Below are 57,671 nucleotides of genomic sequence, written 5' to 3'. Positions count from 1 at the left end.
AAGATGAGGTGAGCGATATGAAGATCGCTACAATCGGAACAGGATTCATCGTCGAAAGGTTCCTCTCTGCTGTCGATGACGTGGAAGGTGCCCAATGCACCGCCATGTACTCACGGGCAGAATCGAGTGCACGCCCCCTTGCAGACAAGTTCGGTGGACCATCCATTTATACAGATCTGAACAGGATGCTCGATGAAGCCGACGCAGACTTCATTTATGTGGCTTCCCCCAACAGTCTCCATTTCGAGCATGTGAGGACTGCCTTACATAAAGGAAAACACGTTATCTGCGAAAAGCCGTTCACATCGACGGCCAGGGAGCTTGAAAAACTGAGGGCGCTGGCAAAGGAAAAGCGTCTCATGCTCTTTGAAGCCATCACCACCATCCACCTGCCAAACTACGAATTGATTCGCCAGAACATCGGGAAGATCGGACCGATCCGCTTCATTCAGGCCAATTACAGTCAATATTCAAGCCGGTACGATACATTCCTTGCAGGCGAAACGCCGAATATCTTCAATCCGGCCTTCTCGGGCGGTGCCCTTGTGGACATCAATATCTACAATATCCACTTCATCATGAACCTGTTCGGGAAACCCGATGCCGTCCATTACATGGCGAACACCCATTCAAATGGCATCGACACATCGGGCGTCGTGCTGATGAAATACCCCGGCTTTATCGGAGAAGCCGTCGGGGCCAAGGATACGGAAAGCCCGAACTTCTGCATCATCCAGGGTGAGAAGGGCTATATCGAGGTGGAGAACGGAACGAGCTGCGAGGCCATCACCGTCAAGACAGGCGATGAAGAAGTGGTCCTGAACGAACAGACGAATCCGAATAAACTCTACTACGAGCTGAAAACATTTCGTGACATCTACGAGAATGAGGATTATGACCGCTGCTACGAACTCCTTGATTACAGCTGCACCGTCCTGGATATCGTAGAACAGGCACGAAAATCCGCCGGCATCGTTTTTGATGCAGATTAACAGAAAACACAAGAAAGATACCATTTTATGACGAACAATATAAGTAAAGGTTCCTGACACCGCTCATGATTTCCGGGCATGACTACGCTTTCTGCGGGGAGCCACTCTTCACGCAGGAATCTTCGTCTTGCACTCCAATCAACCACTGGCAACTTGTTCATGAAACAAATAGAAAACCCGAATTCGATTGACTGATCACAGGCAAATGAATTCGGGTTTTACTATGGCTAAAAGACTTTGTTTGGTCCGAGCTTCCTTTTATTCCACTGGATACCCTGCACCTTTCCAAGCTGAGAATCCGCCTTTCACGTTCAATACCTCATGTCCCTTTGCTTGCAGGAGGCTTGCGCCGATGGCGGACCGGGCGCCGGACTGGCAGTGGACGATCAAGGTCTTATCCTGAGGGAGATCCGCTTCAGGGAGATGTCCGAGCATGTGATGATGAGCTTCACGTATATGCCCATCTTCCCATTCATTCCCATTCCTCACATCGACCACATAATAGTGGTCATCCGTCATGAGTTCATTCGCTTTTTCCACGGAGATCGATTCATAGGTTTCAAGCTGCCCGGGAAGATCTTCCGGATCCATATACCCCTTCACCTGATCGAGACCGATAGAAGAAAGCGCCTTTCTGATCTCCCCGATCCTGCCTTCCTCCGCAATCAGGAAGATGTACCGCTCATAATCGAGCAGCCATCCTGCCCAGTTCGGGAAGGAGCGATTGTACGGGATATTGAGAGACCCTTTTAGATGACCGTCCGAGAATCGCGAGGCATCCCGTGCATCCACGATAACAGCACCTTCTGTCGGAGCACTCTTGCGGGGAATCTCTTCCCGTGTCAGAAGAGGCGGCCCTTCCTTGTTCAACTTCTTCATTTGAGCAAAATAGGTCGGCGGCTCCGGTTGACCGGTAAGAAGTTCATGGACGAACTCCTTCTCATCCGTGATCCGGAGGGCCCAGTTGAACTTCCTTTCGTAGCCGAGGGTCGACATGGGGACGGCACCGAGGGACTTCCCGCATGCGCTACCCGCCCCGTGGGCCGGCCAAATCTGCAGATGATCAGGAAGATCTTTGAGCTTCTTCAAGGATCGGAACATATCGATGGCCCCCGTTTCCGATGTTCCTTTGGCTCCGGCTGCTTTTTCGAGAAGATCCGGACGACCGACATCCCCAACAAATAGGAAGTCACCCGTAAAGATGCCCATCGGTTCGTCCGCACCGCCACCCTCGTCCGTCAACAGGAACGAAAGGCTCTCAGGCGTATGCCCGGGTGTATGAAGGACTTCGAATTTCACATTCCCGATATAGAACGTAGAGCCATCCTTTAAGAGCTCATGCTCGTAGTCATTCAGGTACTGATACTTCCACTCCTGATCGCCTTCATCGGAAACGTAGAGCTTCACTCCTCCGGAACCCGCAAGCTCCCTGATACCGGACAGATAGTCAGCATGGATGTGGGTTTCTGCTGCTGCCGAAATGGTCAATCCCTCTTTCTTTGCTGCCGCATGATAGGGTGCCACATCCCTTGCCGGATCGATCACTAGCGCTTCGCCGGTTTTCTGACATCCGATCAGGTACGACATATGAGCAAGCTTTTCATCAAAAAATGATTTAAAGTACATGATTCTCCACCCCTTTTATCAAATTCATTTCTTTATAGAACGATCGATGCATGCAATCAGACGCCTCTCGATGTCACCTGCCAGTTCCTTCAGCTCGGGATCGTCGAGCAAACCTATGAGGGCAGTCGGTTTTGGAAGCCCGATTTTGATCACGCCTTGATCTTGATAAACGACAATTTTACACGGCAAGAAATACCCTACGAGCTTATTCTCCTTCAATACCCGTTCTGCTTCCTGTGGATTGCATACTTCAAGTACCATATAGGGTTCATCTACTGTGAACCCCTTCTCCATCAGCTTATCCTTTATATCAAATGTCCAGAGAATGCCAAAGGACTCTTCTTTGAGCGCATCTTCCAGGGCCGTTATGGCTTCCTTCATCGTGCCATCCGTTTGTACAGTGTAATGAAAATCCAACTTCTTCATCCTCCTTTTACGGTATGGGGTATATACAACCTTATGTTACCCTCTCCTACCAATTTTCACTCTTCCTCTTACTAGAATGGGTCTTAAGGCTGAAAATATGTCCTACAGGATATCCCACCAGATCTTGATGGTAGTGGCAGTAATCAGGAGCGCAAGGATCGTCTGAAGCCATTTCGTATTCACTTTCTTACCCGCCATGGCTCCAAGAGGGGAAGCGATCAGGCTCGCAATGACCATGATGGCGGCTGGACCGTAATCGACCTGGCCCGTGGTCACCTTCCCTACGGTGGCCCCGATTGAGGAGATGAACGTGATGGCGAGGGAAGAAGCGATCGTCATCCTTGTAGGGATCTTCAAGACGACCAGCATGATCGGGACGAGGAGGAATGCTCCGGCTGCCCCTACGATGCCCGCCCCGACTCCGACGATAAGGGACAATACAGCCGCCAGCCATTTGTTGAACGTCACTTGCTCTAGTGGGATATCATCCAGTCCCTTCTTCGGAATGAACATCATGATCGCGGCGATGAGGGCCAGGATCCCATAGATCAGGTTGATGCCACCTTCCGACATAAGCTTGGAGCCGTATCCTCCGACAAAGCTTCCGATCAGGATGCTTCCACCCATATAGGCAATGAGCGTCTTATTCAGGTACCCTCCCTTTCGATACGCCCAGACCCCTCCGATGGTGGCGAAGAACACCTGGACGGCGCTGATGCCGGATACTTCATGGGCGCTGAAGGCTGCGACCCCCACTAAGGGAGGAATATAGAGAAGCATCGGATACTTGATGATGGATCCCCCGATCCCAAGCATGCCGGAAATATAAGAACCGATGAAGCCGATGAGAAAAATCACAACGATAAAACTTACATCCATTTCACTCACTCCCCTTTATGATCTCCAGGCATTCATGCCGCCTTTGACATTGGTGACGGAATGAAATCCGCTCTTCCTCAGCAGTTTGGCAGCGTTCATGCTTCTCATCCCGCTCTGACAGATGACGACTACCTCTTTATCTTTTGATAACGTGGCGATTTGTTTGGGAAGCTGCTGAAGGGGGATATTTTTGAATCCCCTGATGTGATTCCCTTTGTATTCCCCTGGCGTGCGAACATCGATGAACTGCTTGTTTTTATTCTTCAATTCCCTTTTTAACTCTTCCGTGGAGATCATCCGGATCCCCTTTACCGGCATGAGCCGGGATAGGATAAGAACGAGAACGATGGCCAACAGGGCGTATAGGATGATATGCATATGATTCCATTCCTTTCATTCATTAAATTACCCTATAGGGTATAATGTTTTACAAAAGAAAAAATGGTGATGACCATTTTCCTTATCGGCTCTTCACTAATAGATTGACGGCTTCTTTGATGATCTCATCCGTCTCATCTCCCTGCTCATCGGCAGCTCGCACGCACTCCACAAGATTGGCGCTCACGACAAGTCCGATTGAACGTTCAATGGCTGAGCGTGCTGCAGACAATTGGGTGATGACCTCTTTGCAGTCTTTTCCCTCTTCCATCATCCGCAAGACGCCCCTTAGCTGTCCTTCAAGGCGTTTGACACGGTTTTTCATTTGCGTATCGTAGTTCATGATCATCCTCCTTCCCTTTATGTTGAACTGTTTCACACCTTTTATATTATACCCCATTAGGTATATTGTCAAATCAAAAAAAGAGGGCGCTATGCCCCTCTTAAAATACAATCTGACTGCGGACGGACCTTTTCCAGATCAGATGGTTCATGCCTTCGCCCCAATGATCAATGAATCGATGATCCGGTTCACCGAATCGTTTCTTCCATACTGTCTGAGCACGGGCATAGCCGCTATCGAGACAAAAAGTCTCTACCCCTCTTCCAAGAAGGATCAAAAGCATGGCATTCACCATCAGGGTACCGACGCCTATCCTTTGATGATCAGGATGAACAAATACCGTTCCCACTTCAGGGATACCCCTATAGGCACCACTGGTCAAGTCCACGATCAACTCACTTGCCGGTCCGTATTCGATGGTTGCGATGATCTGTGCGCCCCTTTCCGCCAGGAGGAAAAAGCGCTCCTCCCCCTGCCTTTGGAGGAGGGACTTTTTGTATCGAATTTCTTCTTCCATATCGTCCACCAGGTGTGCGATGCCTTCTTTACGATAGGTGTCCTCGATGACCAGACGGAAGAACCCGTGAAGGGCCGCACGATCCGTTGGCCGGGGTGTCCTGATGGCGATACTGCGCTGAGGACTCACTCGAAGTCGTAGGTGAGCCCCCACTGCCTGCGGGCCTCATCCATCAGCTCCATGACCTGTTCAGACAGTGGCAGCGTCCAGTTCTCCCCTTTGTTCACGATGAGTTCATTCATTGCTTCGACTTCATACTGAAGCGCCTTGCCTTCCACTCCCGCTTCGATCGTCTCGACAGACCCATCCTTTGTATAGGTGATCGTCGCCCGATCCGCCCTCGGGAATTCGTCAACGGTGATATATCCAAGGTCACCTGCGACAATGCCGCGCTTCGGCATCTTCGCACGCATGGCCAGGCTCACGACAGCCATCTCATCGTTTTCATTCTTCAGCACGATGCCAGACTGCTCATCCACTCCGGTCTCATGCTTCTTCACCGTCGTCAGCACCTCTGTCGGCTGACTGGATAAGAAGAAACGGGTGAAGGAGAGGGCATAGGTACCGATATCGAGCATGCCTCCCCCGGCAAGATCCGGGTTGAAGAAGCGGTTGGTCGGGTCATTTTCTTTGCAGCTGCCGAATGTGACGTTGACCATATTCACGTTGCCGATCTTCCCGGCATCGACGATTTCACGCAGCTTTTTGTACAGCGGCATATGATAGATCGTCATGGCCTCCGCCACCACCAGTCCTTTCTCAGCGGCAAGGTCTGTGATCTCCTTCAGCTGCCTGCCATTCATGGTGATCGCTTTCTCACAGAGCACATGCTTCCCGTGCTTCAGGGCGTTCATGATATATGTATAGTGGACACTATGCGGTGTGGCGACGTACACGATGTCGATGCCGTCATCCTCAAGCATGCTTTCCACGGTGTCATACACGTTCTCGACGCCGTGCTCTTCTGCGAATGCTTTCGCCTTTTCCACTTTTCTCGCCCATACGCCGGCGATGTTCCCGTTCACTTCCAGGATCGCTTTGGCGAAGCTCGATGCAATGCCTCCAGGGCCAAGGATTCCCCAATTCGGATTTGTCATAGGTGAAAACTCCCTTCTTTTTCCTACCAGTATACCCCTTTCCTGCCATGCAGTCGAAGAATACGAAAAAGGCCCACCCTGTAAATTGGGTGGGGCCTTTGGATCAATGGATATCGTTCTTCCTGAAGTTACCGCCCTTCACTTCCGCCACATCATAGATGGTCACGAACGCTGAAGGATCGATATCGGAGATGATTTCCTTCAGCTTGCTTTCTTCAAGACGGTTGATCACGCAGGTGATTTCCATGAATTTCTCATGAGAGTAGCCACCGTACGCTTCCTTATACGTAGCACTTCGCCCAAGCCGGTCCCGGATGGTTTCGACCATGAGCTTCGGTTCCGATGAAATGATCTTGAACGTCTTGGAGCCACTGAGCCCCTCTTCGACGATATGGATCACTTTTGACGCGATGAAGTAGGCAATCGCAGACAGGATCGCTCCCTGCAGACCGAATACCGTGGAGACGAAGATGAAGACGAATAGATTCAAGAACAGGATGAAATCACTTGTACCGAACGGCAGCTTGCGCGACAGGAGGACGGCAAGCATGTCGATCCCATCCAGGGCTCCACCGTTACGGAGCGCAAGCCCCATCCCGAAACCGAGGATGATCCCTCCGACCACCGTGACGAGCAGTGTATCCCCGTCGATGATTGCCGGAATGTGGTGCATGAGGCTTGTCCCAATCGCAAGCGATGCAATCCCGATAATGGAGAAAATGGCAAAACTCTTCCCGATCTGCTTATAGCCCAGCCAGACAAACGGGATGTTGATGATGGCGATCAGAATCCCAAGCGGCATATTGCCGAGCTGGGAAAGGACGATGCTGATCCCCGTGACGCCCCCATCGGACACGTTATTCGGAATCAAAACGGTCTCAAGACCGTAGGCCGCAATGAATCCGCCGAGGACCACCATCAGCCCCCTGATCAGTAAAAACAACTTGCTGCGGTTCTTCTTTTTCACTTTATTCATGCTGAAATACCTCATTCTAAAAAATTTACTTCCTAAAGTTTAACATACTTTTGCGATGCATCAGTAAGGATAGGCCTTCCCCTTCAGTTTCGTCGTATCGGCCGGTAGTTTATACAAAAAAAGAACCTCCTGCCGATCAGGAAGTCCTCTAACTGTCATCCTCTGTACACGCTGGCGCATGTGTTCGCTTTCGGTTCATAGTAACAATGGTTCTTATATTGTCCGGCCAATGGCTGATCATACCACGTCGGGGGACACGGGGCGTACGGATTGAAATACCAGAGAGCATACTTCCCGGGCTGCTGCCGCCAGTAATCCAGATTCTGCTTCGCGAGCCGCTTTTCCACCGATCTTGCCCGGTTATAAAACAGGTTCCCCTTCTGTACGGCCTCGAAGGAATAATTATTCCCCTGCACCTGGAAGATCACTTGTTGAATCGTCCGCACATCCTTGAAATCAAGACACTCCGCCACAGCACGGTTCACAATGACATTGCCCACGTACAGCATGCCCTGCTTCCCTTCCCCTTCAGCTTCCGCCCGCATCATCCTCGCCATGAGGGCCACATCCGAATCCTTATACTTTACTCTTGGCATATTCTTCACCTCAAGATAGTGTATGAAAGAACCATGGGTTGTTGTCACTATGATTGAAGAATGGTGCGGGCATTTGTGGGAAGAGCTGCCGCTATACCTGTAGAATCCATCGGCCTCACAGGTTTCCCGGCCGCTTAACGCTTGGTCATTTCGCGAATACCGGACTCACCCGCCACCACTGCCTTTGTCACGACGGATGTGAACAGGGAGACATCAAGCACGCCGGCCAGTCCTTTCAACCGCTCTTCCAGTCCTACACCATCCTGACTTCCCTGCACATACACGTCCAAAAGCAGATTCCCGCGATCTGTCATGACGGGACCATCTTTATCGCTGCTCATGCGGATCTCGCCCCTCTCTGCATCCAAGAGCTGGTTCATCACAAAGGCCAGTGCCTGCGGGATCACCTCAAGGACGACGGGATGCTCATACGTCAGTTCCTTCACCACTTTCGACTCGTCGACCAAGAGGATGTACTCCTAGGCCATCCTCGCCACCAATTTTTCATCCGTATGGATGCCTCCACCGCTCTTCAGGGCATGGAGATGTTCGTCCACTTGGTCGCACCCATCAAAGGCTACATCCACTTCGGTAGCTTCCGACAGGGGAATGACCGTCAAGCCAGCTTCCTCGCATTTCTGTTTCGTTTCCCATGAAGGCGTGACCACCTTGATGTCGAGCTGTTCTTCTTTGATGAAGCGGATGAGGTGAGCGATGGTGCTGCCTCCTCCAAGTCCGATCATTGTGCCGTTTTCTATGTATTTCAGGGCTGCTTTTGCGCAGTTTCTTTTGATGTCCATGTTGTCCATTCCTTTCCGTTACGTTTCTATTCTATAATGAAGACCGCTTTCCCGTCCTGCCCTCGATCCGTTTCAGCAGGGTTTGAGCGGCAATGATCGTCGCCGTGTAAAATCCTATGGGGACAAGCGGGATCCATGGGTGGGACACGATATATCGGAAGTTCGCTCCAATCAACCCCGACCACTCCTGGCTGATCGATTCAATCTCGGGACCATTCGGACCCATGAATACCATGGTGCCTCCAAAAAAGAGACCGAGTACCCCCAGATGCAGGAAGATGATCAGCGTCTGGACGAACTGCTGGATGAATACCACCCCCGATACAGGCAGGAGATGTGGCAGGATGTGGCGCCATATTTGATGCCTCTCCGATCCCCCCAGCACCCTGGCCGCGTCCATGAACTCCCTCTCCTTGATGCGTTTCGTCTCCTTCGCCATATAAAAAGAAAGGGGCGGCAGGACGAGGATGACCAGGATCAGCACCTCAAAACCGGCCCGCTTATAAAAAGGGACAGGGGTCGTACCGCTCGATATCAAGAGAACTGATTCCAAAATCACAAATGCCACCATCGTGAGGGGCAGGATGGAAAAACTATCGAACAATGCCTCAAGCTTCGCATACAGCCACCTCGGAACATACGTCATGACCATGCCGATCCAGAAAGCGAAGAACGTCCTCAAAAACGCAATCAATATCGTGATCCCGATACTCCACTTCGCTCCCTCTATGGCCCTTCCGAGAAGATCATACCCCTTCTCATCCGTCCCTAATAAAAATTCCTTCGATGGAGGGAATGGAGGAGCCGAAATGGTTCCGTCCACCCCCTTCATTAAGACAGTCTGTCTCACGTCACCATCGTTCCAAAAGGTATTGCCTATACTCGCAAGAACAAGCAACAAGAGGAATAACCCCGACACGATGGCACCTCCGTCCCTCCTCCACTTCTTCCACATCATCCTCCAAGCCTCCATTCTCCCGGAATCGCCCATTCAAATAGGTGAAATAAAAGATAGATGGGCACATAAATCAGAAGCAGTGCCACTGTAAAAACCTCCGTCGTGGGATAATCCTTGATGAACCAGGAAATGCCCGGAACGTTGAACAGCACTTCCACCAGATACAAGTTTGAAAGGATGAACCAAAGATGATGCCTTATGTAATACACTGTGCTTACCACCACATTCCTGAGCACATGGTGGTTCAGGATCACGGGAGGAGAGATTCCCTTCGCCATTGCCAATACCACATAATCCTTTTCTATCTCTTGACCGAATCGAAGGATCAGTAGTTTCAGAAACATAAGCATCGTAGGAATTGCCAGGCTGAGCACCGGCAGCAGGACCGCCCGTTCCCCCTGGACCGTCGCTACATTGGCTACGGCAAGCCCCGTCTCCTTGAATACATAGATCACCAATAGCTGCGTCCCGATCATGAACAGGATATCCGGAATGCCGTCCAGCACCCGAAGGCCGAACGCAATCCCCTTCCTGCTCCACCCAGGAAGCAAAAAATAAACGAACACGATGAACAATGCCACCGCAAGCGCTGCCAAAAGCGAAAGGAACAAAATCAAGCCCGATTCTCCCATATGAACAAAAACTTGAGGGAAGATCGGCTTTTCCAGACCAGCCATCCCTCCGTAAACTGCAGGCTTCAATCCGACAAGCACCAGGATCACCCCTTTAATGGACCGTATGTATCCTGAAAAAGAGAGGTTCATCTGATCAAACAGGGCAGGGATCGATCCCAGGAGGATGATGCCGAAAAGGGAGAGTAGGAGATTGAATAGTTTAGATGATAGGTGTTTAACCATAGGCACCTCTTGGGTTATTCCATATTTTTCTTGTTTTCTATTCTATCATAAAGAACAAAACTCTTGTAAACAGAAAAAAGTCGGGCGTTATACCACGCCCGACTTCTTCGCATCGGCAACCGCCCGCTCCACATCTTCTACCCACTGACCTGCCTTGTTCACGACATACTGTACTTCAAGACCGCTCTGCAGCGTCACCTTCAAACCATTGTTCAGCAAGGGGATGCCAAGCAGTCTATTGCGCACGCGCTCCACGGATGCAACTTCCTTTAGAAGTACGGCCGTCTCTTCTCGTTGAATATTGATGGCATGGGGCTTATGATGGAGCATCTTCTCATCGAGGTAAAGCTTGCCTCCCACCCCCTCCTTGCCTTTCAACATATTTGCGAAGCCTTCTCGGATATAGACTGGTTCAGCCATTTGGCATCGTCCTTTCTTGAATGGGTTTGGGGTTATTTTCTCATATTCTAGTAGCTGTTTCACTTCATACCCAATATTTGTTTAATGAAACGTTTGGATAGATGAAAACCCACCTGGAGTTCCCTTTCCAGGTGGGTTTCATCTACTAAACTATATTAAAAGTCCTTTGAATGTCTCTACAATATTCTCAACCGTAAACCCATATTCCTCAAGCAGACGTTCCGCAGGGCCCGATGCACCGAATCCATCAACGGTGACCGTCTTCCCCTTTTGACCGGTGTACTCCCGCCAACCGAAGGAAGAGCCGAGCTCGATTCCAAGGCGTGCTGTCAGATGGCTTGGTAGCACGCTCTCCCTATACGCAGCGGACTGACGCTCGAAGCGATCCCAGCTCGGCATGCTGACGACGGAGACGTGGATGCCTTCTTCTGCCAATGCATGCTGTGCGTTGATGGCGAGTGATACTTCCGATCCGGTTGCGAGCAGCAGTCCCACCGCTTCGTCTTGAGCCGGCGAGACGATATAGGCCCCCTTACTCACCCCTTCATCCACTTGTTCCTGATCAAGATCAAGAGTCGGGAGATCCTGACGGGTCAGCACGAGTGCCGTCGGGTGATCCTTGCTTTCGAGTGCCAGGCACCACGCCGCTGCGGTTTCCTTCGCATCGGCCGGTCTGATGACCGAGATCCCAGGCATGGCGCGCAATGCCGCCAGTTGCTCGACGGGCTGGTGGGTGGGACCGTCCTCACCGACAGCAATACTGTCATGCGTGAACACGTACGTCACTGGCAGCTTCATGAGCGCGGCCAAGCGGATGGCCGGACGCAGGTAATCGGAGAAGACGAAGAATGTGGCCCCGAAGACCTTCACGCCTCCGTGAAGGGCCATCCCGTTCAGAGCTGCCCCCATGGCGAATTCCCGTACGCCGAACCAGATGTTCCGGGCCGCATACCCGTCCAGGGCGAAATTCTTCTCTGATGAGATTAGGGTCTTATTCGAGCCGGCCAGGTCGGCAGATCCCCCGATGAGCTCAGGAATGGAGGACGCCGCTGCATTCAAGATGGCCCCTGAAGATGAACGGGTAGCCATCTTCGAACCGGCATCAAAAGGAGGGAACGATGCCTTCCAATCGTCAGGCAGTTCACCTTTCACCGCACGCTCCAACTGAGAGGCAAGCTCGGGATAGGCTGCCTTGTACGATTCAAATCGCTCGTTCCATGTGGCCTCTTTTGCTTTGCCTGCTTCCATCATGCCGGCGAAATGCTCCTCCACTTCTTCCGGAACAAAGAATGGTGCCTCGGCATCCCATTGATAGGCTGCCTTCGTTTGCTTCACTTCTTCTGCCCCGAGGGGCGCCCCGTGACTCGCAGAGGATCCGGCTTTATTCGGGGATCCGAAGCCTATGGTCGTTTTCACCTCGATCAATGTAGGACGGTCCGTATCCGCCTTTGCCTCTTGGATGGCTGCCTGGATGGCGTCTACGTCATTGCCATCTTCCACCCGCACCACATGCCATCCATATGACTTGAATCGATCTTCTACACTTTCGGAGAATGATAGATTCAGGTCGCCGTCCAGTGAGATGTCATTGGAGTCGTACAGGACGATGAGCCGGCCAAGCTTCAGGTGACCAGCCAGGGAAGCGGCTTCAGCCGATACGCCCTCCATCAGGTCCCCATCGCCGCATAGGCTGTAGGTATAATGATTAATCACGTCGTAATCTTCCCGATTATACGTGTCGGCGAGATGCCTCTCTGCCATCGCCATCCCGACGGCCATGGCGATCCCCTGTCCGAGTGGGCCGGTGGTCGCTTCCACCCCCACGGTATGACCGAATTCGGGATGTCCCGGTGTCTTGCTCCCCCACTGACGGAAGTTCTTCAGCTCATCCATGGTCAGCCCGTAGCCGAATAGGTGGAGCATGCTATACAGAAGGGCCGATCCGTGTCCTGCCGATAAAATGAAACGGTCCCGGTTGATCCAATCGGGATTGGCAGGATTCATTTCCATCTCCTTCGCCCAGAGCGTGTAAGCCATCGGGGCTGCCCCCATGGCGATTCCCGGATGCCCGGAGTTCGCCTGCTCGATGGCGTCGATGGCTAATGTCCTGATTGTATTGATCGTCAATGTATCAATTGTCTGCTTCGTTTGAAGTGTCATATTCGTTCGCTCCTTTATGTCTTTTTCGCATAATGAAAGGGTTGAGAATGATCCCAACCCCCACACATTATGATAGGACCTTCTGCGTCATATCTTCATAATCCTGGCACATCGTTTTCCAAGATGTTTCGATATCTTCGCTCAGTCCGAATAATCCGCTCCGTCCGACAATGTAAATATCCGGACCGGCCGCATCGATCTTCTTGAAGGTCTTCCTGCTTGAAGAACCGTCCATTTCGATCACATATCGATAACCCTCTTCTTCCCTTAGCTCCCTTAATGCCACGATCTTATCGAGGGTGCTGTCGATGAAACGCTGACCCGCGAAACCGGGATCGACGGTCATGATGGTGATCTTATCCACAAGATCGATATAAGGGAAGATCGTGTCGATCGGCGTCTCCGGATTCAGGACGACGCCTGCTTTCAGTCCCGCATCCTGGATCTGGTCAATCAGGCGGAAGGCAAGACCATCGAGAACTTCTGCGTGCATGCAGATCCACTCGCATTTCAGATCGACCAGCTGCTGCACCCAAAAACTTGGATTGGTCACCATGAGATGCGCTGACAATGGAAGATTGCTGATCTTGCGCACCTCCTGGATGAACCACGGTGATAACGTGATATTGGGAACATAGTGGCCGTCCATGATGTCGATGTGATACGAGCCCACATGGTCATTGAGGAATGTGATCTGCTCTTTAAATTGATCCAGGTCCATCGTCATGAGCGATGGGGAAAATTCTACTTTTTTCATTTATATTTCCTCCACTTCTCTATGAATCAAATGATTTTAATATCGTCGAGATCGATGTCTTCTTCCTCCACTTCGATCTGTTCATCTTCTTTTACATTTTTCTTAAGCAGTGCCAAGGCAACACCCGTTACCAATACGTTGACGAGAATGGCCACCGCTCCTGTCCAAGGCTGGGACATGGTCGGAAGCATCAGTACACCCCCGAACGGTACCGTTGCATCGGCCCCGAGGACCATGGTGACCGCTCCTCCGGCAGCACCCCCGATGGCGACAGCCGTCACACAGCGGACGATGTCGTTCATGACGATCGGGATGACACCTTCGACAATGTTGATGACACCCATGGGCACAGCCGATTTCAACGTTTCCACTTCTGAACGGGTGTAAATGTTCTTGCCGAACAATTTCGCAATGAAGAAGGAAAGTCCAAATCCGATCGGCGTAGCCGTATTGACCAGTTGAAGCGCCGTGATCGGTCCGTTAATCCCCTCTGCCTGCATCGTAAGTACAAAGGCAAAGACGGTCTTATTGATCGGTCCGCCGAAATCAACACCGCTCAAGAGTCCAACCACACCCCCGAATACCAATAATGAAGAAGTGCCGAGACTGTTAAGGGCGGTGGTGAGGAGCGACGTGAACGCAGCAATCGGTATTCCGATCACATATACCATGATCAGTCCGCCGATGATGGATGTGAAGAACGGAACAATCAACGTAGGCATGAGCCCTTTCGCCCACTTTGGAACATTGATATGTTTGATCAGTGCTACTGCTAAAAATCCGGATAAGAAGCCTCCAAGAATTCCTCCGATAAAGCCTGCGCCGATGGCATTAGCCGTCAATCCGATGATGAAACCCGGTGCGATCCCCGGCTTACCGGCAATCGAATACGAGATCCCCGTGGCAATGACGACGGGAAGGAGCCCAAGTCCTGCGCCACCCATGGTCGCAAGCGCGTCCCAGATAGAGAATTCACCTTGTACGAGGGACCCCTGTGCCGTGCCCCCGAATCCCATACCGATCGCAATCAGGAAGCCCGCTCCACACACGATCGGAATCAGATAGGAAATCGCCGTCAACAGGTGACCCTTCAGATTTAATTGTTTTAGTTTACTCATCTTTCTTCCTCCTACGATCAAATCGTCGATTTTGACATTCAATCTCAGCAACTAAAAAACAGCCACCCTATAAGTAAAACTTCAGATGTATCGCCTCTCTAGCCGCACAGCGCCTCTTTTACGTCCTCGGCATTTTCTGACTGCAGCATCTTTTCAATGACCTCGTCATTCCCTAGTTTCCTCGCAAACAGCGATAACAGTTTCAAGTGATTCTGTGCCCCGTCGTTGTCATTGCCGACAGCGAAGAGAATGATGCCTTTGACGCCCTTCCCGTCGAGGGTCTCCCACTCGATTTCATCTTGGGTGATCCCGATCGCCACCCCGATCTTCTTGACCGAGTCACTCTTCCCATGAGGGATTGCGATATAATTCCCGATGCCTGTCTGCCCCATCGCTTCCCTTGCATAGATATCCTTCAGAAAATCTTCCATATCGGTGATGTATCCGTTAGCCAGCAACGTTTCCGCCAGTTCTTGAATGGCCTCTTCCTTATTCGTGGCCCGGATGTTTGTGTGAATCGTATTCAAATCGACTATGTCTTTTACTTCCATCGTGTTCGCCCCCCTGCTTATTTCTGTTGGCTGACTACCTCTGCTGCTTTTTGGATGAGTTTATTCGGTGACTTCACGGCGATCTCCGTCGTCACTTGGATGATGCGTTTCCCTTCAAAGCGCTCGCGCCCGGCAATTTTTACATCGGATGCCAAGATGACGATGTCCGCCTCATCGACCTGGTTTTGAGTCAGGGCATTTTCAATCCCTATGGTTCCCTGCGTTTCGATCTGGATATCATGACCGGCTTTCTTCCCTGCGTTCTCCAGCTTTTCCTGTGCGATGTATGTGTGTGCAATTCCGACTGTGCATGCTGCTACTCCTACGATTTTCATTGTGATTCCTCCCTATTCGGTATGATTTTATTCTTGAACGCTTCTTCTTCTTCCGTCTCAATAAGTTCGTTGAGATGGTCTTCATCTGCCAGGGTGCGCGTGAAGCGGATGAGCTCTCTTTTTATCGCAGCGCTTTCATTTCTCTTTAATAAAAGCACGATCACTAACTGAATTTTTTCAATTCCTGCCTCCCATAGGATCGGTTCAGCCGGACGGATGACAATAATTTGACTCTGGTCCAGTTGGTCGCTCTCGATATGGGGCATGACGACGTGCTCTGCAATCTGGGTACTGCCCACCTTCTCCCGGTCATGGAATGCCTGGAGCAGATGATGCCGGGTGGACGAATCGTTTGATGCGTGATCGGCACAAAAGGAGTAGACTGATTCCCGTGATGCCAATGCAGAACGGAAATGAACCTGATAGAGTGAGTTAGTGGCCACGCTGGATCACCTCGATCTTCGCCTGCAGTCGCTTCTGATCATCGGCTGTAAACATGGCGCTGACCAGTAAGGACGGGATCGGCACTTCTTCGGTGATCTGAACCGTACTCAAGATCAGATCGGCATCGGCATAGTTCTCCTGAATCATCCGGATATTACGTGATGCGATCACATCCACAATCTCGAGTTCAGGGAACTTCTTCGCCACCTTCGCCTTCAACAGCTCGGATGTCCCGATCCCCGTCGTGCACATGATCAAGGTTTTAAGCGGTCGATGATGCTGACCGGTTTCAAGGGCCTTGGCAAAATACAGGGTGATGAACCCGATCTCATCGTCGTTGATGACCGGCAGCTTAAATGTTTCACTCACCATGCGGGACACTTTTTTCACCCCGGTGAAGACTTCTTCATACGTGCTCTCGATCTGACTCAATAGATTGTTCTGCACCCGGATTTTATGCGCCAGGCGATTCAGCATGGGCTTGATATGATTGGCAAGATCGATGAACATGGCCTTGTGATCAAACTCGATGCCCACTATGCTGCTCATATGATCAATATAGGCATTCGTCACGTCCATTACCTCTGGTGAAAACGTGGACGTGATGGATAGCGACCCCTGCATGCGGGACGACACCAGATATTGATAGAGGAAATAGATTTCACTGTCCGGCAAAGGCGTATGCAGGTACTTCTCTATATTTTTAATCGTCTTTTTTGCAACCGGATACAATAAATCGTTCATCATCGTATCCATTTCTTCTTTTGAAATGGTTCCGGAGAACATCCGGGTTGAAACCTTGCGTGAGCGGCTCAGTAAGATATACAAGTGAGAGAAAATGTTCACGTTATAGGGATAAGGGATCGTGATCTCCAGGTCCTCTTCAATCTTCCTCAGCTGATCCAATATGAATAACACGTCATACTGATTGAATTGAAGCTCCTGGTTCCTCTTCAGATCATCAAGGTCGATGGTGTTGAAGATCTCGATGGTGTCTTTAAGGGCCTTCCGGATATTGACCTCATCCCCCAGGATCGCCAATGTCCGCCTCTTCCGCTCCAGGACCAGATGATACTTCTTCAGCTCTTCGCTCATCATCTGCTCATCATGGAATGTAACCGATTCGCCTACATAGTAATGGCTGAACAAGTGATACACATTGATCGGGGTGGGCGACGATAATAATAACTCTCCCATGATCCGTTTCCGTCTCTCCTGAGGAGTGAGCTGTCCTTGCTTCGGGTTCGCCAGGTGCTTCTGATACGCGATGAACTTCTCGTAATCCAGTCGGTAGCCCCTTCCCCGCTCAGACACGATCAGTGGTTCCCCATCGCATTCTGCATTAATTTTATTTATCAACCGATAAACGGTCTTCTGTGAAACATTCAGTACTTCAAGGAGATCCTTCGATGTTACATACTCCTGCTTTTTTGAAAGATAGCGTAATAGATCTTGTTCATAACTGACTTTTGAACTCATCTCCTTACCTCCTTGTTTTTATGGTAACGCATACAACGGCCAATGATTCTCTGAAAAGTGACCGTTGCAACGGTCATTTTTTCAGATGCGAACTCTCAATGGTAGATAACCTCTCCATCGTCAATCGTCCTGGATATAGAAAAAACCTCTTCGCTCAACGAGCGAAGAGGTTCCATGTTCTATGCTTCTTCGTCCGATCTTACCGGACTTCAGCCTGCACGGATGATGTTATTTTTGCCGAGTCACCAATGAACCTGCACCAATCACACCTGCGTCATTTCCAAGCTGAGCCAGTTTCAACTTCGTGCTTGTCCGGATGGACGGGAAGGCGAACTGTTGGAAATATTTCTCTACCCCTTCCAAGAGCATGTCTCCCGCTGCCGAAACACCGCCGCCGATGACAATGGTCTCAGGGTTGAGAAGATTCCCGATGTTCGCACATGCAAGTCCAAGATAGAAGAAGAATTTATCGGCTACAATCACTGCGAGAGCATCGCCGGCTTTTGCCTGATCAAAGATGGTCTTGGCCGTCAATTCCTGTCCGTCATCAATCAATTCCTTTAATTCGGAATCACCAGCGTATTCCTCAGACAGATCCCTGGCGAGACGGACGACACCTGTCGCACTTGCCACGGTTTCCAAGCAGCCATGATTCCCACACGTACAAAGGTACCCTTCAGGCTCGACGATCATATGACCGATTTCCCCTGCAGCCCCCACGTTTCCGTGAAGAAGATTCTCTTCTGCAATGATGCCACCGCCGACACCCGTACCGAGGGTCACGAACACTACATCCTTGCCGTTTTCACCGGCACCTTTCCATCCTTCGCCCAATGCCGCAACGTTCGCATCATTGTCGATATAAAGAGGAATCCCTGTACCCGCTTCGATCATCTGTCTAACCGGTATAAGGGTGCTCCAATTCAAATTATACGCTCCGATGACGGTTCCATTTTCCCGATCTACCGTCCCTGGAGAGCCCATGCCGATCCCCAAGAAAGTATCAGCGCTCAACCCGTATAATTCCAAATGGTGATTAATCGACTCAATGATCTGTGGCACAATCTGTTTCCCATCGTTCCGGATATCCGTCCCGATGCTCCACTTCTGTTGAATCTCACCATCTTCAGTCATAATAGCAAATTTAACGGTGGTTCCACCTAAATCGATTCCCAATAGTTTTTTCATCATTTTCCCTTCCTTTTGTGAACATTTGAACGAATGGATTCACCCATGTCGAATGACGGGAATCCTTGAAGTCAATTCCGTTCTTTTTAGTTGTATAAACGCGTATGCCTGTTTATGAAAATGCTTTCATATTATCAGACAAGATAGCTCTTAGTTAAGTATATTTTGTTTGGGGTTCGGTATCAACTATTTGAAACATTTGGTTGTGGGGTCAACATCTTCTCTCTAAGTTAATTTCTTTATTTATAGTTGAAAGCCCTACTCCTGGTTTTTGACTTCGCCCACTACCAATCAGGAATTTCTCCTTTACGATTATTTTTTCTTCGGAGATTTAACCTTCAAGAGATTGATAAATGAGGGAAAGCAAGTTGGGTAGCCTTTTACTTTAGCTTCCAGTATAGTTGAATCAGGGACTTTTTTTATCCTCAATTAATTTCATGTATGATTTAATCTCACTATTTAGGAGGAACATGTATGGGTTTAATGAGTGGATTAATGGGTAATGCTTCAAATGTAAATAAGGAAGAGGTTAAAGAGGAGCTCAATAATATATTAGCAGACAATGAAGAAGTTGAATCTGCTTTTAAATTGGTAAGAGATCTTATTGTCTTTACCGACAAAAGGCTCCTTATGGTTGATAAGCAAGGACTCACTGGTAAAAAAGTAGACTATCATTCTGTTCCTTATAAAAGCATTTCACACTTTAGCATCGAAACAGCAGGTACCTTTGATTTGGATGCTGAACTAAAGATTTGGATTTCTGGTGCACAACAGCCAGCTATTTCTAAACAGTTCAAAAAAGATAAATGCATCTATGATATCCAGAAAATATTAGTACACATGTGCCTTTAAGATTGATTGGATTTTTAATAGCCCTAGCATTAGGGCTATTTTTTTTTACGCTTTAAACCTCATATCCTCTCACTAGATTCCCTCAAACTTACTCATATATCCATGTTAGCAGATGCTCAGGTTGAATTATTGTACATTATAGTGAATCTGCTCCACCGATGACATCACAAAAATAAACGTATACCTATAAGTAACCAAAGAAAAAGAGGCTTCTCAAAAATTTGAGAAGCCTCTAATTAAAAGGAGAAATGTTAGCAAGATATAAGCAAACCACTCTCACCTTACCAACAAACTCTTATTTATCAAGGTGTTGAAAGGGAGATTACATCATGCCGCCCCTAAGGTGAGAGTGTGTAATATCTTTAACCTGGTGAGTGTAGAGATGTGTTATTATTTTTTACTGGATTGCGTTAGCAAATTGTTAGCAATTTGCAAGCGTGATTAACGACCACGAAATTTCAACTTGCTATTAACGAACCAAATAGAAACGTAAAGTGGTTTCGAATTTCATTTTATAAAGAATAGTATCGTTGCACTGTTCAGCAAATTAATATACTACCTCTTTCTAGGATACCATTCATATTATTTTTCATAAAAGTTTTTTCTTTCCACGAATACGAGTCTATCATACTTACGTCTATCTAAGTTTTTAGAAGACTTCCCAAAAATCAACATACATATAATATAAATAAATGTATATCCACCAACTAAAACCATATTGAACCCCTTAAAAGGCTCCGTTATTTCAAAATACGAACTTACGGATTTAATGCAAAAAATCAACCAAATTCCAGATAAAAATAAACTAAGTAACTGATTGATTTTAGAAACCGAAAAAGGATATTCAGATGCTAAGTTCATTAGTTTTGCGTGCCTCATATTGACTGCTGTCTTATATAGTGGACCAACAACTTCATCTTCCAATAAGTCTACGTGTCTTTCCCAGTTATTCTGCCAGAATTTACTCCCTCTGTTTACCAAATACCAACTGAAAGTAAACACAAATCCAATACATGATACAAAGAATATAACATCAGCAGAAACATTGGTCCCACTGGTTAAAGCAAAGTATCCTGCAAAGGCTACTCCAATAAAAGTCCAAAAGTAAGTTGCTCTCTTCCAGTAAAGTTCAATTTCAAATTTCCTTATATCTAATGATAGTTCTAATGCTTTTTCCGGTTTTTCAAATGCCGCTATGTACTTCTCTTTATCATAGTAAACTTTTTTATGCTCTCTAGAACGTTTACTCATATGTTATTAAAAACCTCCAGGTTATATGTACTTCCAAATACATAATTTTACACATACTGTAAAATCTCTTCAGAATTTTAACTTTTAAAACATGACCATATCTTTTCAAGTTGTTTAATTGTATATGAGAGCTGTTTTCTATTATTCTTTAAATTTCATATTGAGAACAGGTAAGTCAAAATTTATTAAATCTTCTGTTTTTAATAAAATTGAACCTTCAGTTAAGCTACCTATGTTTTCTATAATCGCTTTTTCTTCATCTTTATTTAAGATTACAATTCTAAATTCATTTTGGTGCTTGAATCCATGATCTTTAAAGAAAAACAAACTAATATCTTGATTTGCGAAAGCTTCCAACCTTCTTTGTTGATTTATGTTGGTATCAATATATTCAACAAATCTACCGCTATAATCATATCCATTTTGGTTGAATGATTTCTCCAGTTGTTCTGAAAAGTGAGGTGGAGAGATAACTAAAGCATGAGTGCCAAATTCAGAACGCATCTTATTAATTAGGTCATTTGTGAAGTTAATCTTTAATTTTACTTCTGTCTCTGATTCCTCATATATTTCTAGCATATCCACAGTCACTGCAAACAAACAAAAAACAGGTTTATATAAGGCATCTTCATATCTAAAATTTGCTTTTCTAGCTTTTGTTTTAGCAACTAACTGTTCTGTTCCTGGTATATAAAAGGATAATTCTACATCGTTAATTACGTTTAGGGTTTCAAGTTTATCCCCCATACCAGGAATTCCTGTTTTCTCTTCTAAATCAACAAAAAACTTTAGATTATTCATATAAAGATTACCCTGTTGTAGTGATATAAGGTTATCAATATTATCACTAAACTTAATAAACATTACCGGCTGATTACCGAAAAATTCTTTTATTCTTTTGTCCATATATTCTCCTTTTGTTATTACTGATTCCTAAACAGTAATATTTTTAAGTTTATTTTAGATTAATATAAATCATTTTTTTCAAACTTCCAACATTTTCAAAATAATGCTCTGTAATCTGGTATAATTTCTGAAATCAATCACCTATAATCAATAACCTTTCCTTACTTTCCATTCTTTCATTAAAGAAGATATTTACTGCCTAGTAGAAGTCTAATATGAAAAGACGGTCTCTTATCGTAATTGCCTCCTAAATATCCACTTTTTAATGTAGAGTATAAAATTTATTTCTTTGTATAACTAAAATTAAAATAACCTAAGTTGCTCTGATGCACATGTTGTTTTGGTCTTTTTATGTTTACAATGAGGGCACCAAGTACCATTTTTAATGTTGTTGGCATTTGCCTTCCAGTTATGTCCGCTAGAGCACTCCCATAACAAATGAGAACCGTTATTTATATACTCTGTTGAAAGACATCTCCCCCCTCGTTCTTTAGCAATGTAGTGCATTTCTTCTATTTTAAGACTACGTTTTCCCACTTTCTTTTTTAGAACAAATCTCACACCATGTCCCTTGTTTTATCATATCAGGAGCAGCATCCCACTCATGTCCCTTTGCACACCGCCATCTTAACTTGGTTTTATTATTAATATACGCGATCGAGAGGCATAAACCATTTCTGTCTCTAGCGATTTGATCCATTTCTTCTATTGTTAGTTTATGGCTTCCGTTACAAGTCGAACACCATTGTCCGTTCTTAACATCATTAGGTCGCATCTCCCATTGATGCCCATATTCACATTCCCAGAGTAATTTAGTTTTATTGTTATGATATCATTTAGAAAGCAATTTTCCACTTCGATCTTTAGCAAGATCTGAAAGTTCTTTTATCATGGGTGACTTTCGATAAAATCTCTTATAATGAAAATCTTTTACTTCGACAATTGGTTTTATTCCAACATCATTTAGCTTGTTAAAAATAAAGGTTACTAGGTCAGTATCGTCTGTGATGGTATAGGGAACGACAATCAATTTAATTCCTTTTTCATTACATAGATGATGTTTCTGTTCATCATACTTTTTTCTTTTTAAGAATTCATCATATGTTCTATGAAAAAACTCTATATATTCATAATGCTGAACGCCATTATATTCGAAGGCTACTTCTAACTCACTGTTATATCCATCCAACTCCAACCCATTTAACACTTTCTTCGTGCTCTTAAACCGTTTGCCTGTAAGCTGTTCTAGTATATACCGGCATTTGTTTTCATTAAGATAAAAATGACAATGAGGACACCAATGACCATTTTTCACGTCATTAGCTTTCATATCAAATGTATGTTCATTTGTACATTCCCAAGTAAGCTTTTGGTGAGCATGAATGTATTGATCAGATAGACACTTACCATCTTTGGAGACTGCAATTTCTCTCATTTCTTCAATCGTATTCCTTCTTTTCTCTGCACCCCTAAGCCGGCCACAAATAGAACAAAAGCCTCCATTATTAATAGACCTCATTACTCCTGAGTACGATGCTGTAAAAGAATGGCCTTTTTTACAAATCCATTCAAGCGGAGTCATATTGTTTACATACTCCGTAGAAATACATTTACCACCATACTTTGCTGCCAACTCACACATTTGTTCTATGCTTTTTTTCACGTTTCCCGAACATTTTCTACACCATTGACCGTATCTTATCTTTGCTGGCATAGCTTCCCATCTATGACCTTCTGAACATTCCCATTGTATTTTGGTTTGACTGTTCACATATTTTTCTGATAAACACTTCCCTCCACGAGACGAAGCTAGTAAATGCATATCTTCAATAGTTAGTTTTTTAGTTACCACAAGGTTCACCCCATTATCCTACTGAACCCTCTATCAACTTTGTTTTCTTGTACCATCCAATTCATTAGTTGCTTACGATCAATCAACCGTACCTGGTTTGAATTAGCTAGTTTTCTAGCTTGTTCGGTAAAAAAGCTATTAGTAACCACCCAGCACTCATCCGCTTTGTAATGACTTTTTGCTGAAGCTATTTCTTGTACAGCCTTTACTCCAACATTTTTCTTATATCTCTTAGCTTGGACAATAATTTTCTTGCCTTTTGCTGATAAAATAAGGTCAGCTCCGTAATCACCACTTGCTGGTGTTAATTGCACATAATAGCCTTTCGCTTTTAACAAGGCCAGTAGATATTCTTCAAACTTCCTTCCTGACATTTTATCAACTTCTAAAATACCTGATTTTCCGAGTTTTTGTTCTCTAAGCAAATTAACTATTAACGCAACTAAGAGGAGACCACCAAAAAATACCATTATTCCAAATGTTAATAAAGGGTCGACAGCTAACATAGACCAAAGTAAGTCTAGTCCCATTTTAAAACCTTCAAAGAAACCGATATCCATATCTATCTCCTATTATTTTATTTATATTGAAAACATCCAAAACTTTACATATATTTTTATTATATCAGACAATCAAGGCCCATCTATCAATCTTTTTAAAGACAATGGGTTCCCTTACAACTTTTTAACCTATTAGAACTTAAAATATCTATATTATTTTTTCAACAATATGTTAAAGTAAAACCACCATTATTTCCTGTTCTCTCAGCTTTTTAACTTTAGTACACTTTTTTTAATGTTTGTAAATTGGAACTCTGCTGCGAAGTATGAGTCTACTACCTATTACAAGAATTAATCTGTAAGCGTGTACCTGAGAGAATGTGTGAACATATAACACAAAAAGGCTTCTCAAAAGTTGGATCAACTTTTGAGAAGCCTCTTTTATGTTTACCTTATGTTAGCAATTTATTAGCAAAATCACAAACCCTTATATACCAAGGGGTTGTGCGGTCATCACATCATGCCGCTCCTAGGTGAGGGGGGTAATATCTTACACTCTGTATGATATAAGTGCGGTAATTCGATTTTTGAGTTTATTACTGTAACATCCTTAACGGGGATTTACTTCTTTTCACTGGATTGCGTTAGCAATTTCTTTTCAAAGCTTTTCATGCGAATTTATGTGGCGAAAAATAGCTAGTTATTACTTATAATTAATCAACTATTTAGAAACGATGTCAATTTACAAATTATCTATGAATTAGGAGGATGGTTCCACTGTCTCATAACATAAAAAGATCTTAATTGGCACTTATATAATCGCCCCAGTAACTCTAAGAAACTAAGTATCTCTTCTAAATTAGCTCCGGCAAACTTTCTAATTATTATGGTCTCCTCCACAAATCAGTAAGCTTAATATCATCACTCGTTGGACGAAGCAACTCCTCTTTATCAATTTTCACGAACACTGGAACGCTCATTGCATTCCCTGTAATAATTGCTTCACCTTGGCCGAGACATGGTATCATCTGATAGGAACTTTTATCAAGTGTAGGCATAGTATTTTCAAGCATTCTTAAATCCTGCTCATTAACTAAGCGATGAATCAAATAGTTATGTGTTTGAGAAAGAATAGTTGGAGAAATATCAGCTGGTCTTTGGCTGGATAAAGTAAGGTAAAACCCGAACTTCCGACCTTCTTTGATAATTTCTTCAAAGACAGACAGTCTATAATCTTGCCAATCATCTCCATTATTTCTATACTCAGAATTTAATATATTATGAGCTTCATCAATAATTAAGTGTTTCGTCTGATGAACACTTTTTCCAGAAACTAATGATTTTTGCTCATCGTAAATCATCTTAGATAACAACATAGGAATTAATCGAGTAATCTCTTGATTTGAATGAACAAGCGATATAACATTCATCATTTTATAGTCTTCAATAGCTCTTTCTTTAACTTCTATAACCTTTTCTAGACTTTGTAAAGAAGAAATAATTCTGTTAAATAAGGGATTTAAGTGTTCTCGATTTACTTTTCCCCATGCAGTCCTATGGACTTTTTGGAATTCTAGAAACATTTGTAATTGATGAATTGGTGTACTCCTCAAACTATTAAATAGTTTTTTTAATTCTTCTGAGATTTTCGAAATTCCTGATTTCCCCAGTTTTTCTGGTGTAATTCCCTCATTCGAACCACTGTTAAACCATATTTCCGGTGTATCAATTTTATAATTTCCATTGATTTGTCTAATTTGATCCAGCTCAGAAAAAAGATCTTTATTTCTTAGATATTTTTTTGCTGTATCTACCCAATCCTGAAAACTATCTTGGTTGGTAGAAGAACCCGATGTTAGTATTTTTTTTAGAGTTCCTGTAGTATATGCCCCAAAATCAAAATGAGCTGTTAAGAGTTTTTCATTAAATTCTTTTATTGAACTTCTTAGAAACGGTACTTGTGTTGCGGGTCTGGCATCAAAGAGTATCGCTAATATGTCAGCATCAAATATATATTTTCTTTCAACCGGTAACTTTCTACCCCTGATTGAATCTCGCGTGTTAATTTCATATATTTCTTTATTTTCTATTTCAACTCCAAAAATCCCTTTTCTTGTTGAATCATCACTATTCGTAGATGAATATTCTCCATTAAAATCCATTACGAAAAATTGGGATTTTTGTTTTATTTGCTCATAAAAATCCGATCTGAAAAGTTCCAAGTATAATTTATGCAATGTATTAGACTTACCACTTCCGGTATTTCCAAATATACCTATATGGGATGCAAAGAACTTATTTATTGATAATTGAATTGGTTGATTTTCTAAAATTGATTTTCCGAGTTTTATTGTTGGTTCATTATTTTCAATTCCATAAATAATTTTCAACTCATCTAAAGTTGTCAAAGTGACCTCATTACCAATCATAGGTACGTACTGACTTGTCACCTTAAATTTTCCTGCTTCAATTACTCCTTTGGTTTTCAAAGAAATAATTCTATTTATTGAGTTTTTTGAATATCTATTATCAAATTCAGAACTTTTAATAGAATTTTGTTGATCAATCACTTTCTCAATTGAAACAGTTGCAATAATTTTAATCTCATTTTGATTAATAGTTAGGTAAGCACCAATTTTAGGGCCTGTCAATATCTCCCCATACCAGATGAATTCTGCATCATTTGACATGCTGTACATTCCAACTTGCGATACATCACCTTCAACAGAAGTAATTACTCCTAGGGTTTTCTTAGGACTTTCCATCTTTTAAGTCCTCCATACTTGTTCCACTCAATATACTAGTTAAGTTTGTTAAGTCAAAACTATACCAGTCTTCACCTTCATTAACCGTGTTCTTTGTTTTATACTCTTCACGAAAATTTTCTGGAGTTAAAATAGTAAAATTACTTCGTTCAGCACTCAATTCTAAATTCTCTAAATAGGTTTCTCTATCACTATCAGTGAACCCAAAAGCGTACACCATTAATTCTGGATTTTGAATTGCTCTTTTAATCATCTTTGCAATATGTTTATCTTGAAACGAAAAGCCAATCACAAACAAAACGGATTGTGGTTTATCTAACTCTAGTTGAAATACTCTTAGCATCTCATGAAAATGATTATTGTAAAAAGTATCTTGTTCTTCATACCCTGTAGGTTTAACAATAACTGAAGAATCAATAACACTATTTCTAATTAATACAGAATCCCCAACTTTTTCCCAATTCATAGAACCATGAGGCTTTATTAAGGTCAAAGAAGGTATTTCATTTGTATAGTTATCATTCAGCCCCTTATACGAAACTGTTCGATTATAGTTTGAGCCATCAAGCTTTCTATCAAAATAACCACTAGCACCATCATTAAATATAAATCTATAGTTTTGTAGGACATTGTCAGAAGCTTTCTCAATAAATAAATCATAGTTTGTTGTAAACAGATTGGCAGTACGGGGTGTCTGCCTTGAATTTGACAAGTTAAGTATATCTATTATCTTTGAAATGAAATTAGTGTAATTATTCAAAGTGATACAAATTGATGATCTATATTCTGAAGCTTGTCCCAATAAATCTTCGCTTACTCTTTTAACTGTTTCAGCTAATATTGTATTTCTATTTTCATAATCCTCTGCCTGAATCATTCCCATCAAAGGTATTGCAGGATAAGAAGTGCCTGAACCAATCAAAAAATTCAGCTGTTTTGTAATTGCTAATTTTCTAAGATATTTTACTATTAGATCTTTGCTATTATTCATTTGTTCGTCAATCATAAAATCCTCCAATCTAAGTATTTATTACCATCATTATACAAAACATTTCAATTCATTGATTAGAATACAAAAAGAGAAGACAGTAACTATTTTTCTATGTTACTTAAAAGCTATAAAAATCAATACTTAGAGAATTGCAAATGTCCTATTAGGTCTCTATATTCTTTTCTTACTGGTTTTTACTGGATATTTCAAAGTATTCTTTTCTATTTTCTTAAATTCTTCCTCTTACAGAAATCTACTATTCTGAATAGATTCAACAGCCCAATCTCTTCACTAGTTCTCCACTAATAGTTTATTGCTTCTAGAGAAGATATGGTAATCCCTAAATCTTTTCATTTTCGAGAAGACTCCATCTCTATACTCAACGATTCTTGGATTAGGTCTTTCAAATTAATACCACCTAATTCTTGTTGAGTTTTTGTAAATATATTCTATTTTACCATTTGTTTCAAAGAAGAATACTAAAATTAGTGAATCCGCTGTAGAAAAACATATACAAATCATATTAGTCTAAAGTTAAAGAGCTAGAAAAGAAGCTTCAGTTTAATTGAGACAATTTAGGATACAGTTGCTTCACTTTTAAATTATAAAAAACAAAAAGGCCTCATTGGATTACTTCCAAGAGGTCTTTTTTCGGCGATGATTATTACACCATCCCGTCCTTAAGATGAGAGTGTGTAAGTAATAACTTACACGCTGTGTAAAGAAAATGCGTTTTATCAAGGTTTTGTTAAATTATTTCTGTATCATCTTTAACCTTACACTGGATTGCGTTACCAAAATGTTACCACTTTTTTATTAAGGGTATTTTTATGTTAATAACTAACCTGTATAACTAAAAATTATGTAGCGGAATTTCTCTACATTCTCTATATTATTTTTTAGTTTTACTTTCCATAAAAATTCACCTATAGCAAATACCACGCAATCTTTTTCATCAACAGCATACTCATAATTAAGGGTCGAATAATGTCTGTAACTCCTTATTCCCTAATAAAAACCTCTTTACCTATTAGTCTATGTCGTTCCTTTGTTCCTTCAATAGGGTATAAAAACTCAAAATATTGCCTTGTAAGTGCCTCCGGAATTATATTTTCATAAATTACTTCTAATAGATTTGAGATGAAATACCCAAATGCTAGCCCTTCTCCTGTTGAATTCCCCTGGATACTTCTCATTGATAAATCATAAAAGCTGAAACATGGCTTTTGGTTTATATCTGGATTACCTGATCTCCAAAACCTCATAAAATATTCACTATTAAAAGCAATATGGTTGATGTACCCTTCTGATACTTTTAAGATATTGGCTAAATTTTCATCACTGAAATCATGGTTAAAATTAACGTTAGTGTCAAAACCAAATATCCCATTAAATATTTCCTTATTACCAACAACCTTTCCATTATAAACCGCTTTTTGGATTGCTCCTTTACTAGAATTAGAAAGATTGTCAGTTGTAGTCCTGGACTTAACTTCAATTATGCCCAGAACACTTTCAGGCATTATAATTACAAAATCACCTTCTTCAAATAATTTAGGATAAGAATTTCTGTAAACAATAATATCTATTTGTTTCGTAATTTTGCCCTCTCGATTTCTTACAAATCCTGTTCCAACACCTATGCCTTCTGGTAGAATTTTTTTTAAGTAATTCATCAAAATTATTTCTCTATATCTTCCATTTTCCCCATTGTGAACATTCTCAATAAAGTATTCAACTCTATCTTTTATGGCAGAAAATTCATCAGCTATTGATTTTTGATATTTAGAATTTCTATTCATAGTGTTTTTCCTTTCTTTTAGGAATTTTTATAGGCCTGTCAGTGCAGGGTTTAACTATAATGCATTTTATAATAGAGAACTTTTACACTACTTTTCTGATACGACGCTCCGATTAATCTGTATATCTTCGATTAACGAATTTTCCTCATATTTTTTCTTTGAGTTTTACTGTTCTTAAAGAATTGATATATTAAGAAAATAGATAAGGTCATAATAATAATTATATTTAATCCGTCAAAAATTCCGAATAATTTAAAGTAGCTACAGAATGCTTTACTAGAAAGAAAAAACCAAATCAAGCAGCCATACAAGCTTAATAAAATGTTTATCCTGCTAACAGAAAATGAATATCGTCCATATAGTTTTTTTAAACTCATTTGTTTCTGATACAGCGATAGTAGTTTTATATAATGTTCGAAGAATTGATTAAATTAGTTTTTTCTTTAATTCATTTTCATTTTTAATATATTTATCTATTAAAACCCAAATATTTTGAACATTTTTATCAGCTACCCATGTGTATGAATCAACTTGTATATCATATTCTTTTTCCAAAATACTTGCACACCAAAAAACATATTCATTACAATGTGACCTTAATTGTTCTGAAAATTTATTTTCTTTATTCAAATTTAACCATATGAATATTTTATGATTTAATAATTTCCATTTCATTTCTTGCCTTTGTTCCATTTCGATAATTTCAATGCTTTTCCTACCTATATCTAGCACACTTGTAATATGAAGAAATAACTCGTTGTGCATTTTCCTTCTCTCTTCCAAGACTACTGAAATTCTCCGGTCTTTCTTTTTTGCTTTATTCGAAATAATAGAATTATAAACAAGTAACAATAACGTTCCTACTGAAACACCTAGAGTTGTGTAGTCAATCCATGTCATATTTTCCACCCCTAAATTTTATAAACTTTCATTAATCTCAATGCTATTAATGACTAAATATTAAATGGCTGAAAGACATTGTAATTCAATCAAACTTTTGAATAAGTTTTTATTAAGAAAGATCCTCACATCATCCACCTGTATGTATGTTAATTGAATTTAGGCGAAATAGTGAATATGTGTAGGATTTGTACAGAGTTCCTTATAGTTTATTTATAATTTAATATAAAAAATCCTACTAATTAGCCATATTCCACCCTTCAGCCCTTTATAAAGAAATGAATCGTTCTATATATTTTCTAGAAAGCTCAGGTGCCTCTAACCAACTAAATATTGAGAACTCCGATTGGAATTCTATGAACTCCGTTGCAAAAAAAGTGTTTATCCATTGTACTCTTAAATAATATAAACAGTCCAAAATAGTCTGGAATTTATCAAATAGAAGCTCTTCTTGCAATAGATAGTTTTTACCTTCAAGTAAAATACTTGTTCTCCAAAAAAATGATTTCACTTCTTCCCGTGCATTTCTATAATCTTCTATAAAATCAAAAAAGGAATTTGTCTCACTTCCCATTTGATAGCTGATATTAGCAAGTCTATCTATTTTGTTTTCTATCTCATCTAACAAATAATTTAATATCATCTTACTATCATCATCAAATAAACATCTACGCTCAACGAATTCTTTTAATTGATCGTTGATGGTTTTGAAAAAATTATTGAATCTTCCCACATAATCACTGACATCATATGTGTCCTTTGGTAAGTCTTCCTCTGTGATGCTTTTACCTTCACTAGCCCACCTATAAATATCCCTAACAGAACTTATCTCCTTTTCTGCTTCTTGATAGATCAGTAAGAATGTAGCTATTACCGGACCAATTGGGTCAGTGAAATAAGGTACTGTTCCAAGATGAGCATATTTAAAAACAGATTTCTCTATCTGTCGAATAGGTTCTATTTCCTTTATGATTACTCCAGATTCAAAGTTATTTCTTGTATTTCCTGTTGCATTAGCACTACCTATGTATATCCTTCTTCCGTTTGAAATAATTTTTGAGTGATTCGTGTTACTATAAAAAAATTGAATATAGGGGTTGATCTCTAATGTCTTTTTAATAAGGTGATTTATTCTGGCTCTTTCTTTTTGGTCATAGTTAAATACATTAAATATGACTCTTATATCATTTATATAATCAATTTTCTCTACAAGTAATTGATTTAATTCTTTGTCTACAGAGTAACTAAATGAAGTAATGTATAAATGGTCTCCATTTTTTAAATCATCAAACACTTGTTTGAAATTTTCAATGCCACTAGATAATACTACTTCACCATGTTGAAAAGGAACAGGTTGATGGTTTTCTTTGCTTATCATTATATAAATCCTCCAAAAAAAATGAGCAGAGACTTGCTCTGCCCTTGTGAAAGTGTTTTTCCTTCAAAATCATAAAACCAATTGTATCCGTGCAATTCGAACTAACAAACTCTTTAATATTTCTGGTGTATGAGGGAACAAGAATATATTAACTTTCCAAACCTATTTCATTGCTTAGATGTGTAATTCTTCCGATTGTAGAAATTAAAAGTGCCTATATCCTTAATAACTTGGATAATCACTTAGGATTGAATAGTCATCTCAATCTCCTCGATTAATTCCTTATTAAGAATGTTAACCAATAAATACATCTTACCTAAACCGAGATATTAATTCTTGATTTTCTTATAATATAATTTGAGATGAAACTAATTCCCGACAATCGATTAGAATTATATAGGGTATATACCCGATTGTATATATCTTCCACTTATATTTCTACAGTTTCTTATGATATTTTACAATTTCGGAATTTTTTGATGTAATTTGTAAAATAAATAATAAAAGACACCCAAAATGGGTGTCCAGGCTGTCGATACAGCCTGAGAAGCTTAAGTAGCGTTAGTTAAGCTTCTCTTCAACAGCCGCTAGAAATAGAACTACTAAAATCATAAAAATATATTGGAATGTACCTTCATACCCTCCTGTTTTGTCACCACAATCTAATCATTATCTTTCTCATTATTTGCATAGGGATGAAGAGTAATTTTCAGATCTAGATATTCAGGTCCTAAAAAGTTGATGATGGTTTCAATGCTCTTATAACCCAATAGATTCATTACTACATCTAGTGACACGCCGGACTTAACAAGCAAGGTTGCATGTGTTTTCCTTAAATCATGAAAATTAATTCTGCGAATATTAGCCTTATCAACTAATCTATTAAATCTAGCACGAACAGTTGATGGCCTTTGTAGTCCACCTTCTTTTTTAGGAAAAACAAGATTAAGTTTATCATCATATTGATCACCTTTCTCTTCCTTCATTAATTGCTGTTCTTCTTTGTGTTTTTTTAACTCAGGCAACAATTGTGAAGGGATCATGACTTTTCGATAATCACTTCTTATTTCCACAATGTTCTGTTCCCCACCTACTCCAGCATCCACGATATTCTTAACTATTATCGTTTGATTGTTAAAATCAATATCACTCCATGATAAAGCCAAAATTTCTTCTAATCGTAATCCTGTAGAAATTTCAAATTTATACATCACACCTTCACCTGCGGAGTAAGCTACTTCAAGTAACTTTTCTATCTCTGATTTACTCAAAATTACTGGAATACGATTTGGAGCTTTTACCATGTTCATAAAGCGAATAGGATTTTTATCAAGATAACCTTTTTTTCACAGCCGAACGAAACAAAGTAAATAAAAAGGAATGAATGCTACCAATTGTACTTTTCGAATATCCTTCATGGTCTTTTTGAATAAACAATTCAGCAATTTCATGTGCAGTAATTTCCTGAAGGTACTTATCACCAAAATAAGGAACAATATGCTTGTTTATTAATGCTTGTCGCACTTTGAAAGTCTGGTGTTTAATCCCATGTGCATGTTCTCCATAAAACCACTCTTGTATGTATTCACGAAAAAGGATTTTTGTTGGCTGTTGCTCTTTTGGTACTGTTTCCATTAGAATACTTAAATCACTTTTAGCGCTTCTAAGTTCATCAAGAAACTTATCGGCTTCTTCACTGGTAGGAAAAAACTTTTGCTTCATATAGCGTTTGTCAGTTTTAGAATCTAACCTTTCATCGTAAATCACTGCATACCTAGTTTTCTTTTCATTTTCAATTACTACTGACTTAGCCATCCTTTTACCTCCAATTTTTTAAGTATGTATGGAATCTATCAAGAACTTTCATTTCACATACATATTAGTTTTAATTTTATTCACATTAACTTTAAGTCCTAATTTCGTTTAACATTATGATTGGTTCTGACATACAGGAAACTTCTATAGTTTTACATGAATCACACCTTTCAATAATTGTCTTAGGCAAATTTGCAAATAAAAAAGGGCAGACGGATAGTGAGATCACTAATCCATCGCCCTGGTCCTTCCAGCCACAATGCATTTACATAAGGCAAATATATTGAATTACCTTAATTATATTTGAAGGTATTACTACGTACCATTGTAAGCGATAAAAAATTTTTTCATTATTTATTAATTATGAATATCGCTCACGAAGCCCTAAGACTGTGATCTAAAATACTTGTCCAGTTAAGTGATACTACCGTAAACTCTACAACCTATTCAGGATTAATTAGTCTTTCTATCTGAATCGTTGTTGTACCAAATTGATTACTCCTCTAGCATGTATTACTAGCAGCAATACTCAACGGTTTCAATCGAGTATTTGAATTATTGTTCATTTTCTCATCCCTTTTTTGTTTTTAAGTTACTCCTTCTCAACAACTAACCCATTGTTTGGGGGTTCCATTCCAATTGGCATTTAAACTAATCAAGGTATCCGTTTAATTCAACATGAATGGGTAAGTAACCGAGCGTTGTCTTTAATTTCTTATGTCGAAGTTGTCTTTGAATAGACTTATAATCGTTTCCCTCTTTATACAATAGATAGGCCATTGTTGCTCTTAGATCATGGTTGGTTACTTTCCGGGTTATTTTTGCCTTCTTTCTAAGTTTCTCCAAAAACTTATTAAGATCTGCCGGAGTAAAAGGCTTGTTTTTTATAAAAAACAACTCCTTATCTTTTTCCTTTGACCAGGCTATAAAATAGGGATGATTCACATATTCCCTAAGCTTCTTTTGGAGGGCAGGTGTCATTCGAACCGTACCAATTATCGTTTTACGCCCATTATCAATGACAATGATATTGTGTTCGAAGTCTATTTGCGAAACAGTAAGTTTGCATAATTCCTTTGCTCTTAATCCACAAGTCGTTTGCAGCAAAAGGATCAAATAGTATTGTTGAAAAAAAGGATCAAGATCGTAAGCTGCCTTTAACAGTTTTAAACACTCTTCTTCACTTAATGCTCTGTTTCGAAACGATTCGTAGTAGAATGGATTTTTAAAATGTCTCAGTGGATTATATTCCATCAAGTCATAATCCACCAATAAGTCCATAAAGCTTTTTACCACGGTAAAACCATGTTTCGCTTGTGATTTTGTTCTGTTCTCGTGAAGATACTCAATAAACCCATCCATAAAATCCAGATCAACCGGGGCATACTGATCATGAATCTTGCTGTAATAAAACTTGTCAAAATCAAGCTCCCCCTTCCATCCTGCTAAAACTAAATAGTCCTCAAAGACCTTTAAATGGCTAATATACATTTGAACCGTTTTGGGCTTTAATGTATTTAGTTCCTTCCACTTCTGAAAGTAAATAGACGAAAAGAGAATTCCCTCCACTAGATATCAACTCCCATGTGTTTTAATTGATCTGTTTCCAGCTGTGCAAAAGGATGTTTATCCATCGCTTTTTGGTACTGCTCATCAAATAAATTTAAATAAACTTCTGTAGAACCAATAGATTTGTGCCCCAAGAGTTCCTTGACAATATAAATATTCATCCCGCTCTCGAGGGCATAGATAGCAAAGGAGTGTCGGAAGGAATGGGTCGAATAGTTCACTTTCACCTCTTCTCCACGATCACTGTCCCATACTTTATTCTGAACCACGTTATCCTCAATAGCTGTATCAATCAATCCCCTGACCATCCTTTGAATGGCCCGATTAGACAGGGAGACCCGTCCATTGTCATCTGAAAAAACGTAAAGACGTTGGTAGTCTGTCTCACTTAAAACATTCTTTAAGTGAGAGTAAGTGAAATTGACATAGTATTTTATTGCCTTGATGGCTCCTTTTGTCATGAACCGTTTCACTTTTGCTCGTTCTTTACGTCCTTTCGCTTTGACTTTTATCCAACCTTTTTCAAAATTGACATCACCAATTTGAAAATGTAATTCGTCCACTCGAATCCCTGTTCCCACCAGCGTCCAAAGTATCGTATAGTTTCGAAGGGCACATCGTGTTAAGCGGGACAAATTGAGTAAATAATCAATTTGTTCCGCCGTAAAGGCTCGTGGGGGTTGTGGATCTGGGTCATTCAGTTGTAGTGCCCTTTTATTTAATTGATTGATTTTTTTCTCGCTTAGCAGATCTCTTGCTACTGAATCGATAAAGGTCCTCAGAAATGCCGCCTTTTTTCTTCGAGTCGACTCCGCTATATCTGGCCGTTGGATATATTCCTCTAACTTTTCAGGAGTTAATACCTCTTTTAACAAAACATCCGTTGATATATCCTCATCGATATTGACCCTAAAGTACTTACAAAAACTTCTCATTTCACTTTTATAGGATGACTGGGAGGAAGGGGAAACACTTTGGTAGGTTGAAAATTCATCCTCTAAAAAGTGCTGCGCTGCTTCCAACAACGTTATCTCTTTAATTTCAGGGTTCTTTTCTTCCGTTAAAAGAACACCTATGGAGCCAAGTTCTTTTTCCACCTGAACCTGCCCGTATTTTTTTAAAAGTGTTTGTACTTCATCCTTGATGGTGAATTGAGGATGGTCCTCTTTTTCTAGTGCCATGTTATTTCGCCTCCCACGGAAAAGAAATATGTTGTGCTTTCTCTCCAACTTCGCCTTCCGTTCGATGGATATATAGGGAAGTCGTGGATAGGTCGGCGTGGCGAGCCAAACGTTTAAGCACTTTAGGTGTTACGTCTTTCTCGGTTAAATGCGTGATATAAACATGGCGCAACTGATGGGGACCACTCGCCTCTTTCCAGTCTGCAATCAAGGTAAATATTCGGTACTTTAAAGACAAGATGGCTCTTAGTGGTTGTTCCTTCATTCCAAACACTAACCCGTTCTCATGTTTTTCTATTTCCTTTAAGAGATCCATAAGCGGTGAAGGGAGGGGTAAGGAGTGTACCTTTCCTCCCTTTGCTGTAAACTTTACGTCCTTAAGGCTCCAGTTGATGTTTTCCCATTGTAATTTCGCCAGTTCACATGATCGAAATCCAAGATAGATCATAAACCCAAATGCCAGTTTATCTAGTTGTGGTGTGTCGGAATATTGTTCGATGGCGGTAAAAAACTTTTCTATTTCCGCATCCGTTGGCATGTAACGAGATTGATAGTCATCCCCCTCGATATTCCGGATACCCCTTGTAATATCATTTTTAATAAACCTCATATGATAGAGGGTTTTAAAGAAGGTTTTGATATTTTTAAAATGTTTCATGGAACCATTTTCTGCAAACCGGCCACTTTGAATCCCCTTGATGAGATAGTTTTTATACGTCTTTAAGTGTTCTTGTGTAAACAAGGTAAAGGGAACTTTATCGATTGGATAAGAACTAAAGTCATTTAGAACATTGCAGGACCATCGTAAATAACGATGCAGTTCATATCGAAACTTTTCTAACCGGTCTGGTTTCGTTCCCTGTCTCTTTTTGTAAGTCAGAAACGATTGCACGGCCGGCGGTAGCACCACCTCTTTACGTTCTTTGGGTGTATACGTTAAAGACGATTCTGTAAAGGGATTCATTTGTTTGTAAAACAAAGCAAAGTTTTGGTAATAAAACTTACTTGTGATTATCTCTTCATAGAGTTCTTGATTTAAAAAGTCTTCTCGTACAAGTTCAAATGGTTTTTTCCGTGTTGCCTTACTGACCAATGACTCGAATTCGGTAAATCGTAAAATGAGTATATACACCGATTTATAATTGAGCCGTTTCGACCGCTTTACTAAAAACTGTCGAATCGGTTTGGACTCTAGTTCACTGATCATATTGTCTATGAACCACTGCTTTAACCCTTCCTCTCCTAAAGGAATCACGTTCTTTTGATGGGAGGTTTTAAATAAGCTTTCCATAATGGAGATCAACTCTTCCTTTGAAAATTTATCTCCATTATGCTCAAGCCATTTTGATTTTAAACCTAGTTCCTGCGATGTTTTAGTCAGATAACTCCCGGACCATGCAGTTATAGCCTTTTCCTCAGTTCCAGAAAAATACTTATTCAAAAAGCCTTCTACAGTGCTTATTCCGTCAAATTCCGAAATGGTCTCTCCTTCTCTCTCGACTGGTTGTTTCTCTTCCTTATCGATACCTTCCTGTTCAAAGTCATTTGAAGAAGCACCACAAAGTTCATTTTTGGAAACAGCCAAGTCAACTTCTGAAAAATGCCCGTCTATGCTTTTCTGTTGATCCGCTTCATCCAAAGTAAAATCAAATAAAGATAATTGAAGTGACTCTCGGTATTGCATAATAAAATCCTCCTTAAAGACTTTTTTAAAAACGAAAACCGCAAATCATTTTCTCGGAAGCATATAGCAACAAAAAAAGCACTGTCCTTATATCTGAAGAGGATACACGTATGGTGTATTTCTGCAGATATAGAGACAGTGCTTCTGCTCTAGATCTATTTAAAATAGACTATTAAATTATATGGCAACGAGTTCAATTAATTTTTTATGAATTGCTTATATTTAAAATCTATTACAACAACAGTAGCTATGTAGCTATGTAAACTATAAGTGAAGAGTATCCCTACATACTAATTAATGATAAATTTTCTTTCACTTAGATTTATATCTATTGGAAAATATTAACATCGCAATTCAGTACTTGACAGTTCATTATATTCCACTCTATGATATGTAACATAATAATATTTAATAAAATCAATTGGGTAAACCCCACAGATTGGATCACAGGAAGGACCTGTATTCGAAGTATAAGATTACTTCTAAAAGTATGTAATCTTTTATCTTGGATGCAGTCTGCCTTTCTTTCCAAATCTGTGGGGTTTTCTTTTTTGATTGAACAGGAGGTAAGAAATTGAAAAAAGCAGAAACACATATACCGTGGGAATCTCTACCGGATACTTTGACAGCAAAACACATATGCAAAATTCCAGGAATTTCCATAAGAAGAGTATATGAGTTATTTGAAATTCATTTTGATTATGGTGGAATTCCTACATTTCAAATTGGAGCATCAATAAGGGTAGACAAAAAGGAGTTTAAACAATGGCATGAAGGGAGAAAAGATAACAACTCAAAATAAAAAGGAAATAACATAAAAAAGTTTTGTTCTTATGTTCGCCATTCTAAAATAAATAAGTTAACATCTAAAGCAGAAAGAATAAAATGAACTGGGTTAAGTTAAACCCCACAGATTGGAATGAGGAAGCACCCATCCAATCCAAGAAATAAGTTGGTTACTTTAAACCACCTTGTTGTCTTGGTAGGAGTGTGCCTCCTTTTCACATCTGTGGGATTTTTCTTTCGACCTAACAGGAGGAATTTATTATGAAGGAAACAAACACACACACATCTTGGGAATCGCTACCGGATACTTTGACAGCACAACAGATTTCAGAGTTCCTTGGAATATCTAGAAAAACAGTTTACGAGTTATTAAAAGTGCATGTTGAACATGGTGGAATTCCCAACTATGAAATTGGAATTTCAAAAAGAGTGGAAAAAGCTGATTTCATGCAGTGGATTAAGCAATTGAAAGAGAAGAAACAAGCATAGTGACTAATGTAAATAAATGAAATAGGGAAAGTCCTCAGCAAGAAATTTTATGGCGACTTTTCCTTCCTTTCATCATTCTAAATCAATTTAAAGGCGAGGTTATTACTATATGAAAGGTCATTATAAAAGAAGAAATTGTGAGTGCGATGACCCTAAAAAATGTTCTTGTGGAAAGTCATGGACATACTGGGTAGACATTGGGCCCGACCCGAAAACTGGGAAAAGAAGATTAAAAACTAAGGGAAGTTTTAAAACAAAGAAAGAAGCGGTAGATGCTGTAGCCGCGTTAATCACTGATGTGAAACAAGGTACTTATATCAACGAATCTAATATTTTATTTAAGGATTTTGCTAAGCAATGGTTGCCCATGTATATTGAACGAACTTGTCCTAAACCTGGAACAATTCGACTTCGAAAATATGGCATAAATAAATTACTCCCTTATCTTGCTCACATAAAGCTTAAAAACATTTCAGAGGAAATGTTCCAAGATGCTTTAGATGATTTAAAAGCAAATAATTTGTCCAAAAGTACACTGGAGGGCATCTTAGCAACAGGTAAAATGATATTTGATATGGCCCTCCATAAGAAACTGATAAGAGAAGATCCGGCAAAAAAGGCTTATATCAAAAAGGATCCTAAAGTAATTAAAGAAACAGATGAGGATGATCAGAAGAATTCAGATGAGGAACTTCCAAATTACTTTGAAAAAGAAGAACTCAAAATCTTTTTAGATGCAGCAAAGAAAAATGGGCTGTTTATGGATGAACTAATTTTCACTCTGTTAGCCTACACTGGTATGCGGGTAGGTGAATTAGTAGTACTTAAGTGGAAAGATATTGATTTCAATAAGCGAACGGTCCGTATTAACAAAACGTACTATAATGAATATAACAATATTGCTAAGTACGAATTGGTACAGCCTAAGACAGAGAAATCTAAACGTAAAATTATGGTATCAAGTCTTGTGATTGAAATGCTAAAAAAGCATAAAGAAGAACAAGAGAGAATCATTGCTAAATTAGGAGGTTCATACGATAATAAGAGATTCATTTTTACAAATGTTGAATGCTATCAAGGTCTCCCTATCTTAACAAAGTTAGTGGAAAATAGAATGAAAAGGTTACTTAAATTAGCCAATTTAAATACCAAACTTTCCCCTCACAGCATGCGTCATACACACACTTCACTACTTGCAGCAGCTGGAGTAAAATTAGAAGACATTAAAGATCGCTTAGGTCATTTTGATGATGAAGTAACCAGGAAGATATATCTTCATATTACAGACCCTGTGAAAAGAGAAGCATCTGATAAATTTGATAACTTCATGAAAAGCGAATAGTGATTAATTATGGTGAAAGCAAAATTTCACATTTTGCTTTCACATATATAAGTTTGTTGAAATACCCAACTTCTATACTATCTTCATCAGCGAAGTAATAATAGCTTCTGTATCCTTCATAAAATGTTCCTATCTTGATTGTTGATTTATTGCTCTACCGAAACAAGTTTACCATCTTGAGGAACATCTTCTTTAGTAATTAACATCAACGATTCTTTGGTAATATGGCCTGTCAATTTGGAAAGCCTCTTCGACTGATTAACCGTTATATCGTCAAACAAATTCCGAACAAGACGACCATTTGAAAAGTGATCGTCCTTTTCATTTAATTTCGTTTGCAACAATTCACGAACTTTTTTAATAGCTTGGTCTTCGGCAACATAGTCATTTTGAATACATGTGTAACTGAATATTCGAACGAGCTCATCGAGTGAATAATCATTAAATGAAATAAAAGTATTGAATCTTGACTTTAATCCTGGGTTGGATTCAAAGAACTGGTCCATCAAATCTGTATATCCAGCTACGATTACTACGAGGTCATTTCTATAATCTTCTAGGGCTTTTGTTAGCTCAGTAAGACTTTCTCTCCCATAACTATCACTATGATCATTCTCAGTTAGACTATACGCTTCATCAATAAATAGAACTCCACCTTTAGCACGATTAATTAACCTTTTTACCTTGATTGCTGTTTGTCCTTGGTACTCAGCAATTAAATCAGTCCTACTTGCTTCAACAAATTGTCCTTTACTTAATAATCCGATAGCTTTATACATCCTCCCAACAATACGAGCCACTGTCGTTTTCGCTGTGCCGGGATTACCCAGGAATGCTATATGCATGGTTTTGTTTGACTTCTTCAATCCATTTTTCACTCTTAATTGTTGGATTTGATTAAAGTCGATTAAGTCACGGACTTGTTGCTTTACATCTTCCAGCCCAACCAGTTCGTCTAGTTGGTTAAGTAGTGCATCTAGCGACATATTTGAAGACTCTTTTAAGTCTTGGATAAGACCATCAACCTTTGATGCTCCAAGATATTTATATAATGTTTCAATAACTTTTTCTTGCTTTTGCTCCATACTGGCTAAAGATTGGTTCTTCGTTAGGATACCTAGTTTTTTAATGAACTCTAAAGTAGCTTTATCCATTTGCTCATCCGTTATTTCTTGTACTAATTTCCCCAATTCAGATGCTTGTCCTAAAGCAACATCTAACTGCTTCGCTTCTTTCATCAGCTGGCGTTTGTAATGCTCTGAAATCATCATAGCACCCCGCTTAGTATTAAAAGCACTAAAGCACATGTTATCGCAATACTAGCAAATGAAAAAACTTTAGTAGTTTTCAACCCTTTTGATAAGTTTATTGTCAACTGATTAAGCGCTGTAATTTCATCTTTTGCCTTTAACAATTCGGATTCAAAATACGAAGACACTTTTTCTGCTTGTTGCTCAATTCCAATGTTGAGTTCCTTTATAGCATTTTCAAGATCTGTCTTATTTTTACTGACTTTGTTAGTTGTTAAATCGAGTTTTGCATCTATCTCTGAATGAATTCGAAAGATTTTTTCAGAAAAAGTCTGGATATCGTCCTGAAATAATTGTTGTAAATCACCAAATTTCTCTCCCTGTCTAGCAACTTCTTTATTTAGAATTTCGATATTTTTCTTGTTTATACTGACTCCGTTAGTTGTTAAATCGAGTTTTGCATCTATCTCTGAATGGTTTCGAACGATTTTTTCAGATAGAGTCTGGATATCGTCCTGAAATAATTGTTGCAAATCACCGAATTTCTTTCCCTGTTTAGCAACTTCTTTATTTAGGGTTTCGATATCTGTCTTGTTTTCTGTATTAATTGTTTCGATTTTAGATATATTATTATTTTGATGTGATACCAGTTGATTTACTGTTTGAAATTGCTTAAGTTGGCTTTTTTTTAGTTGATTCAGATGATCTTGAAAATCTGACTGCAAAGTTAACAATGATTTTGTTTCAACAGTCAAATCATTTACTGTCTGATCTTGTGCTTCAATCTTTGCTTCGATTGAAGTAACATTCTCTTGCATGGTTGAATAGATATTAAAGATTGCATCCACATCTGTTAAGTGTTCTATTCTCTCCATCTTTTCTTTAAAACTTTGCAGTACCTGAATTACCTTTTTCTGTTGATTGATCATTTGTTTGATATCGTTTTGATTAACCTCAACGCCTTCTATTCCCTTTAATGCTTTTGCATTAGCTTCTTCAGCTGCTTTCAATGAGACTAAGATTCCCTGGATGTATTCTTTATCTAATGCAGAAAACGTATCGTAGATGGTATTAAACTCTTGAATCGTCCTAACCAGAACTTTATTCTGCTCAATCATTTTATCTTGGATACTTTCAGTGAGCCTGTTTAAGTCACTACCCGTCACATCATAATTAAACCACCCAAATAAGCCTCCCGTAACAGGTACACTAGGTAATTCTGCTTCTTTAGGAAGTTTCCTACTGAATGCTTTTAACTCATTTTTCTTTCTATTGAAACCATCACCTCTGGTAGACACCATAGCCTGACCATTAGTTGAGGATTCCTCTTTCGTTATTACCTTTGTCATCTCTCATCACCTTTAAAGTAAGCCTTCTAAATCTTTTTGCATTTGAAGTAATTCACTCTGATTTTTAGTAATAGTGTTCTTGTTTTTAGAACCACTAGCATGATTATCATCAAATATCTTATTAAGAGATTGTTGCATTATATCCTTTGCCAAGGCGTGATTCTCTGAGATTTTGCTCATAGCATTTTCTTTCAATGCTACTACACGATCTTCAGCTACGGTAAGTTGTACTTGTTGAAGATTCATAATCCCATTTTTCTTACCGATAATTTGTTGGTCCTTTTCTTCTTTTATCTTTTTGGCGATAAACTTATCGATAAGATTTAGCATGATGGCACCAACTAAGCCAGATACTAAACTTGATAAAAATAAGCCAATCATATTAGCAAGAGTGCCAATTAGAGGTATCTCAATTTGCATTCCAGGAATTGTTAATAAGAATTTTTCAAAAACCTCTCCTAAGAAAATCGCACTGCCGCCAACTAATCCAACAGTTATTATTTTTCCGATCTGTGCTACCTTTACAGTAAAAGGCTTGCTCTTATTCTTCTTATCTCGAAGGTAATTGACTGCATCCCTAACAGAAGATATTCCTTGCTTAATTAAACTTGCCAACTTCTTAAAAAGACTTACAATTGGTCCCAATATTTCAGATACAATTGTACCAATTAATGTTGATGCTCCCTTCTGAACAAAACTAATAATTTTGGTAAAGAACGATTTCATCGAATCACGCATTTCAGATAAGAATCCATTAAATGACTTAGATTTCGCCTTTAAAAAACGGATTAGGCCGTTCATGATTTCTTTCAACAACGTAAAGAGTGCTGAGATAGCCATTGTCTTCAAGGCATCTTTTCCGGCTTTTTTTCCAACTTCTTTTGCAGCATTAACTCGAATATCCTTATTAATTGCCTTTCTGGCTTCTTTATCCGCTTGCATCATAAGATCATCATCAGCAGCAAGCTTATTATTCAAATATCTGTCGTTTTTTTCCTTTATCAAACGTTTATCGACATCTGACATATTGGATTCATCAACCTTTTTATTAGCTTTTCCGTTTTCCTCAATAAGTAATTTTTCCCTAGCCTCACGGGTTTTTACATATTCTTTATTACTCTTTTCCTTTTTACTTTTGTTTAAATTCTCATTTGTAGGTTTTAGATTTTCTTCTTTATTAGCAAGTCCAGATACATCTAAATTAGCTTGCTTTCTTCTTTGATTTTCAAATAATTCTTTCCTACTTACTACATGGTCTAAATTAGCCTTTTCATTAGGCCTTAAGTCTCTCCCTGTGTATTCGTCCTTTAGTATTCCAGCTTTTTGTTGCTCCTTCATTGCCTTATTGGCATCTTTGTATCGTTTGTCTATCATAACCGAGTCAGCAATATCCTTGTACTGCTCAGGATATTCTCTATCATATTTTTGGATCAACGTTTCATTTGTCATGTCGAGTCCAATTTGATTCCCAAACTGTTTCCAAACTTCATCCAAGACTACTTTACCTAAAGAATCAGGATTAGAAATGGTTGCTCTATCTTTTTCCACTAGCTCTAAATCAGAAAAGCTTTCTTCCAACTGTTTTGATAAGACACCTTCCATAACTTCAAAATCAAATTCAGCTTCAATATTATAGATTTCCATACTTTGATTTGCATTCTTATTAGCCATAAGATCAATCAGTCCTTTTAAATAAGTTCAATAAGAATTTTGGTAACAATACTCTTTCTTGAGTATTAATCCTAAATTTTAAACTAAGAAAAAAAGTATTTTCACTGTAGTTTGCTTGTTATAAATACCTGGTCTTTAGTTCAAGTGAAAAACTCACACTGTCTGAAATATTTATATTAAAATCATAACAGAATACATCGGATTGTTGTTCATATTTACTACAATTATGGAAAAAAATTGTTGGCAAATGTGTCGTCAACTAGGCAAAAACTCTCACCCTTATTAGTCATTTCCTCCAATATTAAATCTCTCCTTACAATGTATCGAATAAAGAAAATGAATTTCTGGGATTACAGTTGGTAATAATGTATTTTTAGCAATAAAATAATTTCAGAAAGTGAGGATGCCTATGAAAGGACATTTTTATAGAAGGAACTGCACATGCAAAAAGAAAAAATGCACTTGCGGTGCAAAATGGGCATATGTCGTTGATGTCGGAATAAACCCAATCACCGGAAAACGGAAACAGAAGTCTAAAAGTGGTTTTCTGACCCAACAAGAAGCTGAAGCGGCAGCTAATACTCTCATTTACGAGTTAAATCAAGGGACATATTTAGAGGAAACAGACAAAACTTTCAGCGACTTTGCTAAAGAGTGGCTGCCTATCTACAGTGAATCAAAGGAGGTTAAGCCAGGTACTATTCGTGTTCGACTTCATGAAATTGGGAGGTTATTACCCTACTTTGCTCAGTTAAAATTGAAGGACATCACCAGAAAGATGTACCAAGATGCTCTCAACGATTTAAAAGCTCAAGGGTTAGCTGATAGCACAAGGGAAGGGATTAATCGAACTGGGAGGATGATTTTTCGAAAGGCATTAGAATTAGAGCTATTAAAGAAGGATCCTACAGAATTCGCTTACGTAAAAAAAGACAAAAAGACGATTGAACAATTAGAAGAAGAGGAAGTTCCAAATTACTTAGAAAAAGAAGAGCTTGCCTTGTTTTTAGAGACAGTAAAACAGCATGGTCTCGAACATGATTACTTGGTGTTTTTAATACTCGCCTATACAGGAATTCGAGTTGGAGAACTAATTGCTCTTAAGTGGAAAGATATTGACTTCAAAAACCATACAATCAGTATTACTAAGACATATTATAATCCAAATAATAATACGGTTGAGTATCAATTAGTCCCACCGAAAACCCGAAAGTCTAGACGGAAAATTGTTGTCGATGAAGAAGTGATTGACGCTTTGAAGGAACATAAAAAGGCTCAAGATGAGGTAATTGAACTATTAGGTGAAGCTTACAATAACCAAGATTTTATCTTTGCCAAAATGCAACGACAATGCGGCTATCCAATCGTGATTAAAAATGTTCGAGATCGAATGAAAAGCCTGCTAAGAATAGCCGGCCTAAACGAAGATTTAACTCCGCACAGTTTAAGACACACTCATACATCCCTTCTTGCGGAAGCTCGTGTATCACTCGAGCAAATCATGGATCGTCTTGGTCATACTGACGATCAAATCACAAAAAATGTGTATCTCCACGTAACGGAAGAAATGAAAAAAGAAGCCTCTCAAAAGTTCAGCGAACTTATGAGAAGCCTCCGTTAATATCCTCAATGTTAGCAAAATGTTAGCAAACCACTCTCACCTTACCAACAAATCCTTTTATATCAAGGGTTGAGGGGGCAACTTACATCATGCCGCCCATTCCACCCATACCGCCCATTCCAGACATATCCGGCATACCGCCGCCGCCTTCTTCTGGGATGTCCGCTACGACTGCTTCTGTAGTCAAGAACATAGCTGCTACAGATGCTGCGTTTTGGAGGGCAGAACGTGTTACTTTGGTTGGGTCGACGATTCCTTGTTCGATCATGTTGACCCATTCGCCTGTTGCGGCGTTGAACCCTACGCCCACTTCTTCTTTCTTGAGGCGTTCCACGATGATGGAGCCTTCAAGGCCGGCGTTGTGTGCGATTTGACGGATTGGTTCTTCAAGTGCGCGAAGGACGATGTTGATTCCAGTGGCTACATCGCTGTCTGCTTCGATGGAAGCGACTTTGTTGTAGACGTTCACTAGAGCCGTACCACCACCGGATACGATTCCTTCTTCGACTGCCGCACGTGTAGAGTTCAATGCGTCTTCGATGCGTAGTTTGCGCTCTTTGAGCTCGGTTTCAGTAGCAGCTCCGACTTTCACGACGGCTACTCCACCAGCAAGCTTCGCTAGGCGTTCTTGTAGTTTTTCTTTATCGAATTCAGAAGTAGATTCTTCTAATTGAGCACGGATTTGGTTTACGCGGGCTGCGATTTTTTCTGGATCTCCAGAACCTTCGACAACCGTTGTGTTTTCTTTTGTGACAACGACTTTCGCTGCACGGCCGAGCTGTGTGATGTTGGCAGATTTCAGGTCAAGACCAAGGTCTTCTGTGATCACTTCTCCACCAGTCAATACGGCAAGGTCTTCAAGCATTGCTTTACGACGGTCACCGAATCCAGGTGCTTTGACAGCCACTGCATTGAATGTACCGCGAAGTTTGTTCACAACAAGTGTTGCAAGGGCTTCGCCTTCAACATCTTCCGCTACCATCAATAGTGGTTTGCCTTGTTGTACGACTTGCTCAAGGACAGGAAGGACTTCCTGGATGTTGCCGATCTTTTTATCCGTGATCAGGATGTACGGATTATCAAGGACCGCTTCCATTTTGTCTGAGTCTGTCACCATGTATGGAGATGCATATCCACGGTCGAACTGCATACCTTCCACAACGTCAAGCTCAGTCGTGAATCCTTTAGATTCTTCGATGGTGATGACACCGTCGTTGCCTACGCGCTCCATGGCTTCAGCAATCAATTGGCCGACTTCTTCGTCCGCTGCAGAGATCGCTGCAACCTGTGCGATGGATTCTTTGCCTTCGATTGGTTTAGAGATGGCTTTCAGCTCTTCGACAGCCCCTTGTACAGCCTTCTCGATCCCTTTACGAACGCCGACAGGGTTTGCTCCTGCTGTAACGTTTTTAAGACCTTCACGGATCATCGCTTGCGCTAGGACCGTTGCAGTCGTCGTACCGTCACCGGCGATTTCGTTTGTTTTGCTTGCGACTTCCGCTACAAGCTTCGCACCCATGTTTTCGAATGCATCTTCAAGCTCGATTTCTTTCGCAATGGTTACACCATCATTGGTGATGAGTGGAGAACCGAATTTCTTCTCAAGTACAACATTGCGACCTTTTGGTCCAAGTGTTACTTTTACTGCGTTTGCTAATTGGTCTACCCCGCGAAGCATGGAACGGCGTGCTTCTTCGCTGAATTTAATTTCTTTAGCCATTTCAAACGTCCTCCTTTAATATCAGTTCATGGTTGGTGCGTATATGTGTTGATTCGATTAATTATTCGCCTACGATGGCAAGGATATCGTTGTCACGAAGGATGAGATATTCTGTGCCTTGGTATTTCACTTCTGTACCAGAGTATTTACTGAAGATGATTCGATCGCCTACAGACACTTCAAGAGCGACGCGCTCACCGTTGTCAAGAACGCGACCTGTACCTACAGCGACAATCTTACCTTCTTGCGGTTTTTCCTTAGCAGAATCCGGGAGTACGATACCGCTTGCTGTCTTTTCTTCTGTTTCGACTAGCTCGATTACGACGCGATCACCTAGTGGTTTTAACAAGTGAAACAACCTCCTTGAAAATATGTAGATTGGTTTTTAGCACTCGCTCACTATGAGTGCTAACACAGTTATTATATTAAATAATTCGTTTTCATTTTGCAAGAGTCCTGCTTAAAAATTTTTTCGTCATTTTCCCCCTTTTTTCACACCTCACTATCCTATGTGGCGATTCCCGGCAATATTCCCATGACCGTGAGATTTGAACAGTTCCGCATTTATTAGTAGAATTGTACAAGGGTCTGTCCTGTCAGGCCTAAGGCTTGCTTAAAAGGAGATAAAACGTTGAATAAACATTATGGATACATTTTGATCGCCTATATTGTCATGCAGCTCGCCGGTGCGGTTGGACCGCTCCTGTTTTATAAGGCCGGCACTGAAGTGTTTGGACAGACTAGAGAATACATGCAGCAGGTGGCCGTCGGTTCCTGGCTGATCTTCAGCTTTGCCGCGACCTTGATCATCGTCCTGCTCATCCTGAGAAAAAGCTCACCATCGAAACTTAAGCTCGAGCGTTCTGCCCCTGCAGGCGCCGGGATCTCCATCGTCTGGGCCGTTGTCGGGATCTTCATGGCGTTCTTCGCACAAGCCATCGCCATCCAGATCGAGACCCTCCTCGGCATCCAGGCCGGTTCTGAAAACACGCAGAACATCATGGGCATCGTGGACAATGTCCCCCTTGCCATGATCGTCGTCGCCATCATCGGGCCGATCCTGGAGGAAATCGTGTTCAGGAAGATCATTTTTGGGGCACTCTATCAGCGAATGAACTTTTTCTTCGCCGCATTGATCAGCTCCGTGATCTTCGCCCTTGCCCACTTCGAGCCGGTACATGTGATCCTGTACTCTGCCATGGGCTTCACGTTTGCCTTCCTATATGTACGAACGAAACGGATCCTCGTGCCGATCTGCGCCCATGTGGCCATGAATACGATGGTGGTCATCATGCAGACCGTCTACCGGGATGAAATTGAAAAGATCATGAATGAAGCTGAAAAAATACAAGGATTTATTGGAGGTTTCCTATAATGAGACGATCACCCCTCTTCTCCGGCGTGATTTACATTCTTCTTGGGGTGCTGTTCACCTATTTTGCCATCCACACAGTCCAGGATACAGGCTGGGGATTCTTCACTTATCTGCTGATCTTCCTCGCCACACTGGACTTCGGTTCGGGTATACGCATGGTCCTGCTCCACTTCAGGATCAAGCAACAGCTCAACCAGAAGAAATAAGCCGCTTAAAACAAAAACCGGATCCATCCGACTTCGTTTCCATGAAGATCGGGTGGTTCCGGTTTTTTTGGCTGTATCAGCCTTTGCGTTGATTGAGTTCTTCTTGCACGCGTTCGATTTCCATCTGCTGCTCTGCCTGGAGATACTTCTTATATCCGATCCGTGAGATCCCTATGCTGATCTCATAGAGAAGAAGGAGCGGGAGGGTCACCATCATATGGGAGACGATGTCCGGAGGCGTGATGAAGGCGGCAATCACCAATAGCACGAAGTAAGCCGCTTTCCTCGCCTTCGCCATCATCATCGGTGTGATGATCCCGAGCCTCGTCAGAAACAGCATCACCACAGGCAGCTGGAACAGCAGGCCGAATGGGATCGTAATCTGGAAGAGGAATTGGAAGTACTCGTTGATCCCGATCACCTGCTGGATATCGAGATCGCCTGATAGCCGCATCATGAACGACACAACATACGGGAACAGGATGAAATAGGAGAATGCCAGTCCACCGAGGAACAAGAGGACCGATACCGGTATGTAGCTCAGGGTCACCTTCCGCTCCTTGTCATAAAGACCAGGCGACACGAAGGACCACACCTGATAAAGGATGACGGGTGACGTCATGATGACCGCGATGAACATGATCATCTCCATGTAGATCTTCAGGGGATCCGTCACGCGGAAGGCATTCATCGTCATTTCTTTCGCTTCGTCCGCATGCTGCAGATACTTGATGAGCGGTTCGGCAAGGAAGAAGCTTGCCACAACGGCTAACAAGAAGAAAACGACTACAAACATGAGTCGTTTCTGCAATTCTCCTATATGCTCAAAGACTGTCATATCCTTTTGGGTTTGACTCATGGCGTTCATCCTACTTTACTTGGCACTTTTGTTCTTATCGTCTTCATCATCCGCTAAGCCTTTAGTTGCGTTCTTGAATTCACGTAGTGTATTGCCGGCTGCTTTCCCAAGCTCCGGTAATTTTTTCGGGCCGAAAATCAAAAGGGCCACCACTGCAATCAGCACCATACTTCCAGGACCTACCATAATGAGACACCTCCCCTTATATGCTTCTATCATAACGCAAATGGTCAGAATTTTCTATTCCGTTACGATTCCATCTTGTGACATTTCCGTGTCTTCCCCTGAGTAATGCTTGAGGAAATAGACGAGTGACTGAAGTTCCACTGCCAGATCGATATGATGGACCCTGATATGATCAGGAACCGTCAGGCGTGCAGGTGTGAAGTTCAGGATCCCCTTGATCTTCGAAGACACAAGGCGATCTGTGATATTTTGAGCAGATGAGGCCGGCACGGTCAGGATCGCGACTTCGATATCCATCCCCTTCAGCTTCTCCTCCAGCTCATCCATATGGTGGACGGGCACATCGCTGATTTCCGTCCCCACCTTCGATTCATCCACCTCGAAGGCCATTTCGATCTTTGTATTGTTATTCTTTATGAAATTGTAATGAAGAAAAGCCGTTCCGAGATTCCCCACGCCGATCAATACGACCTTCGTTAGTTCATCCTGGTCAAGCGTTTCCCTGAAAAAGGATAAGAGATAATTCACATTATACCCATAGCCCTTCTTCCCTAACGCCCCAAAATAGGAGAAATCCCTCCGGATGGTCGCGGAATCCACTTTCACGGCTTCGCTTAACTCCTTCGACGATACCCGCTGCTTACCGGAAGCATATAGATTCTTGATGAAGCGGTAGTATAGCGGAAGGCGTTTGGCCGTTGCCTGTGGAATTTTCGTTGTTTCCTGATTCATCTTTTGTATTCCCCCACATCTTATAAACCCTCTTCCTTTTGGTCTGTCAGCGCTTCCAAAAAGAAGGTATATCTTTTATCTATTTTCCATCATACACTCTATTCTATCCTATTTGTATCCAGATTAATAGTCATAGTTCCTCCCCTTTTATTGCCGTCCACATGGGAAATACGGTACACTAGCACTAATGAAACAGAGGTGAACCGACATGATTCTATTGCAAGTGAATCAGCTGACCAAAAATTTTGGTGCAGATAATATATTGACCAATATCAAATTGGAGATCCAAACCAGGGATCGGGTCGCCCTCGTCGGCCGTAATGGTGCCGGCAAATCGACCCTCTTGAAGATCATCGCCGGCCAGTTGTCCCATGACTCCGGTGAGATCACGAAGCCCAAGGGTGTGAGCATCGGCTACCTGGCCCAGAACACCGGCCTTGAGTCGGAGCTTTCCATATGGGACGAGATGCTGACCGTATTCGAACACCTCCTTCAACAGGAAAAGCAGCTTAGAAGGTTGGAAGCGGAGATGGCGGACCCGTCCGTCTATGAAGATGAAGATCGCTATCAGCGGGTACTGAAGGAATACGACGAGCTTCAAGTCACCTTCAAGGAGTCCGGTGGCTATCAGTATGAAGCCGATATCCGCTCCGTCCTCCACGGGTTGAATTTCGCTTCCTTCGACCATGGGACGAAGATTTCCACCCTTTCCGGCGGACAGAAGACCCGTCTCGCCCTTGCGAAGCTCCTCCTGACCAAGCCCGACATCCTGATCCTTGATGAACCGACGAACCATCTGGACATCGAGACGCTTTCCTGGCTGGAAGGATATCTTCAAGGATATCCGGGTGCCGTGCTCATCGTTTCCCATGACCGCTACTTCCTGGATAACGTCGTCAACCAGGTGTATGAGATCTCCCGGAACCGGAGCAAGAAGTTCGTGGGGAACTATAGCAAGTACCTCGAGCAAAAGGCACTGGATTATGAGAAGGACCTTAAGCTCTATGAGCGCCAGCAGCAGGAGGTAGCAAAGCTCGAGGACTTCATCCAGCGCAACATCGCCCGTGCCTCCACCACAAAGATGGCTCAGAGCAGGCGGAAAAAACTTGAGCGCATGGATCTCATGGACAGGCCCCAGGGTGACGAAAAATCGGCGTCCTTCGCCTTCCAGATCGATCGTCCGAGTGGGAATGACGTCCTTCACGTCAATGATCTCACCATCGGGTACGAGGACGGGGAAGCCATCGCCTCCCATATCGACTTCTCCATCAAGAAAGGGGACAGCATCGCCCTTGTCGGACCGAACGGGATCGGGAAGTCCACGCTCCTCAAGACCCTGGTCAACAAACTGCAGTCATTGAGCGGGGATTTCAAATTCGGATCCAATGTATCCATCTCCTACTATGATCAGCAGCAAGCGGATCTTTCATCCAACAAGACGGTCCTCAATGAACTATGGGATGAATACCCGATGAGGAACGAAAAAGAGATCAGGACGGTCCTCGGGAACTTCCTGTTCACGGGTGAAGACGTCCTGAAGCCCGTCAACACCCTGAGCGGAGGGGAAAAGGCCCGCCTCGCCCTCTCCAAGATGATGATGGAAAAGGGCAACGTCCTCATCCTCGATGAGCCGACGAACCATCTCGACCTGGACAGCAAAGAGGTGCTCGAGAACGCCCTGATCGACTACCCGGGCACGATCCTGTTCGTATCCCATGACCGCTACTTCATCAATCGCATCGCCACCAAGGTGATTGAGCTATCCACAGGCGGATCCACTGAATACCTCGGGGATTACGATTACTATCTCCATAAACTCGAGGAGCAGGAAGAGCTCGCCGCCCTGGAACAGACCAATGCAGAACCGGTCAAGGCTACACAGCAGAAGCAGTCGCACAAGATCGATAAAGAAGCCAAGAAGCTTGAGCGTCAACGAAAACGGCGAATCGAAGAGATCGAAGAGAAGATGACCGTACTGGAAGGTTCCATAGAAGAAAAGGAAACCCTCCTGTGCGATCCGGATATCTTCCAAGATCACGAACGGGTTCAGACCCTGAATGATGAACTGACCCTTGCGAAAGAAGAATTGGATGTCCTTTTAGAAGAATGGACAGAGCTTGAGGAATTAGTGGAAGAGTAAGACGGAAGCGGTTCAAGGTTGAAAAGACCTTGAACCGCTTCTTTGGTTAGTGGGACGGTAAAAACGGGTAAACAAAAGGAAGAACTTCTTTCAGAAAAAACCCTCCACTATTCATCCACATGATTATCCACATTTCCACCCTCGTCATTTCTATATCCACAAACCTTTTCCACATTATCCACAATTATCGGTTGTTTTATCCACATTATCCACATTCCAAATTCTACATATCCACATCTGTTTTTCACAAGCCATTCACATCTTACGCACTACTTATCCCCAAATTATCCACAGACTGTTGATAAAACGTACGTTCCCAATAAAAAAAACTCGAACGGACGATTCCATTCGAGGTGTAATCTTATTAAAACTGTTCCAGATCCAATCCGGGATTTGCATTCATATCCAGTCCGCCACGCTTCCCTTGTTCAAACAGGATGGTTCCTGCAGCGGCAATCATGGCCGCATTATCCGTACACAGGGACAGGGGCGGGATGATAAGCTCACATGCATGGCTGTCAAACATGCTCTCCAAGGTCTCGCGCAGCCCCTTGTTGGCCGCGACTCCACCTGCCAGAAGAAGTTGTCCCACACCGTATTCTTCCACAGCCTTTTTGGCCTTCGTCACGAGTACATCGATGACGCTTGCCTGGAAGCTTGCGGCGAGATCCTCCGGCTTGATCTCATTCCCCTTCTGCTTTGCATTATGGAGGGTATTGATCACGGACGACTTCAATCCGCTGAAGCTGAAGTCATAGGATCCTTCCTCGAGCCACGCCCTTGGAAGATCAATGACCGGCTCCCCTTCATGGGCCAGGCGGTCGATATGGGGCCCACCGGGGTACGGAAGCCCGAGCGTACGGGCTACTTTATCATACGCCTCCCCGGCTGCATCATCACGCGTCTCCCCGATCACTTCAAATTCCCCGTGACCCTTCATGAGGACAAGCTCCGTATGCCCTCCTGATACAACCAAGGAGAGGAGGGGGAACGTCATTTCATGAATGAGGCGGTTGGCATAGATATGCCCGGCAATATGATGGACACCGACCAACGGTTTGTTATGGGCGAATGCAAGTGCCTTAGCTGCATTGACCCCGATCAGAAGTGCGCCTACCAGACCCGGTCCTTCCGTCACTGCGATGCAATCGACGTCTTCCATTGTCATCTCTGCCTGATCGAGGGCTTCCTGGAGGACAAACGTCACCTGCTCCACATGATGCCGTGACGCAATCTCCGGGACGACGCCGCCGAAACGCTTATGGCTTTCGATCTGTGATGAGACGACATTGCTGACGATCTCCGTTCCATTTTTCACAATGGACACGGCCGTTTCATCACAGCTGGTTTCTATTCCTAATACAAATATATCTTTCATCATAAATTCACCCACATTACTAAAGCATCCTCTTGATTATCAGAATAATATCGTTTCCGGATCCCGCCGTTCTGGAATCCGAGCTTTCTATATAAGCTTTGTGCCGGTACATTGCTCACCCTGGCCTCGAGGGTCATGACCCTTGCCCCCGACTCTATGGCCATCTCCATGATCTTGCGCATGAGAAGCTCCCCGTACCCCTTCCCTCGGTGGGAAGGAAGGACGGCCACATTCGTGATATGTGCTTCATCCACGACCATCCATACGCCACAGTAGCCTGCAATCCTACCTTCATCTTCAATGACGATATACATGGACAGATGATTCTCTTCCATTTCACTTATGAAGGATTCCCGACTCCATGGAACGGTGAAGGATTGTTCTTCGATTTCCATGACGGCATCCACGTCATCGACTGTCATAAATCGTATCTCCATTATGCACAAGTCCTATTCTTCGTTAGATTTCTGGGCTTCAAGCCATTTCACTTCGGCTTCCGCCATCCGGATATAGTTCGGCAGCACCTCATGGGCCGTCGATTCTTCCATGCCCATTCCGATATAGGCAAGCTCCGACGGCCTCGGGTTATGGCTCACGAACGGTGCGAGCACCGCCTTTTCACCAAGGGCTTCCTGTATCGCTTCTGCATGGATACCGGTGTCATTCCCGACGAACAGGATCTCTCCCTCATAGTTCTTGAGTTCCTCCACCCAATCCGTCAGCATGACATTCCGGTCCTCGAGGACATTTTCCAGCTTCCCATCCCGGAAACGGTACAGACCCGTGTAAACCTGTCCACGCCTCGCATCGAAGATCGGGGAAAGATACCCGTTGAAGTAGCGTCCCGATGAAGCAAGCACAGCCAGGCTTGATACAGGCACGAGGGGAATATCAAGAGACCAGGCAAGCGTCTTCGCCAGCGTGACCCCGATCCTGACGCCCGTATAAGAGCCGGGTCCGTTCGCCACGACGATCTTCGTCAACTCCTTGACGTCGGTATCGCAGTCCTTCAAAAGCTGCTCCACGGCAGGCATCGCCTTCAGGGAATGATTCCGTTTCACATTGGTCATATATTCACCGATCACCTTATTCTCATCGATCAGTGCGACCCCCAACGGGAAGTTTGATGTATCTATCGCTAAAATCTTCATGCCATTATCTCCTCACAAAGCTTGCGGTACCGATCTCCCACCGGCTCCAGCACAATTCTTCTTTCCGTATCACCGGTACGATAAATGCCGATGGCCAATCGGTCTCCCGGCAGCTGATCTTCTATCAGATGAGCCCATTCCACGACCGTGACCCCTTCACCTTCAAAATACTCGTCAAAGCCAAGGTCCTCAAACGAATCATCCAATCGATACACATCCATATGATAAAGGGGCAAGTCCCCTTTATATTCCTTGATGATCGTGAAGGTAGGGCTGTTGACCGTCCGCTTGATCCCAAGACCAAGGGCCAACCCCTTCGTAAACGTCGTCTTCCCGGCCCCAAGATCCCCCTCAAGGGTCAGGACATCCCCGGGAGCCAACAGACCCGCAAGCCTCTTCGCAAAGACACCCGTTTCATCAGGATTGCTGCTGATATATTCAAACTGACTCATAATGATCTCCTTACCATCTGTATAAGTATAAAAAAACCCTAGGATCTGCAATACCTAAGGGATATCTTCTATATGTAGTGTACCCTTTTTGGGCGCATCGAGTAAAGCCAACGCGCCGAGTTCCCTCATATTTCTACCTGGTTATCCCGAAAAAATACAAAAACCGCAGCTATGCAACTGCGGTCTACTTAGAAGGATTCAAAATAAAAAAACGAATCTGCATTCGTTTTAAAAAACAAAATGGCGGTCCGGACGGGACTCGAACCCGCGACCTCCTGCGTGACAGGCAGGCATTCTAACCAACTGAACTACCGGACCAACTTTTTTTCGCGTTAGCGAAAATAAAGAACATTAGCTTTGCGATAGCAAACAAGCTATCAGTGTCACTACATCCCGATCCTCACGAATCAAAATGGTATTGCGGGGACAGGATTTGAACCTGCGACCTTCGGGTTATGAGCCCGACGAGCTACCGAACTGCTCCACCCCGCGACGATAATAATGAGTATATGCAGCCTACTTAAAGGTTATGCATAAAAATAACTGCCTGGCGACGTCCTACTCTCACAGGGGGAGATCCCCCAACTACCATCGGCGCTGAAGAGCTTAACTTCCGTGTTC

At 42.1% G+C, this 57,671-nt stretch carries 55 protein-coding genes, 2 tRNA genes, 1 rRNA gene and 1 pseudogene; 9 read left to right on the top strand and 50 right to left on the bottom strand.

Annotated elements, in window-relative coordinates:
- Positions 1 to 17 precede the first annotated feature (17 nt).
- Complete coding sequence (locus tag AF331_RS18050; RefSeq protein ID WP_053429473.1) at positions 18 to 992, top strand: Gfo/Idh/MocA family protein; 975 nt, start codon at positions 18 to 20, stop codon at positions 990 to 992.
- 258 nt (positions 993 to 1,250) lie between these two features.
- Here the strand turns inward: AF331_RS18050 and AF331_RS18045 are convergent, their stop codons facing one another.
- The 21 genes and pseudogenes from AF331_RS18045 to AF331_RS17945 all read right to left on the bottom strand — a co-directional run bounded on the left by AF331_RS18045 (position 1,251) and on the right by AF331_RS17945 (position 18,900).
- Complete coding sequence (locus tag AF331_RS18045; protein WP_053429452.1) at positions 1,251 to 2,618, bottom strand: MBL fold metallo-hydrolase; 1,368 nt, start codon at positions 2,616 to 2,618, stop codon at positions 1,251 to 1,253.
- Positions 2,619 to 2,642: 24 nt separating this feature from the next.
- Positions 2,643 to 3,044, bottom strand: coding sequence for a DUF302 domain-containing protein (locus tag AF331_RS18040; protein ID WP_053429451.1), 402 nt, complete (start codon positions 3,042 to 3,044; stop codon positions 2,643 to 2,645).
- Between the two features lie 102 nt (positions 3,045 to 3,146).
- Positions 3,147 to 3,923, bottom strand: a complete 777-nt coding sequence (locus AF331_RS18035) for a sulfite exporter TauE/SafE family protein (RefSeq protein ID WP_053429450.1) — start codon at positions 3,921 to 3,923, stop codon at positions 3,147 to 3,149.
- Positions 3,924 to 3,938: 15 nt separating this feature from the next.
- Positions 3,939 to 4,301: a rhodanese-like domain-containing protein gene (locus tag AF331_RS18030; RefSeq protein WP_053429449.1), complete on the bottom strand. Its 363-nt coding sequence runs from the start codon at positions 4,299 to 4,301 to the stop codon at positions 3,939 to 3,941.
- An 82-nt stretch (positions 4,302 to 4,383) separates the two neighbouring features.
- A complete protein-coding gene (locus tag AF331_RS18025) occupies positions 4,384 to 4,644 on the bottom strand; it encodes a metal-sensitive transcriptional regulator (RefSeq protein ID WP_053429448.1) in 261 nt (86 codons plus the stop codon).
- 100 nt (positions 4,645 to 4,744) lie between these two features.
- On the bottom strand, positions 4,745 to 5,314 hold the full coding sequence (locus AF331_RS18020) for a GNAT family N-acetyltransferase (protein WP_412177729.1): 570 nt from the start codon (positions 5,312 to 5,314) through the stop codon (positions 4,745 to 4,747).
- A complete protein-coding gene (locus AF331_RS18015) occupies positions 5,287 to 6,258 on the bottom strand; it encodes a Gfo/Idh/MocA family protein (protein ID WP_053429447.1) in 972 nt (323 codons plus the stop codon). The genes AF331_RS18020 and AF331_RS18015 overlap by 28 nt, the downstream gene beginning before the upstream one ends.
- Before the next feature lie 103 nt (positions 6,259 to 6,361).
- Positions 6,362 to 7,234 (bottom strand): YitT family protein, encoded by an 873-nt coding sequence (locus AF331_RS18010; protein ID WP_048007666.1) that lies wholly within the window; start codon positions 7,232 to 7,234, stop codon positions 6,362 to 6,364.
- A gap of 155 nt (positions 7,235 to 7,389) precedes the next feature.
- Positions 7,390 to 7,830 (bottom strand): cell wall hydrolase, encoded by a 441-nt coding sequence (locus AF331_RS18005; protein ID WP_053429446.1) that lies wholly within the window; start codon positions 7,828 to 7,830, stop codon positions 7,390 to 7,392.
- A gap of 134 nt (positions 7,831 to 7,964) precedes the next feature.
- Positions 7,965 to 8,630, bottom strand: a pseudogene (rpiA, locus tag AF331_RS18000) (ribose 5-phosphate isomerase A).
- A gap of 31 nt (positions 8,631 to 8,661) precedes the next feature.
- On the bottom strand, positions 8,662 to 9,588 hold the full coding sequence (locus AF331_RS17995; protein WP_235576435.1) for an ABC transporter permease: 927 nt from the start codon (positions 9,586 to 9,588) through the stop codon (positions 8,662 to 8,664).
- Positions 9,585 to 10,445, bottom strand: a complete 861-nt coding sequence (locus AF331_RS17990) for an ABC transporter permease family protein (protein ID WP_053429445.1) — start codon at positions 10,443 to 10,445, stop codon at positions 9,585 to 9,587. Before AF331_RS17990 ends, AF331_RS17995 begins: the two co-directional genes overlap by 4 nt.
- 87 nt (positions 10,446 to 10,532) lie before the next feature.
- Positions 10,533 to 10,865, bottom strand: a complete 333-nt coding sequence (locus AF331_RS17985; RefSeq protein ID WP_053429444.1) for a hypothetical protein — start codon at positions 10,863 to 10,865, stop codon at positions 10,533 to 10,535.
- A 150-nt stretch (positions 10,866 to 11,015) separates the two neighbouring features.
- Positions 11,016 to 13,025 carry a transketolase gene (gene tkt / locus AF331_RS17980; RefSeq protein ID WP_053429443.1) on the bottom strand — a complete coding sequence of 670 codons (2,010 nt, stop codon included), beginning with the start codon at positions 13,023 to 13,025 and terminating at the stop codon, positions 11,016 to 11,018.
- Between the two features lie 67 nt (positions 13,026 to 13,092).
- Entirely contained in the window at positions 13,093 to 13,782 is a 690-nt protein-coding gene (alsE, locus tag AF331_RS17975; RefSeq protein WP_053429442.1) for a D-allulose 6-phosphate 3-epimerase, read from the bottom strand.
- Between the two features lie 26 nt (positions 13,783 to 13,808).
- Positions 13,809 to 14,900 carry a PTS fructose transporter subunit IIC gene (locus AF331_RS17970; RefSeq protein WP_048013532.1) on the bottom strand — a complete coding sequence of 364 codons (1,092 nt, stop codon included), beginning with the start codon at positions 14,898 to 14,900 and terminating at the stop codon, positions 13,809 to 13,811.
- Positions 14,901 to 14,998: 98 nt separating this feature from the next.
- Positions 14,999 to 15,451, bottom strand: a complete 453-nt coding sequence (locus AF331_RS17965; protein ID WP_048016160.1) for a fructose PTS transporter subunit IIA — start codon at positions 15,449 to 15,451, stop codon at positions 14,999 to 15,001.
- A 17-nt stretch (positions 15,452 to 15,468) separates the two neighbouring features.
- The gene (locus AF331_RS17960) at positions 15,469 to 15,786 is read right to left on the bottom strand and encodes a PTS fructose transporter subunit IIB (RefSeq protein ID WP_053429441.1); all 318 of its coding nucleotides are present in this window, start codon (positions 15,784 to 15,786) and stop codon (positions 15,469 to 15,471) included.
- Entirely contained in the window at positions 15,783 to 16,229 is a 447-nt protein-coding gene (locus tag AF331_RS17955) for a PTS sugar transporter subunit IIA (protein WP_053429440.1), read from the bottom strand. Before AF331_RS17955 ends, AF331_RS17960 begins: the two co-directional genes overlap by 4 nt.
- A complete protein-coding gene (locus AF331_RS17950; RefSeq protein WP_053429439.1) occupies positions 16,219 to 17,709 on the bottom strand; it encodes a BglG family transcription antiterminator in 1,491 nt (496 codons plus the stop codon). The genes AF331_RS17955 and AF331_RS17950 overlap by 11 nt, the downstream gene beginning before the upstream one ends.
- Positions 17,710 to 17,937: 228 nt before the next feature.
- Positions 17,938 to 18,900 (bottom strand): ROK family glucokinase, encoded by a 963-nt coding sequence (locus tag AF331_RS17945; RefSeq protein WP_053429438.1) that lies wholly within the window; start codon positions 18,898 to 18,900, stop codon positions 17,938 to 17,940.
- Positions 18,901 to 19,371: 471 nt separating this feature from the next.
- On the opposite strand from AF331_RS17945, the gene AF331_RS17940 reads away from it, so the two are divergent.
- Complete coding sequence (locus tag AF331_RS17940) at positions 19,372 to 19,749, top strand: PH domain-containing protein (protein ID WP_053429437.1); 378 nt, start codon at positions 19,372 to 19,374, stop codon at positions 19,747 to 19,749.
- Positions 19,750 to 20,331: 582 nt separating this feature from the next.
- Here AF331_RS17940 and AF331_RS17935 read toward each other — a convergent pair.
- From AF331_RS17935 to AF331_RS17870, 14 genes are all read right to left on the bottom strand, one after another.
- Positions 20,332 to 21,000 (bottom strand): RipA family octameric membrane protein, encoded by a 669-nt coding sequence (locus AF331_RS17935; RefSeq protein ID WP_053429436.1) that lies wholly within the window; start codon positions 20,998 to 21,000, stop codon positions 20,332 to 20,334.
- A 141-nt stretch (positions 21,001 to 21,141) separates the two neighbouring features.
- On the bottom strand, positions 21,142 to 21,906 hold the full coding sequence (locus tag AF331_RS17930) for a hypothetical protein (protein ID WP_053429435.1): 765 nt from the start codon (positions 21,904 to 21,906) through the stop codon (positions 21,142 to 21,144).
- Positions 21,907 to 22,738: 832 nt separating this feature from the next.
- On the bottom strand, positions 22,739 to 23,758 hold the full coding sequence (locus tag AF331_RS17925; protein WP_152915699.1) for a PDDEXK family nuclease: 1,020 nt from the start codon (positions 23,756 to 23,758) through the stop codon (positions 22,739 to 22,741).
- Positions 23,759 to 23,763: 5 nt separating this feature from the next.
- Entirely contained in the window at positions 23,764 to 24,318 is a 555-nt protein-coding gene (locus AF331_RS17920) for a restriction endonuclease (RefSeq protein WP_235576434.1), read from the bottom strand.
- Positions 24,319 to 25,142: 824 nt separating this feature from the next.
- Complete coding sequence (locus AF331_RS17915; protein WP_053429433.1) at positions 25,143 to 27,023, bottom strand: ATP-binding protein; 1,881 nt, start codon at positions 27,021 to 27,023, stop codon at positions 25,143 to 25,145.
- Positions 27,010 to 28,029 (bottom strand): SIR2 family protein, encoded by a 1,020-nt coding sequence (locus tag AF331_RS17910; RefSeq protein WP_200908261.1) that lies wholly within the window; start codon positions 28,027 to 28,029, stop codon positions 27,010 to 27,012. Before AF331_RS17910 ends, AF331_RS17915 begins: the two co-directional genes overlap by 14 nt.
- A gap of 986 nt (positions 28,030 to 29,015) precedes the next feature.
- Complete coding sequence (locus AF331_RS17905; RefSeq protein ID WP_053429432.1) at positions 29,016 to 29,816, bottom strand: DUF6602 domain-containing protein; 801 nt, start codon at positions 29,814 to 29,816, stop codon at positions 29,016 to 29,018.
- Between the two features lie 426 nt (positions 29,817 to 30,242).
- Positions 30,243 to 30,716 carry a hypothetical protein gene (locus tag AF331_RS17900; RefSeq protein ID WP_053429431.1) on the bottom strand — a complete coding sequence of 158 codons (474 nt, stop codon included), beginning with the start codon at positions 30,714 to 30,716 and terminating at the stop codon, positions 30,243 to 30,245.
- Between the two features lie 268 nt (positions 30,717 to 30,984).
- Complete coding sequence (locus AF331_RS17895) at positions 30,985 to 32,094, bottom strand: phospholipase D-like domain-containing protein (RefSeq protein WP_053429430.1); 1,110 nt, start codon at positions 32,092 to 32,094, stop codon at positions 30,985 to 30,987.
- 662 nt (positions 32,095 to 32,756) lie between these two features.
- Positions 32,757 to 33,404, bottom strand: coding sequence for a tyrosine-type recombinase/integrase (locus AF331_RS17890; protein WP_082347043.1), 648 nt, complete (start codon positions 33,402 to 33,404; stop codon positions 32,757 to 32,759).
- 19 nt (positions 33,405 to 33,423) lie between these two features.
- Entirely contained in the window at positions 33,424 to 33,909 is a 486-nt protein-coding gene (locus tag AF331_RS17885; RefSeq protein WP_053429428.1) for a tyrosine-type recombinase/integrase, read from the bottom strand.
- A 651-nt stretch (positions 33,910 to 34,560) separates the two neighbouring features.
- Complete coding sequence (locus tag AF331_RS17880) at positions 34,561 to 35,478, bottom strand: tyrosine-type recombinase/integrase (RefSeq protein ID WP_053429427.1); 918 nt, start codon at positions 35,476 to 35,478, stop codon at positions 34,561 to 34,563.
- Positions 35,478 to 36,659, bottom strand: a complete 1,182-nt coding sequence (locus AF331_RS17875; protein WP_053429426.1) for a tyrosine-type recombinase/integrase — start codon at positions 36,657 to 36,659, stop codon at positions 35,478 to 35,480. Before AF331_RS17875 ends, AF331_RS17880 begins: the two co-directional genes overlap by 1 nt.
- A 1-nt stretch (position 36,660) precedes the next feature.
- Positions 36,661 to 38,343, bottom strand: coding sequence for a tyrosine-type recombinase/integrase (locus AF331_RS17870; RefSeq protein ID WP_053429425.1), 1,683 nt, complete (start codon positions 38,341 to 38,343; stop codon positions 36,661 to 36,663).
- 574 nt (positions 38,344 to 38,917) lie between these two features.
- On the opposite strand from AF331_RS17870, the gene AF331_RS17865 reads away from it, so the two are divergent.
- The 3 genes from AF331_RS17865 (at position 38,918) to AF331_RS17855 (ending at position 40,960) form a co-directional block, all read left to right on the top strand.
- Positions 38,918 to 39,145 carry a helix-turn-helix domain-containing protein gene (locus tag AF331_RS17865; RefSeq protein WP_053429424.1) on the top strand — a complete coding sequence of 76 codons (228 nt, stop codon included), beginning with the start codon at positions 38,918 to 38,920 and terminating at the stop codon, positions 39,143 to 39,145.
- Positions 39,146 to 39,390: 245 nt separating this feature from the next.
- Positions 39,391 to 39,618, top strand: coding sequence for a helix-turn-helix domain-containing protein (locus AF331_RS17860; RefSeq protein WP_053429423.1), 228 nt, complete (start codon positions 39,391 to 39,393; stop codon positions 39,616 to 39,618).
- A gap of 109 nt (positions 39,619 to 39,727) precedes the next feature.
- Entirely contained in the window at positions 39,728 to 40,960 is a 1,233-nt protein-coding gene (locus AF331_RS17855; RefSeq protein WP_053429422.1) for a site-specific integrase, read from the top strand.
- A gap of 146 nt (positions 40,961 to 41,106) precedes the next feature.
- On the opposite strand, the gene AF331_RS17850 is transcribed toward AF331_RS17855, so the two are convergent.
- The 3 genes from AF331_RS17850 to AF331_RS17840 are packed head-to-tail and all read right to left on the bottom strand — an operon-like array spanning position 41,107 to position 45,230.
- Positions 41,107 to 42,228 carry an AAA family ATPase gene (locus tag AF331_RS17850; protein ID WP_053429421.1) on the bottom strand — a complete coding sequence of 374 codons (1,122 nt, stop codon included), beginning with the start codon at positions 42,226 to 42,228 and terminating at the stop codon, positions 41,107 to 41,109.
- Entirely contained in the window at positions 42,228 to 43,559 is a 1,332-nt protein-coding gene (locus AF331_RS17845) for a hypothetical protein (RefSeq protein WP_053429420.1), read from the bottom strand. Before AF331_RS17845 ends, AF331_RS17850 begins: the two co-directional genes overlap by 1 nt.
- 12 nt (positions 43,560 to 43,571) lie before the next feature.
- On the bottom strand, positions 43,572 to 45,230 hold the full coding sequence (locus AF331_RS17840; protein ID WP_053429419.1) for an AI-2E family transporter: 1,659 nt from the start codon (positions 45,228 to 45,230) through the stop codon (positions 43,572 to 43,574).
- Positions 45,231 to 45,639: 409 nt separating this feature from the next.
- Here AF331_RS17840 and AF331_RS17835 point away from each other — a divergent pair, with 409 nt between their 5' ends.
- Entirely contained in the window at positions 45,640 to 46,851 is a 1,212-nt protein-coding gene (locus tag AF331_RS17835) for a site-specific integrase (RefSeq protein ID WP_053429418.1), read from the top strand.
- A gap of 82 nt (positions 46,852 to 46,933) precedes the next feature.
- Here the strand turns inward: AF331_RS17835 and groL are convergent, their stop codons facing one another.
- A complete protein-coding gene (gene groL, locus AF331_RS17830) occupies positions 46,934 to 48,571 on the bottom strand; it encodes a chaperonin GroEL (protein ID WP_053429417.1) in 1,638 nt (545 codons plus the stop codon).
- 61 nt (positions 48,572 to 48,632) lie between these two features.
- Positions 48,633 to 48,920 carry a co-chaperone GroES gene (groES, locus tag AF331_RS17825; RefSeq protein ID WP_048007685.1) on the bottom strand — a complete coding sequence of 96 codons (288 nt, stop codon included), beginning with the start codon at positions 48,918 to 48,920 and terminating at the stop codon, positions 48,633 to 48,635.
- Between the two features lie 282 nt (positions 48,921 to 49,202).
- Between groES and AF331_RS17820 the strand changes: the two genes are divergently transcribed.
- On the top strand, positions 49,203 to 49,946 hold the full coding sequence (locus AF331_RS17820; RefSeq protein WP_053429416.1) for a CPBP family intramembrane glutamic endopeptidase: 744 nt from the start codon (positions 49,203 to 49,205) through the stop codon (positions 49,944 to 49,946).
- Positions 49,946 to 50,152, top strand: coding sequence for a YdiK family protein (locus tag AF331_RS17815; protein WP_053429415.1), 207 nt, complete (start codon positions 49,946 to 49,948; stop codon positions 50,150 to 50,152). Before AF331_RS17820 ends, AF331_RS17815 begins: the two co-directional genes overlap by 1 nt.
- 76 nt (positions 50,153 to 50,228) lie before the next feature.
- Here the strand turns inward: AF331_RS17815 and tatC are convergent, their stop codons facing one another.
- From tatC to AF331_RS17800, 3 genes are read right to left on the bottom strand one after another with little or no spacing between them, the layout of a single operon-like run.
- Positions 50,229 to 51,011, bottom strand: a complete 783-nt coding sequence (gene tatC / locus AF331_RS17810) for a twin-arginine translocase subunit TatC (protein WP_053429414.1) — start codon at positions 51,009 to 51,011, stop codon at positions 50,229 to 50,231.
- Positions 51,012 to 51,026: 15 nt separating this feature from the next.
- On the bottom strand, positions 51,027 to 51,197 hold the full coding sequence (locus AF331_RS17805; RefSeq protein WP_048007689.1) for a twin-arginine translocase TatA/TatE family subunit: 171 nt from the start codon (positions 51,195 to 51,197) through the stop codon (positions 51,027 to 51,029).
- 54 nt (positions 51,198 to 51,251) lie between these two features.
- A complete protein-coding gene (locus tag AF331_RS17800) occupies positions 51,252 to 51,929 on the bottom strand; it encodes a redox-sensing transcriptional repressor Rex (RefSeq protein WP_053429413.1) in 678 nt (225 codons plus the stop codon).
- Between the two features lie 208 nt (positions 51,930 to 52,137).
- On the opposite strand from AF331_RS17800, the gene AF331_RS17795 reads away from it, so the two are divergent.
- Positions 52,138 to 54,069: an ABC-F family ATP-binding cassette domain-containing protein gene (locus AF331_RS17795; RefSeq protein WP_053429412.1), complete on the top strand. Its 1,932-nt coding sequence runs from the start codon at positions 52,138 to 52,140 to the stop codon at positions 54,067 to 54,069.
- Between the two features lie 364 nt (positions 54,070 to 54,433).
- On the opposite strand, the gene tsaD is transcribed toward AF331_RS17795, so the two are convergent.
- From tsaD to rrf, 7 genes are all read right to left on the bottom strand, one after another.
- Positions 54,434 to 55,450, bottom strand: coding sequence for a tRNA (adenosine(37)-N6)-threonylcarbamoyltransferase complex transferase subunit TsaD (gene tsaD, locus AF331_RS17790; RefSeq protein ID WP_053429411.1), 1,017 nt, complete (start codon positions 55,448 to 55,450; stop codon positions 54,434 to 54,436).
- Positions 55,447 to 55,869, bottom strand: coding sequence for a ribosomal protein S18-alanine N-acetyltransferase (rimI, locus tag AF331_RS17785; protein ID WP_235576433.1), 423 nt, complete (start codon positions 55,867 to 55,869; stop codon positions 55,447 to 55,449). Before rimI ends, tsaD begins: the two co-directional genes overlap by 4 nt.
- A 27-nt stretch (positions 55,870 to 55,896) precedes the next feature.
- Positions 55,897 to 56,598: a tRNA (adenosine(37)-N6)-threonylcarbamoyltransferase complex dimerization subunit type 1 TsaB gene (gene tsaB / locus AF331_RS17780; RefSeq protein ID WP_053429409.1), complete on the bottom strand. Its 702-nt coding sequence runs from the start codon at positions 56,596 to 56,598 to the stop codon at positions 55,897 to 55,899.
- The gene (tsaE, locus tag AF331_RS17775; RefSeq protein WP_053429408.1) at positions 56,595 to 57,050 is read right to left on the bottom strand and encodes a tRNA (adenosine(37)-N6)-threonylcarbamoyltransferase complex ATPase subunit type 1 TsaE; all 456 of its coding nucleotides are present in this window, start codon (positions 57,048 to 57,050) and stop codon (positions 56,595 to 56,597) included. The genes tsaB and tsaE overlap by 4 nt, the downstream gene beginning before the upstream one ends.
- 241 nt (positions 57,051 to 57,291) lie before the next feature.
- Positions 57,292 to 57,368 (bottom strand) — tRNA-Asp (locus tag AF331_RS17770).
- A gap of 100 nt (positions 57,369 to 57,468) precedes the next feature.
- Positions 57,469 to 57,542 (bottom strand) — tRNA-Met (locus tag AF331_RS17765).
- A 53-nt stretch (positions 57,543 to 57,595) separates the two neighbouring features.
- Positions 57,596 to 57,671, bottom strand: a 5S ribosomal RNA gene (gene rrf / locus AF331_RS23240); the annotation flags it as partial.

It is taken from the genome of Rossellomorea marisflavi (genome assembly GCF_001274775.1).
Classification (GTDB): Bacteria; Bacillota; Bacilli; order Bacillales; family Bacillaceae_B; genus Rossellomorea; species Rossellomorea marisflavi.
This window is presented reverse-complemented; position numbering and strand designations above follow the sequence as displayed.

What these genes read in the sequence shown, in the direction of transcription:
- AF331_RS18050 (WP_053429473.1), top strand. Translation starts at nt 18, where the DNA reads ATGAAGATCGCTACAATCGGAACAGGATTCATCGTCGAAAGGTTCCTC.
- AF331_RS18045 (WP_053429452.1), bottom strand. Translation starts at nt 2,618, where the DNA reads ATGTACTTTAAATCATTTTTTGATGAAAAGCTTGCTCATATGTCGTAC.
- AF331_RS18040 (WP_053429451.1), bottom strand. Translation starts at nt 3,044, where the DNA reads ATGAAGAAGTTGGATTTTCATTACACTGTACAAACGGATGGCACGATG.
- AF331_RS18035 (WP_053429450.1), bottom strand. Translation starts at nt 3,923, where the DNA reads ATGGATGTAAGTTTTATCGTTGTGATTTTTCTCATCGGCTTCATCGGT.
- AF331_RS18030 (WP_053429449.1), bottom strand. Translation starts at nt 4,301, where the DNA reads ATGCATATCATCCTATACGCCCTGTTGGCCATCGTTCTCGTTCTTATC.
- AF331_RS18025 (WP_053429448.1), bottom strand. Translation starts at nt 4,644, where the DNA reads ATGAACTACGATACGCAAATGAAAAACCGTGTCAAACGCCTTGAAGGA.
- AF331_RS18015 (WP_053429447.1), bottom strand. Translation starts at nt 6,258, where the DNA reads ATGACAAATCCGAATTGGGGAATCCTTGGCCCTGGAGGCATTGCATCG.
- AF331_RS18010 (WP_048007666.1), bottom strand. Translation starts at nt 7,234, where the DNA reads ATGAATAAAGTGAAAAAGAAGAACCGCAGCAAGTTGTTTTTACTGATC.
- AF331_RS18005 (WP_053429446.1), bottom strand. Translation starts at nt 7,830, where the DNA reads ATGCCAAGAGTAAAGTATAAGGATTCGGATGTGGCCCTCATGGCGAGG.
- AF331_RS17995 (WP_235576435.1), bottom strand. Translation starts at nt 9,588, where the DNA reads ATGATGTGGAAGAAGTGGAGGAGGGACGGAGGTGCCATCGTGTCGGGG.
- AF331_RS17990 (WP_053429445.1), bottom strand. Translation starts at nt 10,445, where the DNA reads ATGGTTAAACACCTATCATCTAAACTATTCAATCTCCTACTCTCCCTT.
- AF331_RS17985 (WP_053429444.1), bottom strand. Translation starts at nt 10,865, where the DNA reads ATGGCTGAACCAGTCTATATCCGAGAAGGCTTCGCAAATATGTTGAAA.
- tkt (WP_053429443.1), bottom strand. Translation starts at nt 13,025, where the DNA reads ATGACACTTCAAACGAAGCAGACAATTGATACATTGACGATCAATACA.
- alsE (WP_053429442.1), bottom strand. Translation starts at nt 13,782, where the DNA reads ATGAAAAAAGTAGAATTTTCCCCATCGCTCATGACGATGGACCTGGAT.
- AF331_RS17970 (WP_048013532.1), bottom strand. Translation starts at nt 14,900, where the DNA reads ATGAGTAAACTAAAACAATTAAATCTGAAGGGTCACCTGTTGACGGCG.
- AF331_RS17965 (WP_048016160.1), bottom strand. Translation starts at nt 15,451, where the DNA reads ATGGAAGTAAAAGACATAGTCGATTTGAATACGATTCACACAAACATC.
- AF331_RS17960 (WP_053429441.1), bottom strand. Translation starts at nt 15,786, where the DNA reads ATGAAAATCGTAGGAGTAGCAGCATGCACAGTCGGAATTGCACACACA.
- AF331_RS17950 (WP_053429439.1), bottom strand. Translation starts at nt 17,709, where the DNA reads ATGAGTTCAAAAGTCAGTTATGAACAAGATCTATTACGCTATCTTTCA.
- AF331_RS17945 (WP_053429438.1), bottom strand. Translation starts at nt 18,900, where the DNA reads ATGATGAAAAAACTATTGGGAATCGATTTAGGTGGAACCACCGTTAAA.
- AF331_RS17940 (WP_053429437.1), top strand. Translation starts at nt 19,372, where the DNA reads ATGGGTTTAATGAGTGGATTAATGGGTAATGCTTCAAATGTAAATAAG.
- AF331_RS17935 (WP_053429436.1), bottom strand. Translation starts at nt 21,000, where the DNA reads ATGAGTAAACGTTCTAGAGAGCATAAAAAAGTTTACTATGATAAAGAG.
- AF331_RS17930 (WP_053429435.1), bottom strand. Translation starts at nt 21,906, where the DNA reads ATGGACAAAAGAATAAAAGAATTTTTCGGTAATCAGCCGGTAATGTTT.
- AF331_RS17920 (WP_235576434.1), bottom strand. Translation starts at nt 24,318, where the DNA reads ATGGATATCGGTTTCTTTGAAGGTTTTAAAATGGGACTAGACTTACTT.
- AF331_RS17915 (WP_053429433.1), bottom strand. Translation starts at nt 27,023, where the DNA reads ATGGAAAGTCCTAAGAAAACCCTAGGAGTAATTACTTCTGTTGAAGGT.
- AF331_RS17910 (WP_200908261.1), bottom strand. Translation starts at nt 28,029, where the DNA reads ATGATTGACGAACAAATGAATAATAGCAAAGATCTAATAGTAAAATAT.
- AF331_RS17905 (WP_053429432.1), bottom strand. Translation starts at nt 29,816, where the DNA reads ATGAATAGAAATTCTAAATATCAAAAATCAATAGCTGATGAATTTTCT.
- AF331_RS17900 (WP_053429431.1), bottom strand. Translation starts at nt 30,716, where the DNA reads ATGACATGGATTGACTACACAACTCTAGGTGTTTCAGTAGGAACGTTA.
- AF331_RS17895 (WP_053429430.1), bottom strand. Translation starts at nt 32,094, where the DNA reads ATGATAAGCAAAGAAAACCATCAACCTGTTCCTTTTCAACATGGTGAA.
- AF331_RS17890 (WP_082347043.1), bottom strand. Translation starts at nt 33,404, where the DNA reads ATGAACATGGTAAAAGCTCCAAATCGTATTCCAGTAATTTTGAGTAAA.
- AF331_RS17885 (WP_053429428.1), bottom strand. Translation starts at nt 33,909, where the DNA reads ATGGCTAAGTCAGTAGTAATTGAAAATGAAAAGAAAACTAGGTATGCA.
- AF331_RS17875 (WP_053429426.1), bottom strand. Translation starts at nt 36,659, where the DNA reads ATGGCACTAGAAAAAGAGGACCATCCTCAATTCACCATCAAGGATGAA.
- AF331_RS17870 (WP_053429425.1), bottom strand. Translation starts at nt 38,343, where the DNA reads ATGCAATACCGAGAGTCACTTCAATTATCTTTATTTGATTTTACTTTG.
- AF331_RS17860 (WP_053429423.1), top strand. Translation starts at nt 39,391, where the DNA reads ATGAAGGAAACAAACACACACACATCTTGGGAATCGCTACCGGATACT.
- AF331_RS17855 (WP_053429422.1), top strand. Translation starts at nt 39,728, where the DNA reads ATGAAAGGTCATTATAAAAGAAGAAATTGTGAGTGCGATGACCCTAAA.
- AF331_RS17850 (WP_053429421.1), bottom strand. Translation starts at nt 42,228, where the DNA reads ATGATTTCAGAGCATTACAAACGCCAGCTGATGAAAGAAGCGAAGCAG.
- AF331_RS17845 (WP_053429420.1), bottom strand. Translation starts at nt 43,559, where the DNA reads ATGACAAAGGTAATAACGAAAGAGGAATCCTCAACTAATGGTCAGGCT.
- AF331_RS17840 (WP_053429419.1), bottom strand. Translation starts at nt 45,230, where the DNA reads ATGGCTAATAAGAATGCAAATCAAAGTATGGAAATCTATAATATTGAA.
- AF331_RS17835 (WP_053429418.1), top strand. Translation starts at nt 45,640, where the DNA reads ATGAAAGGACATTTTTATAGAAGGAACTGCACATGCAAAAAGAAAAAA.
- groL (WP_053429417.1), bottom strand. Translation starts at nt 48,571, where the DNA reads ATGGCTAAAGAAATTAAATTCAGCGAAGAAGCACGCCGTTCCATGCTT.
- AF331_RS17815 (WP_053429415.1), top strand. Translation starts at nt 49,946, where the DNA reads ATGAGACGATCACCCCTCTTCTCCGGCGTGATTTACATTCTTCTTGGG.
- tatC (WP_053429414.1), bottom strand. Translation starts at nt 51,011, where the DNA reads ATGAGTCAAACCCAAAAGGATATGACAGTCTTTGAGCATATAGGAGAA.
- AF331_RS17805 (WP_048007689.1), bottom strand. Translation starts at nt 51,197, where the DNA reads ATGGTAGGTCCTGGAAGTATGGTGCTGATTGCAGTGGTGGCCCTTTTG.
- AF331_RS17800 (WP_053429413.1), bottom strand. Translation starts at nt 51,929, where the DNA reads ATGAATCAGGAAACAACGAAAATTCCACAGGCAACGGCCAAACGCCTT.
- AF331_RS17795 (WP_053429412.1), top strand. Translation starts at nt 52,138, where the DNA reads ATGATTCTATTGCAAGTGAATCAGCTGACCAAAAATTTTGGTGCAGAT.
- tsaD (WP_053429411.1), bottom strand. Translation starts at nt 55,450, where the DNA reads ATGATGAAAGATATATTTGTATTAGGAATAGAAACCAGCTGTGATGAA.
- rimI (WP_235576433.1), bottom strand. Translation starts at nt 55,869, where the DNA reads ATGACAGTCGATGACGTGGATGCCGTCATGGAAATCGAAGAACAATCC.
- tsaB (WP_053429409.1), bottom strand. Translation starts at nt 56,598, where the DNA reads ATGAAGATTTTAGCGATAGATACATCAAACTTCCCGTTGGGGGTCGCA.
- tsaE (WP_053429408.1), bottom strand. Translation starts at nt 57,050, where the DNA reads ATGAGTCAGTTTGAATATATCAGCAGCAATCCTGATGAAACGGGTGTC.